59 protein-coding genes and 1 pseudogene (2 of these 60 cut by a window edge) are annotated in these 56,017 nt (G+C 73.3%); 29 read left to right on the forward strand and 31 right to left on the reverse strand.

The window, feature by feature from the left end; all coding sequences use genetic code 11:
• Positions 1-348, forward strand: partial view of a heme o synthase gene (locus tag ACFQ46_RS01365; protein WP_380256436.1) — the 3' end only. 672 nt of this gene lie to the left of the window's left edge; the window shows 348 of its 1,020 coding nt (coding positions 673-1,020); its start codon lies beyond the left edge, outside the window; its stop codon occupies positions 346-348.
• Positions 349-517: 169 nt separating this feature from the next.
• Here ACFQ46_RS01365 and ACFQ46_RS01370 read toward each other — a convergent pair whose 3' ends face one another.
• Both ACFQ46_RS01370 and ACFQ46_RS01375 read right to left on the reverse strand, forming a co-directional pair.
• A complete protein-coding gene (locus tag ACFQ46_RS01370) occupies positions 518-1,282 on the reverse strand; it encodes an ABC transporter permease (RefSeq protein ID WP_380256438.1) in 765 nt (254 codons plus the stop codon).
• Positions 1,279-2,241, reverse strand: coding sequence for an ABC transporter ATP-binding protein (locus ACFQ46_RS01375; RefSeq protein WP_380256440.1), 963 nt, complete (start codon positions 2,239-2,241; stop codon positions 1,279-1,281). Before ACFQ46_RS01375 ends, ACFQ46_RS01370 begins: the two co-directional genes overlap by 4 nt.
• A 159-nt stretch (positions 2,242-2,400) precedes the next feature.
• On the opposite strand from ACFQ46_RS01375, the gene ACFQ46_RS01380 reads away from it, so the two are divergent.
• Genes ACFQ46_RS01380 through ACFQ46_RS01400 form a run of 5 tightly spaced genes read left to right on the forward strand, consistent with a single transcriptional unit; the run spans position 2,401 to position 6,887 of the window.
• Positions 2,401-3,093, forward strand: a complete 693-nt coding sequence (locus ACFQ46_RS01380; protein ID WP_380256442.1) for a helix-turn-helix transcriptional regulator — start codon at positions 2,401-2,403, stop codon at positions 3,091-3,093.
• A gap of 53 nt (positions 3,094-3,146) precedes the next feature.
• Complete coding sequence (gene sufB / locus ACFQ46_RS01385) at positions 3,147-4,526, forward strand: Fe-S cluster assembly protein SufB (protein ID WP_380256786.1); 1,380 nt, start codon at positions 3,147-3,149, stop codon at positions 4,524-4,526.
• Positions 4,526-5,746: a Fe-S cluster assembly protein SufD gene (gene sufD, locus ACFQ46_RS01390; RefSeq protein ID WP_380256444.1), complete on the forward strand. Its 1,221-nt coding sequence runs from the start codon at positions 4,526-4,528 to the stop codon at positions 5,744-5,746. Before sufB ends, sufD begins: the two co-directional genes overlap by 1 nt.
• Entirely contained in the window at positions 5,747-6,505 is a 759-nt protein-coding gene (gene sufC, locus ACFQ46_RS01395) for a Fe-S cluster assembly ATPase SufC (protein ID WP_380256446.1), read from the forward strand. It begins immediately after the preceding gene.
• A 10-nt stretch (positions 6,506-6,515) separates the two neighbouring features.
• The gene (locus ACFQ46_RS01400) at positions 6,516-6,887 is read left to right on the forward strand and encodes a metal-sulfur cluster assembly factor (RefSeq protein ID WP_380256448.1); all 372 of its coding nucleotides are present in this window, start codon (positions 6,516-6,518) and stop codon (positions 6,885-6,887) included.
• Between the two features lie 69 nt (positions 6,888-6,956).
• Here the strand turns inward: ACFQ46_RS01400 and ACFQ46_RS01405 are convergent, their stop codons facing one another.
• The 4 genes from ACFQ46_RS01405 to ACFQ46_RS01420 form a co-directional block, all read right to left on the reverse strand.
• Positions 6,957-8,540: a methyl-accepting chemotaxis protein gene (locus ACFQ46_RS01405; RefSeq protein ID WP_380256450.1), complete on the reverse strand. Its 1,584-nt coding sequence runs from the start codon at positions 8,538-8,540 to the stop codon at positions 6,957-6,959.
• A 139-nt stretch (positions 8,541-8,679) separates the two neighbouring features.
• A complete protein-coding gene (locus ACFQ46_RS01410; RefSeq protein WP_380256452.1) occupies positions 8,680-9,324 on the reverse strand; it encodes a CbiQ family ECF transporter T component in 645 nt (214 codons plus the stop codon).
• A complete protein-coding gene (locus ACFQ46_RS01415) occupies positions 9,321-10,013 on the reverse strand; it encodes an energy-coupling factor ABC transporter ATP-binding protein (RefSeq protein WP_380256454.1) in 693 nt (230 codons plus the stop codon). The genes ACFQ46_RS01410 and ACFQ46_RS01415 overlap by 4 nt, the downstream gene beginning before the upstream one ends.
• 13 nt (positions 10,014-10,026) lie before the next feature.
• Entirely contained in the window at positions 10,027-10,638 is a 612-nt protein-coding gene (locus ACFQ46_RS01420; protein WP_380256456.1) for a biotin transporter BioY, read from the reverse strand.
• 90 nt (positions 10,639-10,728) lie between these two features.
• Between ACFQ46_RS01420 and ACFQ46_RS01425 the strand changes: the two genes are divergently transcribed.
• Together ACFQ46_RS01425 and ACFQ46_RS01430 are read left to right on the forward strand one after the other, a co-directional pair.
• Positions 10,729-12,327, forward strand: a complete 1,599-nt coding sequence (locus ACFQ46_RS01425) for an ABC-F family ATP-binding cassette domain-containing protein (protein ID WP_328296008.1) — start codon at positions 10,729-10,731, stop codon at positions 12,325-12,327.
• A 476-nt stretch (positions 12,328-12,803) separates the two neighbouring features.
• On the forward strand, positions 12,804-13,022 hold the full coding sequence (locus ACFQ46_RS01430; RefSeq protein WP_380256458.1) for a helix-turn-helix domain-containing protein: 219 nt from the start codon (positions 12,804-12,806) through the stop codon (positions 13,020-13,022).
• A gap of 30 nt (positions 13,023-13,052) precedes the next feature.
• Here the strand turns inward: ACFQ46_RS01430 and ACFQ46_RS01435 are convergent, their stop codons facing one another.
• The 4 genes from ACFQ46_RS01435 to ACFQ46_RS01450 all read right to left on the reverse strand — a co-directional run bounded on the left by ACFQ46_RS01435 (position 13,053) and on the right by ACFQ46_RS01450 (position 15,494).
• A complete protein-coding gene (locus ACFQ46_RS01435; RefSeq protein WP_380256460.1) occupies positions 13,053-13,805 on the reverse strand; it encodes an SDR family oxidoreductase in 753 nt (250 codons plus the stop codon).
• A gap of 99 nt (positions 13,806-13,904) precedes the next feature.
• Positions 13,905-14,813 (reverse strand): SURF1 family protein, encoded by a 909-nt coding sequence (locus ACFQ46_RS01440; protein WP_380256462.1) that lies wholly within the window; start codon positions 14,811-14,813, stop codon positions 13,905-13,907.
• Positions 14,810-15,022 carry a hypothetical protein gene (locus ACFQ46_RS01445; protein ID WP_380256464.1) on the reverse strand — a complete coding sequence of 71 codons (213 nt, stop codon included), beginning with the start codon at positions 15,020-15,022 and terminating at the stop codon, positions 14,810-14,812. The genes ACFQ46_RS01440 and ACFQ46_RS01445 overlap by 4 nt, the downstream gene beginning before the upstream one ends.
• Positions 15,023-15,152: 130 nt before the next feature.
• On the reverse strand, positions 15,153-15,494 hold the full coding sequence (locus ACFQ46_RS01450) for a DUF3099 domain-containing protein (RefSeq protein ID WP_380256466.1): 342 nt from the start codon (positions 15,492-15,494) through the stop codon (positions 15,153-15,155).
• A gap of 72 nt (positions 15,495-15,566) precedes the next feature.
• Between ACFQ46_RS01450 and ACFQ46_RS01455 the strand changes: the two genes are divergently transcribed.
• A complete protein-coding gene (locus ACFQ46_RS01455; protein ID WP_380256467.1) occupies positions 15,567-16,298 on the forward strand; it encodes an SDR family oxidoreductase in 732 nt (243 codons plus the stop codon).
• Between the two features lie 101 nt (positions 16,299-16,399).
• On the opposite strand, the gene serB is transcribed toward ACFQ46_RS01455, so the two are convergent.
• The 3 genes from serB to glgC are packed head-to-tail and all read right to left on the reverse strand — an operon-like array spanning position 16,400 to position 19,773.
• Positions 16,400-17,650 carry a phosphoserine phosphatase SerB gene (serB, locus tag ACFQ46_RS01460; RefSeq protein WP_380256469.1) on the reverse strand — a complete coding sequence of 417 codons (1,251 nt, stop codon included), beginning with the start codon at positions 17,648-17,650 and terminating at the stop codon, positions 16,400-16,402.
• Positions 17,651-17,686: 36 nt separating this feature from the next.
• Positions 17,687-18,490, reverse strand: a complete 804-nt coding sequence (locus ACFQ46_RS01465; RefSeq protein ID WP_380256471.1) for an LLM class F420-dependent oxidoreductase — start codon at positions 18,488-18,490, stop codon at positions 17,687-17,689.
• 44 nt (positions 18,491-18,534) lie between these two features.
• Positions 18,535-19,773 carry a glucose-1-phosphate adenylyltransferase gene (gene glgC / locus ACFQ46_RS01470; protein WP_380256473.1) on the reverse strand — a complete coding sequence of 413 codons (1,239 nt, stop codon included), beginning with the start codon at positions 19,771-19,773 and terminating at the stop codon, positions 18,535-18,537.
• A gap of 59 nt (positions 19,774-19,832) precedes the next feature.
• Here glgC and glgA point away from each other — a divergent pair, with 59 nt between their 5' ends.
• Positions 19,833-21,023: a glycogen synthase gene (gene glgA / locus ACFQ46_RS01475; RefSeq protein WP_380256475.1), complete on the forward strand. Its 1,191-nt coding sequence runs from the start codon at positions 19,833-19,835 to the stop codon at positions 21,021-21,023.
• A 19-nt stretch (positions 21,024-21,042) separates the two neighbouring features.
• On the opposite strand, the gene ACFQ46_RS01480 is transcribed toward glgA, so the two are convergent.
• From ACFQ46_RS01480 to ACFQ46_RS01490, 3 genes and pseudogenes are all read right to left on the reverse strand, one after another.
• The gene (locus tag ACFQ46_RS01480) at positions 21,043-21,981 is read right to left on the reverse strand and encodes a phosphotransferase enzyme family protein (RefSeq protein ID WP_380256477.1); all 939 of its coding nucleotides are present in this window, start codon (positions 21,979-21,981) and stop codon (positions 21,043-21,045) included.
• A 158-nt stretch (positions 21,982-22,139) separates the two neighbouring features.
• Positions 22,140-23,125: pseudogene (locus ACFQ46_RS01485) on the reverse strand (epimerase).
• Complete coding sequence (locus ACFQ46_RS01490) at positions 23,122-24,117, reverse strand: BadF/BadG/BcrA/BcrD ATPase family protein (protein ID WP_380256479.1); 996 nt, start codon at positions 24,115-24,117, stop codon at positions 23,122-23,124. The pseudogene ACFQ46_RS01485 and the gene ACFQ46_RS01490 overlap by 4 nt, the downstream one beginning before the upstream one ends.
• Before the next feature lie 155 nt (positions 24,118-24,272).
• On the opposite strand from ACFQ46_RS01490, the gene ACFQ46_RS01495 reads away from it, so the two are divergent.
• Positions 24,273-25,352, forward strand: coding sequence for a type III polyketide synthase (locus tag ACFQ46_RS01495; protein ID WP_380256481.1), 1,080 nt, complete (start codon positions 24,273-24,275; stop codon positions 25,350-25,352).
• Entirely contained in the window at positions 25,349-25,909 is a 561-nt protein-coding gene (locus ACFQ46_RS01500) for an isoprenylcysteine carboxyl methyltransferase family protein (RefSeq protein ID WP_380156503.1), read from the forward strand. Before ACFQ46_RS01495 ends, ACFQ46_RS01500 begins: the two co-directional genes overlap by 4 nt.
• Here the strand turns inward: ACFQ46_RS01500 and ACFQ46_RS01505 are convergent.
• The gene (locus tag ACFQ46_RS01505; protein ID WP_380256483.1) at positions 25,800-27,110 is read right to left on the reverse strand and encodes an MFS transporter; all 1,311 of its coding nucleotides are present in this window, start codon (positions 27,108-27,110) and stop codon (positions 25,800-25,802) included. The two genes, ACFQ46_RS01500 and ACFQ46_RS01505, sit on opposite strands and share 110 nt — an antisense overlap.
• A 98-nt stretch (positions 27,111-27,208) precedes the next feature.
• Positions 27,209-28,039 carry a hypothetical protein gene (locus ACFQ46_RS01510; protein WP_328296027.1) on the reverse strand — a complete coding sequence of 277 codons (831 nt, stop codon included), beginning with the start codon at positions 28,037-28,039 and terminating at the stop codon, positions 27,209-27,211.
• A gap of 58 nt (positions 28,040-28,097) precedes the next feature.
• On the opposite strand from ACFQ46_RS01510, the gene ACFQ46_RS01515 reads away from it, so the two are divergent.
• Positions 28,098-28,904 carry an ABC transporter ATP-binding protein gene (locus ACFQ46_RS01515; protein ID WP_380256485.1) on the forward strand — a complete coding sequence of 269 codons (807 nt, stop codon included), beginning with the start codon at positions 28,098-28,100 and terminating at the stop codon, positions 28,902-28,904.
• Positions 28,905-28,914: 10 nt separating this feature from the next.
• Here the strand turns inward: ACFQ46_RS01515 and ACFQ46_RS01520 are convergent, their stop codons facing one another.
• Complete coding sequence (locus ACFQ46_RS01520; protein WP_380256487.1) at positions 28,915-29,586, reverse strand: pyridoxal 5'-phosphate synthase; 672 nt, start codon at positions 29,584-29,586, stop codon at positions 28,915-28,917.
• 34 nt (positions 29,587-29,620) lie between these two features.
• Positions 29,621-30,415 carry a phosphotransferase gene (locus ACFQ46_RS01525; protein ID WP_380256489.1) on the reverse strand — a complete coding sequence of 265 codons (795 nt, stop codon included), beginning with the start codon at positions 30,413-30,415 and terminating at the stop codon, positions 29,621-29,623.
• A gap of 83 nt (positions 30,416-30,498) precedes the next feature.
• Between ACFQ46_RS01525 and ACFQ46_RS01530 the strand changes: the two genes are divergently transcribed.
• Positions 30,499-31,005, forward strand: coding sequence for a sigma-70 family RNA polymerase sigma factor (locus tag ACFQ46_RS01530; RefSeq protein ID WP_328296031.1), 507 nt, complete (start codon positions 30,499-30,501; stop codon positions 31,003-31,005).
• Positions 31,005-31,751 (forward strand): zf-HC2 domain-containing protein, encoded by a 747-nt coding sequence (locus tag ACFQ46_RS01535; protein ID WP_380256491.1) that lies wholly within the window; start codon positions 31,005-31,007, stop codon positions 31,749-31,751. The genes ACFQ46_RS01530 and ACFQ46_RS01535 overlap by 1 nt, the downstream gene beginning before the upstream one ends.
• Here ACFQ46_RS01535 and ACFQ46_RS01540 read toward each other — a convergent pair.
• Positions 31,738-32,859, reverse strand: coding sequence for a lytic murein transglycosylase (locus ACFQ46_RS01540; protein ID WP_380256493.1), 1,122 nt, complete (start codon positions 32,857-32,859; stop codon positions 31,738-31,740). The genes ACFQ46_RS01535 and ACFQ46_RS01540 overlap by 14 nt on opposite strands.
• A gap of 241 nt (positions 32,860-33,100) precedes the next feature.
• On the opposite strand from ACFQ46_RS01540, the gene ACFQ46_RS01545 reads away from it, so the two are divergent.
• Together ACFQ46_RS01545 and ACFQ46_RS01550 are read left to right on the forward strand one after the other, a co-directional pair.
• The gene (locus ACFQ46_RS01545) at positions 33,101-34,210 is read left to right on the forward strand and encodes an EAL domain-containing protein (protein ID WP_380256495.1); all 1,110 of its coding nucleotides are present in this window, start codon (positions 33,101-33,103) and stop codon (positions 34,208-34,210) included.
• Positions 34,207-34,380, forward strand: coding sequence for a DUF1059 domain-containing protein (locus ACFQ46_RS01550; RefSeq protein WP_380256497.1), 174 nt, complete (start codon positions 34,207-34,209; stop codon positions 34,378-34,380). Before ACFQ46_RS01545 ends, ACFQ46_RS01550 begins: the two co-directional genes overlap by 4 nt.
• A gap of 24 nt (positions 34,381-34,404) precedes the next feature.
• On the opposite strand, the gene ACFQ46_RS01555 is transcribed toward ACFQ46_RS01550, so the two are convergent.
• Positions 34,405-34,872 carry a PPOX class F420-dependent oxidoreductase gene (locus ACFQ46_RS01555; protein WP_380256499.1) on the reverse strand — a complete coding sequence of 156 codons (468 nt, stop codon included), beginning with the start codon at positions 34,870-34,872 and terminating at the stop codon, positions 34,405-34,407.
• Positions 34,873-35,004: 132 nt separating this feature from the next.
• On the opposite strand from ACFQ46_RS01555, the gene ACFQ46_RS01560 reads away from it, so the two are divergent.
• Entirely contained in the window at positions 35,005-36,324 is a 1,320-nt protein-coding gene (locus ACFQ46_RS01560; RefSeq protein ID WP_380256788.1) for an amino acid permease, read from the forward strand.
• A 438-nt stretch (positions 36,325-36,762) separates the two neighbouring features.
• Here ACFQ46_RS01560 and ACFQ46_RS01565 read toward each other — a convergent pair whose 3' ends face one another.
• Both ACFQ46_RS01565 and ACFQ46_RS01570 read right to left on the reverse strand, forming a co-directional pair.
• Entirely contained in the window at positions 36,763-37,221 is a 459-nt protein-coding gene (locus tag ACFQ46_RS01565; protein WP_380256501.1) for a MarR family winged helix-turn-helix transcriptional regulator, read from the reverse strand.
• Positions 37,222-37,248: 27 nt separating this feature from the next.
• A complete protein-coding gene (locus ACFQ46_RS01570; RefSeq protein WP_380256503.1) occupies positions 37,249-38,652 on the reverse strand; it encodes a hypothetical protein in 1,404 nt (467 codons plus the stop codon).
• A gap of 115 nt (positions 38,653-38,767) precedes the next feature.
• On the opposite strand from ACFQ46_RS01570, the gene ACFQ46_RS01575 reads away from it, so the two are divergent.
• Positions 38,768-39,184, forward strand: a complete 417-nt coding sequence (locus tag ACFQ46_RS01575) for a VOC family protein (protein ID WP_380256505.1) — start codon at positions 38,768-38,770, stop codon at positions 39,182-39,184.
• Positions 39,185-39,239: 55 nt separating this feature from the next.
• Positions 39,240-39,917, forward strand: coding sequence for a response regulator transcription factor (locus ACFQ46_RS01580; protein WP_380256507.1), 678 nt, complete (start codon positions 39,240-39,242; stop codon positions 39,915-39,917).
• On the opposite strand, the gene ACFQ46_RS01585 is transcribed toward ACFQ46_RS01580, so the two are convergent.
• Positions 39,890-41,296: an ATP-binding protein gene (locus ACFQ46_RS01585; protein ID WP_380256509.1), complete on the reverse strand. Its 1,407-nt coding sequence runs from the start codon at positions 41,294-41,296 to the stop codon at positions 39,890-39,892. The genes ACFQ46_RS01580 and ACFQ46_RS01585 overlap by 28 nt on opposite strands.
• A 45-nt stretch (positions 41,297-41,341) precedes the next feature.
• Between ACFQ46_RS01585 and ACFQ46_RS01590 the strand changes: the two genes are divergently transcribed.
• Together ACFQ46_RS01590 and ACFQ46_RS01595 are read left to right on the forward strand one after the other, a co-directional pair.
• A complete protein-coding gene (locus ACFQ46_RS01590; protein ID WP_380256511.1) occupies positions 41,342-42,478 on the forward strand; it encodes an AAA family ATPase in 1,137 nt (378 codons plus the stop codon).
• Positions 42,479-42,481: 3 nt separating this feature from the next.
• Positions 42,482-44,659, forward strand: coding sequence for a VWA-like domain-containing protein (locus ACFQ46_RS01595; protein ID WP_380256513.1), 2,178 nt, complete (start codon positions 42,482-42,484; stop codon positions 44,657-44,659).
• Between the two features lie 90 nt (positions 44,660-44,749).
• Here the strand turns inward: ACFQ46_RS01595 and ACFQ46_RS01600 are convergent, their stop codons facing one another.
• Positions 44,750-45,616 carry an enoyl-CoA hydratase/isomerase family protein gene (locus tag ACFQ46_RS01600; protein ID WP_380256515.1) on the reverse strand — a complete coding sequence of 289 codons (867 nt, stop codon included), beginning with the start codon at positions 45,614-45,616 and terminating at the stop codon, positions 44,750-44,752.
• Positions 45,617-45,758: 142 nt separating this feature from the next.
• Between ACFQ46_RS01600 and ACFQ46_RS01605 the strand changes: the two genes are divergently transcribed.
• On the forward strand, positions 45,759-46,376 hold the full coding sequence (locus ACFQ46_RS01605; protein ID WP_380256517.1) for a TetR family transcriptional regulator: 618 nt from the start codon (positions 45,759-45,761) through the stop codon (positions 46,374-46,376).
• A gap of 158 nt (positions 46,377-46,534) precedes the next feature.
• Here ACFQ46_RS01605 and ACFQ46_RS01610 read toward each other — a convergent pair whose 3' ends face one another.
• Positions 46,535-47,161: a hypothetical protein gene (locus tag ACFQ46_RS01610; protein ID WP_380256519.1), complete on the reverse strand. Its 627-nt coding sequence runs from the start codon at positions 47,159-47,161 to the stop codon at positions 46,535-46,537.
• 52 nt (positions 47,162-47,213) lie between these two features.
• Between ACFQ46_RS01610 and ACFQ46_RS01615 the strand changes: the two genes are divergently transcribed.
• From ACFQ46_RS01615 to ACFQ46_RS01630, 4 genes are all read left to right on the forward strand, one after another.
• Positions 47,214-47,771, forward strand: a complete 558-nt coding sequence (locus tag ACFQ46_RS01615) for a hypothetical protein (protein WP_380256521.1) — start codon at positions 47,214-47,216, stop codon at positions 47,769-47,771.
• Positions 47,772-47,793: 22 nt separating this feature from the next.
• On the forward strand, positions 47,794-49,107 hold the full coding sequence (locus ACFQ46_RS01620; protein WP_380256523.1) for a hypothetical protein: 1,314 nt from the start codon (positions 47,794-47,796) through the stop codon (positions 49,105-49,107).
• 74 nt (positions 49,108-49,181) lie between these two features.
• Positions 49,182-51,065: an ABC transporter ATP-binding protein gene (locus ACFQ46_RS01625; protein WP_380256525.1), complete on the forward strand. Its 1,884-nt coding sequence runs from the start codon at positions 49,182-49,184 to the stop codon at positions 51,063-51,065.
• Between the two features lie 65 nt (positions 51,066-51,130).
• Positions 51,131-51,919 carry a DUF4190 domain-containing protein gene (locus ACFQ46_RS01630; RefSeq protein ID WP_380256527.1) on the forward strand — a complete coding sequence of 263 codons (789 nt, stop codon included), beginning with the start codon at positions 51,131-51,133 and terminating at the stop codon, positions 51,917-51,919.
• Here the strand turns inward: ACFQ46_RS01630 and ACFQ46_RS01635 are convergent.
• From ACFQ46_RS01635 to ACFQ46_RS01650, 4 genes are all read right to left on the reverse strand, one after another.
• Entirely contained in the window at positions 51,885-52,328 is a 444-nt protein-coding gene (locus ACFQ46_RS01635) for a MarR family winged helix-turn-helix transcriptional regulator (RefSeq protein WP_380256529.1), read from the reverse strand. The genes ACFQ46_RS01630 and ACFQ46_RS01635 overlap by 35 nt on opposite strands.
• Positions 52,312-53,415 carry an LLM class flavin-dependent oxidoreductase gene (locus ACFQ46_RS01640; protein WP_380256790.1) on the reverse strand — a complete coding sequence of 368 codons (1,104 nt, stop codon included), beginning with the start codon at positions 53,413-53,415 and terminating at the stop codon, positions 52,312-52,314. Before ACFQ46_RS01640 ends, ACFQ46_RS01635 begins: the two co-directional genes overlap by 17 nt.
• Positions 53,416-53,491: 76 nt before the next feature.
• The gene (locus tag ACFQ46_RS01645; protein ID WP_380256531.1) at positions 53,492-54,958 is read right to left on the reverse strand and encodes an amino acid permease; all 1,467 of its coding nucleotides are present in this window, start codon (positions 54,956-54,958) and stop codon (positions 53,492-53,494) included.
• A 20-nt stretch (positions 54,959-54,978) separates the two neighbouring features.
• On the reverse strand, positions 54,979-55,200 hold the full coding sequence (locus ACFQ46_RS01650; protein WP_328296056.1) for a DUF5703 family protein: 222 nt from the start codon (positions 55,198-55,200) through the stop codon (positions 54,979-54,981).
• Positions 55,201-55,272: 72 nt separating this feature from the next.
• On the opposite strand from ACFQ46_RS01650, the gene ACFQ46_RS01655 reads away from it, so the two are divergent.
• Both ACFQ46_RS01655 and ACFQ46_RS01660 read left to right on the forward strand, forming a co-directional pair.
• Entirely contained in the window at positions 55,273-55,584 is a 312-nt protein-coding gene (locus ACFQ46_RS01655) for a primosomal protein (RefSeq protein WP_380256533.1), read from the forward strand.
• Positions 55,585-55,714: 130 nt separating this feature from the next.
• Positions 55,715-56,017: the start of an undecaprenyl-diphosphate phosphatase gene (locus ACFQ46_RS01660; RefSeq protein WP_380256792.1), read on the forward strand. Its footprint extends 540 nt past the window's final position; 303 of the gene's 843 nt are visible here — the first part of the coding sequence; the start codon lies at positions 55,715-55,717; its stop codon lies off the right edge, out of view.

A 56,017-nucleotide genomic window follows, 5' to 3' on the forward strand; every position in this document is an offset into this window, starting at 1 on the left:
CCGATGCTCCCCGTCGTCGCGAAACCCACGACGGTCTCGCGCCAGATCGTGCTCTACACGATCGCGATGGTGCTCTGCTCGTTGCTGCTGGTGCCGCTCGGGAACGCCGGTGTCGTCTACGGGGTGGCCGCGCTCGTGCTGGGCGTCGGGTTCCTCGTGCAGACGATCGGGTTGCACCGCAGGGCGACCCGCTTCGAGCGGGAGACCGGGGGGCGTGACGCCGGAACCCTGGAGCAGCTGAAGCAGATCTCCCCGATGGGGGTCTTCCACGGTTCGATCACCTACCTGACGCTGCTGTCGACCGCCGTCGCGGTCGACCCGTTCGTGAGCGTCGGCTGGCCGTTCTGACCGTCTGACGAACGAACGACGAGAGCCGCCGTGGACGAGGTGTCCACGGCGGCTCTTCCCGTTCCCGCGCCGTGGCTGCGGTGGGTCGGGCGGTGGGACCGTTGCCTCCCCGAGGACGCCTGGTGACGTCGGGGAGGCAACGATCCCACCGGGCGGGCGGGGACCCGTGTCACTCCCAGCGGAACCAGCGCGCGCAGGCCAGGCCCGCGACGAGGCCCCACGCGGCGAGGACGAGCAGCGGGACGACGGCGACCGTGCCGGTGGCGAGAGCCTGCCGGACGGCGGTCCCCAGGGCCCCCGAGGGCAGTACCCCGGCGAACGCGCCGAGCGGGGACGGCAGCACCAGTCCGCCCCCCGCGAGCAGCAGCACCCAGACGAAGTTGGCGACGGCGAGGGTGCCTTCGGCGCGGACCGTCCCGGCCAGCAGCAGGCCCAGCGACGTGAACGCCGCGACGCCGAGCAGCGCGGCCGGGACGGCCGCGGCCAGGGCGGCGGCGTCGGGGGACCAGCCGAGGAACAGCGCGATGACGCCGAGCACGACGACCTGGACCACCACGACGGCCAGCACCGAGAGGACCTTCCCCACGAGCAGGCCCGAGCGCGCCAGCGGACTGGCCGCCAGCAGGCGAAGCACGCCGTTGCGCCGGTCGAACCCCGTCCCGATGGCCTGTCCGGTGAAGGCGGTGGAGACCACCGCGAGGGCCACGACACCGCCCAGGGCCAGCGCCGGGCGGTCGCCGGAACCGAGGTCGAGGGAGGTGACGCGGGTGACCCCGACGAGCACCAGGGCGGGGAGGAGGAGGGTCAGCAGCAGCTGCTCGCCGTTGCGCAACGAGACCTTGGTCTCGAACGCGGCCTGGCGCAGCACCCGGCGGGCCAGCGGCGCCGCGGTCCCGGCGGGCGTGAAGTCGAGGGTCGTTCCACCGGACGTCATCGCAGGGTCCTCCCGGTCAGGTCGAGGAAGACGTCCTCGAGCGTCCGGCGCACCGGTCCAACCCCCTCGGCGAGGACGTCGTGGGTGGCGCACCAGTTGGTCACGGTCGCCACGACCCGCGGGTCGACGTCGATGCCGCTGACCAGGTACCGGCCGGTGTCGACCTCGGAGACGTCCGCGCCGACCGGCAGCGCGCGGGCCAGGGACCCGGTGGGCAGCCCCGGCCGCGACCGGAAGGCCAGCGAGGCGGGACCGCGGGTGAGCTCGTCGGGGGAGCCGGTGGCGACGGCCCGGCCGTGGTCGACCACGACGACGGAGTCGGCGAGGCGTTCGGCCTCCTCCATGAGGTGGGTGGTGAGCACGACCGCCACCCCCGCGGCCCGCACCTCGCGCACGACGTCCCAGACGGCGAGCCGCGCCTGCGGGTCGAGGCCGGCGCTGGGCTCGTCGAGGAAGACCAGTTCGGGCCGGCCCACGAGCGCGCAGGCCGTCGCGAGCCGCTGGCGCTGCCCGCCGGAGAGCCGGCGCACCCGGGTCCTCGCGAAGGAGGTGAGCCCGAGCCGTTCGGCGAGGGCGTCGACGTCGAGGGGGTCGGTGTGCAGCCCGGCGAGGTGGCGCAGCGCCTCCAGGGCACCGACGCCGCTGGGCAACCCGCCGTCCTGCAGCATCACCCCGACCCGCGGCCGCAGGGTGGCCGCGTCCGCGACCGGGTCCAGTCCGAGGACGCGGACGGTGCCGGAGTCGGCGCGCTGGAGCCCCTCGCAGATGCCGACCGTCGTCGTCTTGCCCGCCCCGTTCGGGCCGAGCAGGGCCGTCACGCGACCGCGTTCGGCGCGGAAGGACAGGCCGTCGAGCACGGCGGGGCCGCCGGGGTAGGTCTTGCGCAGGTCGCTCACCTCGACGGCCGCGTCCTTGCGGAAGTCGCCCAGGGTCAGGGGTGAGGGGGAGCCGATCGCCACGAGGGTTGAGTCTACGAGCCCGGGTAGTAGCCGCCCGACCACGTGGGCCAGGTCACCCGGTGGGGTGGTTGGGCGAGCGGCAGCCAATTAGGTAACATGGGTGTTGTGCAAATGGTGAGGCCGACCTTAGTTGGTGAGGACGCACGGACCCGTACCCGGGTGCGGGCGACCGTCGCCGAGTTCGGTCCCGTCACCGCCGCCCGCATCGCCGAACTGCTGGGCCTCACGGTCGCCGCCGTCCGGCGCCACCTCGACCCGATGGTGGCCGAAGGGGTGCTTGAGACCCGGGAACCGCGTGCGGACGCCCGCCGCGGCCGGGGCCGGCCCGCCAAGGACTACGTGGTCGGCTCGGCCGGGCACGACGCCCTGCCGGCCGGCTACGACGACCTCGCGCTCTCGGCCCTGGCCTACCTCGCCGAGGTCCAGGGGCCGCAGGCCGTCGAGGACTTCGCGAACCGGCGCTTCGCCGCGCTGGAGCACTCCCTCGCCGGCCTGGAGGGGACGGTGCCCGAACGGGTGCAGGCCCTCGTCGAGGCGCTGGCCGCCCAGGGCTACTCGGCCAGTTCGCGCCCGGCGGCACGGGGAACAGCGGCCGAGGGGCTCCAGTTGTGCCAGGGGCACTGCCCGGTGCAACGGGTGGCCGAGTCCTTCCCGCAGCTGTGCGAGGCCGAGCGGCGCACGTTCGAGCGGATCCTCGGCACCCGTGTCCAGCGGTTGGCCACGCTCGCGCACGGCGACCACGTCTGCACCTCGTTCGTACCGCTCGAGGCGCTGACCCAGAACCAGCACGACCCGCAAGACGACACCGTGGCCACCGCCACGGGGGACCAGACGGAAGGACGACGCTCGTGACCGACACCGTGTCCGACACCCAGACCACCGCGGGCCCGCCCGAACTCGAGGGCATGGGCAAGTACGCCTACGGCTGGGCGGACTCCGACGTCGCCGGCTCGACCGCCCGCCGCGGGCTCTCCGAGGACGTCGTGCGCAACATCTCCTCGCTTAAGAACGAGCCCGAGTGGATGCTCGCCCTGCGCCTCAAGGCCCTGCGCCTCTTCGGCCGCAAGCCGATGCCGAACTGGGGTTCCGACCTCAGCGGCATCGACTTCGACAACATCAAGTACTTCGTCCGCTCGACGGAGAAGCAGGCCACCAGCTGGGACGAGCTCCCCGAGGACATCAAGGCGACCTACGACCGCCTGGGCATCCCCGAGGCCGAGAAGCAGCGCCTCATCGCCGGCGTCGCCGCGCAGTACGAGTCCGAGGTCGTCTACCACCAGATCCGCGAGGACCTGGAGGAGAAGGGTGTCATCTTCGTCGACACCGACACGGGCCTGCGCGAGCACGAGGAACTCTTCCGCGAGTACTTCGGCACCGTCATCCCGGTGGGCGACAACAAGTTCGCGTCGCTGAACACCGCGGTGTGGTCCGGCGGCTCGTTCATCTACGTGCCCAAGGGCGTCCACGTCGACATCCCGCTGCAGGCCTACTTCCGGATCAACACCGAGAACATGGGTCAGTTCGAGCGCACGCTGATCATCGCCGACGAGGACTCCTACGTGCACTACGTGGAGGGCTGCACGGCGCCGATCTACCAGAGCGACTCGCTGCACTCCGCGGTCGTCGAGATCATCGTGAAGAAGAACGCCCGCGTGCGGTACACGACGATCCAGAACTGGTCGAACAACGTCTACAACCTGGTCACCAAGCGCGCCACGGCCGCCGAGGGCGCGACCATGGAGTGGGTCGACGGGAACATCGGGTCCAAGGTCACGATGAAGTACCCCGCGATCTACCTCATGGGCGAGCACGCCAAGGGCGAGACGCTGTCCATCGCCATGGCCGGTGAGGGTCAGCACCAGGACGCCGGCGCCAAGATGGTCCACGCGGCTCCCTACACCGCGAGCTCGATCATCTCGAAGTCGATCGCCCGCGGCGGTGGCCGCACGTCCTACCGAGGGCTCATCCAGGTCCTCGAGGGCGCGCACCACTCGGCCTCCACGGTGCGCTGCGACGCGCTGCTGGTCGACACCATCTCCCGCTCGGACACCTACCCCTACAACGACATCCGCGAGGACGACGTCGTCATGGGTCACGAGGCCACGGTCTCCAAGGTCTCCGACGAACAGCTCTTCTACCTCATGAGCCGCGGCATGGCCGAGGACGAGGCCATGGCGATGATCGTGCGCGGGTTCATCGAACCCGTCGCGCGGGAACTGCCCATGGAGTACGCGCTGGAACTCAACCGCCTCATCGAACTGCAGATGGAAGGGGCCGTCGGCTGATGACCCTGCTCAACGAAGCCCTCGACGAGAGTCGCGCCGCTCAGAAGGGCGACACCACCGGGGCCCACAGCCACGGTGGCGGGACCGTCCCCGAGGCGTCCCGCGCCGAGCGCAGGACCTCCTTCGACGTGGCCGACTTCGTCGTGCCCACGGGTCGCGAGGAGGAGTGGAAGTTCTCGCCGCTGCGCGAGTTCGGCCCGCTCTTCGAGGCCGCGGACGCGGTCGCCGGGAACGCCGCGAGCGTCGAGGTCTCCGGCCCCGCCGTCGTCGAGCACCGCACCGGGACCCTCGCCGAGGTCGGCGCGGGGTCGGCGTTCGTGCCCGGTGACCGCGCCGCGGCCGCCGGCTGGAGCTCCACCGAGGTCGCGCACCTGGTGAAGGTGCCGGCCGAGGCCGAACTCGACGAACCCGTCCTCGTCACCATCCGCGGGGAGGCCGGCCGCACCACCGCCGGTCACGTCGTGGTCGAGACGGGGCACCACGCCAAGGCGCTCGTCGTGCTCTCGCACCTGGGCGGAGGCGCGCACCGCGGCAACGTCGAGGTCCGCGCGGGCGACGCCTCCGAGGTCACGGTCGTGTCGTTGCAGGAGTGGGACGCCGACGCGGTCCACATCGGCCAGCACGACGTGCGGGCCGGTCGCGACGCCCGCGTCCGCCACATCAGCGTCTCGCTGGGCGGCAAGGCCGTCCGGATCTCGGTGAACCTCAGCTACGCGGCCCCCGGCGGCGACGCCACCGCGCTCGGCGTCTACTTCGCCGGAGCCGGTCAGCACACCGAGCACCGCCAGTTCGTCGACCACGAGGCCGTCAACTGCAAGAGCTACGTCGAGTACAAGGGCGCGCTGCAGGGCCAGGGCGCGCACGCCGTCTGGATCGGTGACGTCCTCATCCGCGCCGCGGCCGAGGGCACCGAGACCTACGAGCTGAACCGCAACCTCGTCCTGACCGAGGGCGCGCGCGCCGACTCCGTGCCGAACCTCGAGATCGAGACCGGGCAGATCGTCGGCGCCGGCCACGCGTCCGCGACGGGTCGCTTCGACGACGAGCAGCTGTTCTACCTGCAGTCGCGCGGCATCACCGAGGACGAGGCCCGTCGACTGGTGGTCCGCGGTTTCTTCGCGAGCATCGTCGACAAGATCGGGATCCCGGACGTCTCGTCGCGTCTCATGACCACCATCGAACGCCAGCTCGCCGAGCGAGAAACCGTTGAGGAGAACTGAATGTCCACCCTGGAGATCCGCGACCTGCACGTGACGGTCGACGAAGCCGACGGCTCCGTGAAGGAGATCCTGCGCGGGGTCGACCTCACCATCAACTCCGGTGAGGTTCACGCCGTGATGGGGCCCAACGGTTCCGGCAAGTCGACGCTGGCCTACTCGATCGCGGGCCACCCCAAGTACACCGTCACCGGCGGCAGCGTCACGCTCGACGGCGAGGACGTCCTCGCGATGACCGTCGACGAGCGCGCCCGCGCCGGGATGTTCCTCGCGATGCAGTACCCCGTCGAGGTCCCCGGGGTCACCGTGTCGAACTTCCTGCGGACCGCGAAGACCGCGATCGACGGTGAGGCGCCCAAGCTGCGCACGTGGGTCAAGGACGTCAAGCAGGCGATGGACGACCTGAAGATGGACCCCACCTTCGCCGAGCGCAACGTCAACGAGCACTTCTCCGGCGGCGAGAAGAAGCGCCACGAGATCCTCCAGATGGAGCTGCTCAAGCCGAAGATCGCAATCCTCGACGAGACCGACTCCGGCCTCGACGTCGACGCGCTGAAGATCGTCTCCGAGGGCGTGAACCGCTCGCTCTCGACCGTGAACCCGGGCGTCCTGCTCATCACGCACTACACGCGGATCCTGCGCTACATCAAGCCGCAGTTCGTGCACGTGTTCGTCAACGGCCGGGTGGCCGAACAGGGCGGTCCGGAACTGGCCGACGCCCTCGAGGAATCCGGTTACGACCGCTTCCTCACCCACGCCTGAGGAGGCCCTGGTGAGCGAGACAGAAACTCCGGCCACGCCGGCGACGACCACCACGTCGGCCAGCGGGCCGACGCCGGCGGCCATCGCCGACATCGAGGAAGCCCTCAAGGACGTCATGGACCCCGAACTGGGGATCAATGTCGTCGACCTGGGCCTCATCTACGGGCTGACGGTCTCCGACGACAACGTCGCGACCATCGACATGACGTTGACCAGCGCGGCCTGCCCGCTGACCGACGTCATCGAGGACCAGACGCAGCAGGCCCTCGTCGACGTGGTGGCCGACCACCGCATCAACTGGGTGTGGATGCCGCCGTGGGGTCCCGAGAAGATCACCGACGACGGCAAGGACCAGTTGCGGGCGCTCGGCTTCAACGTCTGAGCCGACCCCTCCACGCAGAAGGCCCCCGGACCACAGGTCCGGGGGCCTTCTGCGTGAGCTGGGCGGGCGTCAGAACCGGAAGGTCGAGACGAGGCTCTGCAGGTCGCTCGCGACCCGGGAGACGTCCTGGCTGGTCGTCGCCGTGTGCCCGGCGGAGTTGGCGGACTCCACGGCGCCCTGGGCGATCCCGGACATGGTGGCGGAGATCTCGCCGGCGCCGGCGGAGACCTCGGTGACGTTGCGGACCATCTCCGACGTCGTGGCGGACTGCTCCTCGACGGCTGCCGCGATGGTCGACTGCAGCGCGTCGATGCGGGCGATGACCTCGGAGATCTCCGCGATCGCGGCCCCGGCGGCGGTCGCGTCGGCCTGCGTCGAACCGACCTTGGCGACGATCTCCTCGGTCGCCCGGGCCGTCTGCTGCGCGAGTTCCTTGACCTCCTCGGCGACCACGGCGAACCCCTTGCCCATCTCCCCGGCGCGGGCCGCCTCGATGGTGGCGTTCAGGGCCAACAGGTTCGTCTGCCCGGCGATGGAGGTGATGAGCTTGACGACCTCGCCGATCTCGCGGCTGGAGACCGCGAGACGGGTGAGGGTCTCGTCCGCGGCCTGGGCGGCGACGACGGCGGTGCCGGCGACCTGGCTGGCGTCGGCGGTGGAGGCGGAGATCTCGCGGATCGCGGCCGTCATCTCCTCGCCGGCGGCGGCGACGGTCCCGATGTTCGCGGAGATCTGCTCGGTGGCCGCGGAGACGACCTGGCTCTGGTGCGAGCTCTCCTCGGCGCCGGCGGACATCTGGGTGGCGACGGTGGTGAGCTCCTCGGCGGAGGCGGCCAACGTGGAGGAGTTCGCGACGATCTGGGCCATGACCGAGCCGAGACGCTCGGTGGAGGCGTCGAGGGCCTGAGCCATGACGCCGATCTCGTCCTTGCTGGTGAGGCCGACGCGCTCGTCGAGGTGCCCCTCGGCGAGGCCCCGCACGACCGCGACGACCCGGTGCAGGGGACGGGCGATGCTGCGGGCGATCACGGTGGCCATGACCAGCGAGGCCACGGCGGCGACGGCGATGGTCGCGACCATCAGGACGGCGGCACGGGCGTAGGCCGCGGCCCCCGCTTCCCGGGAGGCCTTCGCCGCGGCGAGCTCGCGGTCGTCCATCTCCCGCAGCTGCTGCTCCAGGGAGGCCTCCAGGGGCTTCACCGTCGCGTCGAACCGACCGCTGAAGGCGCTGGAGTCGAACGACTGGGCGATCTCCTCCAGACCCTTGCGCGCCGTGAGGTACTGGGCGAGGGCCGTCTCGAAGGCGTCGAGCTGCGCCGGGGTCTGCACCGGGTCGGTGGCCAGGTAGGCCTTCCAGTCGGCGTCCAGGGCGGCGTCGGCGGCTCGCAGGTCGCCGGCCGCCGCCGTGGTGTGCGTGTCGTCGGAGGCGATGACGAGGTCGTCGAGGCTCTTCAGGCTCTGCACGAAGTCGGTCTGGACCTGCTGCAGGGTGCTGACCGAGACCACGCTGTTGGAGTACATGTCCTCGAGCCGGTGCTGGGCCGAGCGCAGGCCGAGGAACCCGACGGCCCCGACGGTGACGATCAGGACCACCACGACGGAGAAGCCGGCGAACAGCTTCGAGGCGACCCTCAGGTCCCGCAGACGCGACATGCCACAACTCTCCGCTCATGGGTCCCGCCGGAGGAGTCCGCAGGCTCTCCACCACCTGTCGGCAGTCGTCACCCTCGGTCCTGAGCCCCACAACACCGTGATCACCCGGTCGGCCCAACGGTGACCGGCCCTCGTGGGGTCAGTCGAGCCCCCGGGCGGCCAGCGCCTCACCCAACGCCTCGGCGTGCGCGACCGTGCGGACCAGCGTCGGCACGAGCAGCGCCCGCGGGTCGCCACCGAGTCCGCGGGCGGCCGCGGCCTCGCGCGACTCCGCGAGCAGGCGACCGACGACGGGGATGCTGGTGATCGTCAGGGTCAGCCCGAGCGCCAGCCGGTCGGGGTCCACCCCGAGGCGGCGCAGCGGCGTGGCGGCCCGCACGACGGTGTCCAGCACCGCCGGGACGGGCGTCGTGGCGGTCACGACCGTCGCCGCCCACAGGCACGCGAGCAGACCGGCGACGGTGGCGACCGCGCGCAGCGGCCCTGCGCTCCACAGCTGCACCAGCGCCAGCGCGAGGAGCAGCACCCACACCCGGCGCACCTGCACGAGCAGCAGCCGCACCCGCAGCCCGCCACCGCGGGCGAGGACGACGACCAGCACACCGAGACCGACCGGGACCGCGGCGGCGACCACGTCCGGGACCACCAGCCGCACCACCCCGACCACCGTGCCCAGGACGAGCAGGGCGGCCAGCTTGACCCCCGGAGCGGTCCGGTGCAGCCAGGAGTCACCCGGTTCCACCACCCCCAGCAGCGGCGGCACCCCGAGCAGGCCGCGCCTCACCCGGCGGCCCGGCGGTAGGCGGCGACGACCTCGGCGGGACCCCCGTCGCCCCGCACCCGGCCGTCCTCGATCCACAGCACCCGGTCGGCGCGTCCGGCGAGGTCCAGGTCGTGGGTGGCGACGACGACCTGGGCGACGGGGGCCGGCGGGTTCCGCAGGACGTCGCCGACCCGGCGGGCGGTGCGCAGGTCCAGCAGGGTCGTCGGCTCGTCGCAGAGCAGCACCCGCGGACCGGTCGCCAGCACGGAGGTCAGCGCCAGCAGCTGTCGCTGCCCGCTGGAGGCCTCCCGCACCGACCGGTCGGCCAGGGCGCCCAGCCCCGCGGCGGCCAGCAGCTCCCGGGCCCGGGCGTCGTGGTGACGGCGGGGGACCTCCGTGCGGCGCAACGACAGGGCCACGTCCTCCACCGCCGTCGGCATGACGAGCTGCGCGTCGGGGTCGGTGAAGACGAAACCGACCCGCCGCCGCAACGCCTTCAGCTCGCGTTCGGGGTCGAGCCCGTCGACGGTGATCCGACCGGCGTTCGCCAGGACGAGACCGTCCAGCAGCCGCAGCAGCGTGGACTTCCCGGAACCGTTGGGCCCGATCAGCGCCGTCATCGGGCTGCTCGCCGGGTCGATCTCGAGATCGAGGTGGTGCAGCACGGTCCGTTCACCGGCCTCCACACGCACCCCCGCCAGGCGGATCACGGGACGTGCGACCTCAGCGGGCGCTCAGGCGGGGGAAGGCGCGGTGCACCGGGGCCGCGACGAGCACCGCGAGGACGACCTTGACGAGGTCGGCGGGCACGTAGCCGAGGCAGAGCGCAGCGGCCTTCCCCCAGGTCAGGCCGCCGCCCCAGGCCATCCCGGGGATGCCGAAGGCGTAGACGACGAGCAGCCCGCCCACCACCGTCCCGGCGACCAGCCCGAGGACGGTGCGCCCGCGACGCACCCCCGCGCGGGTGATCAGCCCGGTGACGAAGGCGGCGAAGGGGTAGGAGAGCAGGAACCCGGCGCTCGCCCCCGCGAACACGCCGAGCCCGGCGCCCCCGTTGGCGAAGACCGGGACACCGGCCGCCCCGACCACGAGGTACAGCGCCGCGGCCGCCGCCCCGCGCCACGGGCCGAGCAGCGCACCGCAGAGCATGATCCCCAACGTCTGCAGCGTGATCGGGATGGCCAGCAGCCCGATCGGGATGCCCGGGGTGAGGGCCAGCGCGCACACCAGGGCGGCGAAGACGGCGACGAGGGCCAGGTCCCGGGAGGGTTCGACGGGACGGCGCAGACCGGCGTCGGGGGCGGTCGCCGGGCGCCGGCGGGTGGGCGAGGTCACGGGCCGAAACCTAGCGGACGGTGCACCGGTACCGAGGGCCGTAGAATCGTCGTCGACCCCCGTCGTTCGAAACCCTTGAGAGCTGCCCTCGTGATCGTCGCGTCCGACATCGAACTGCGTGCAGGGGCCCGTCTCCTCATGGAGGGCGTGAACTTCCGTGTCGCCGCCGGCGACCGCATCGGACTGGTGGGCCGCAACGGCGCCGGGAAGACGACCCTGACCAAGGTCCTCGCCGGGGAGGGGCAGCCCGCCTCGGGCACCGTGACCCGCTCCGGGGAGATCGGGTACCTGCCCCAGGACCCGCGCGCCGGCGATCCCGAGATGCTGGCCCGCGACCGCATCCTGGCCGCCCGCGGCCTCGACGACGTCATCGCCAAGCTGCGCAAGGCCGAGGTCGACATGGCCAGCGAGGACGACAAGGTCCGCGACAAGGCCATGGACCGCTACACCAAGCTTGACGCCCGCTTCGTGGCCCTCGGCGGCTACACCGCCGAGAGCGAGGCCGCCCGGATCTGCGCGAACCTCAACCTGCCCGAGCGCATCCTCGAGCAGCAGCTGAAGACGCTCTCCGGGGGTCAGCGCCGCCGCGTCGAGCTCGCGCGCATCCTGTTCTCCGCCAGCGAGACGCTGCTGCTGGACGAACCGACCAACCACCTCGACGCCGACTCCATCGCCTGGCTGCGCGACCACCTCAAGAACTACGCCGGTGGGCTCATCGTCATCAGCCACGACGTCGAACTGCTCGAGGTCGTCGTCAACCGGGTGTTCCACCTCGACGCCAACCGCGCCACCATCGACCTCTACAACGTCGGCTGGAAGAACTACCTCAAGCAGCGCGAGACCGACGAGAAGCGCCGCATCCGCGAACGCGCCAACGCCGAGAAGAAGGCCGGGACGCTGCTGCTGCAGGCCGCCAAGATGGGGGCCAAGGCGACCAAGGCCGTGGCGGCGCAGAACATGGCCAAGCGCGCCGAGCGGCTGCTGGGCAGCCTCGAGGAGGTCCGCGTCCAGGACAAGGTCGCCAAGCTGCGCTTCCCCAAGCCCGCCCCCTGCGGCAAGACCCCGCTGATGGCGGAAGGGCTGTCGAAGTCCTACGGCTCGCTGGAGATCTTCATGGGCGTCGACCTGGCCATCGACCGCGGCTCGCGCGTCGTCATCCTGGGGCTCAACGGCGCCGGGAAGACGACGCTGCTGCGGATGCTCGGCGGGGTCGAGCAGCCCGACACCGGCGAGATCATCGGCGGCCACGGCGTCAAGATCGGGTACTACGCCCAGGAGCACGAGACGCTCGACGTCAACCGCTCCGTGCTGGAGAACATGCGCTCCGCCTCCCCGGACCTCGACGACACCCGGGTCCGCACCGTCCTCGGCTCCTTCCTCTTCTCCGGCGACGACGTCGACAAGCCGGCGGGCGTGCTCTCCGGCGGGGAGAAGACCCGCCTGGCCCTGGCCACCCTCGTCGTCTCCAGTGCCAACGTGCTGCTGCTGGACGAACCGACGAACAACCTCGACCCCGCCTCGCGCGCCGAGATCCTCGACGCGCTCAAGCACTACGAGGGTGCTGTCGTGCTCGTCACCCACGACGAGGGCGCCGTCGAGGCGCTCGGCCCCGAGCGGGTGGTGCTGCTGCCCGACGGGGTGGAGGACCTGTGGAACGCGGGCTACCAGGAGCTCGTCTCGCTGGCCTGAGTCCTGGGGCCCTCAGCTGGGCCCTCAGCCCCGACCGCAGTCGCGGAGGACCGTGGCGAGGGTCTGCTGCGCCGTGCACGCCGCGTCGGGGGTGCGCTCGTCGACGCCCGTGAGCGGGTCCCGGTCCGGCCGCCAGGAACGCATCTCGGCCTCCCGGACCCGTGCGCCACGTCACCCTTCGTCACGTGCCGGCGCAGCGTCTCCTCGAAGGCGACCTCGTCGCGGTAGCAGCGACTCGTCCCGGCGTGCTCGGCGACCAGGTCGCGGGTTCCCGAGGTTCCGCACCTCCCCGTCCGCGTCACCACGCCGGTCCGACGGGTCGACCTTCCCACGATGAAACGTTTGTGCAGGTCGGAGCAGGGGTCCGAAGATCACGGAAGGAGCAGTGATCTCCCCGTTCGAGTGGCCGGAACCGCCGGTGGTGGTGACCATGGAGGGGGTCCTGGGGTCTGCGACGACGTTGAGGAGAGGTCGGGATGACCGAAACGATCAAGCGGGGAACCCGGTTGAGCGGTTCCGAACGGGAGCAGCTCGCCGGCGAGCTGTCGAAGGGTTACGCCGAGGGGAAGAGCATCCGCGCACTCGCCGAGGAGACAGGTCGTTCCTACGGTTTCGTGCACCGGTTGCTCAGCGAGAACGAGGTGACCCTGCGCAGTCGTGGCGGGGCCACACGCGGCAAGACCCGGCAGGGCTGAGAGGCCACTGCCGAGCGGGGGGCCGGCCGTTCACAGCGAGCGGTCGGTTCCCCCGTCCACGGTGAGCGACGCCCCCGTGATGTAGGACGCCGCGGGGGAGAGCAGGAACACCGCGGCGCGCGCGAACTCGTCGGGGAGTCCGGCCCGACGCAGCGGGATGTCCTCCAGCACGTCGGGGGCCAGTTCGGTGGAGTCCTCGAACTCCAGCGGAGAGCTGGCGTCGACGTGCCCGGCGAGCAGGTTGTTGATCCGCACCCCCCGCGGGCCGAGTTCGTCGGCCAGGGCCTTGGCGGCCATCGCCAGGCCCGGACGCAGCCCGTTCGCCACGCCGGCGTCCATGACGGGCGTGCGGACGGTGCTGGAGAGCAGCAGCACCATCGAGGCGCCTTCCCCGGTCGCGGCCTTGCCGACCGAGCGGGCCAGGCGCAGCGGGCCGAGCAGGCTCGACTCGAACGCCTCGCGCCACGCCCCGTCGGAGGCCTCCAGGACGGTGGAGGTGGGCGGAGCCCCGCAGGAGATGACCGCGCCGTCCAGGCGCCCGAACCGGGCGTGGGCCGCGGCGACGAGACGGGTCTCGGTGCCGGGGTCGGAGATGTCGCCCGGGACGGGCAGCAGACGGGACGGATCGCCGATGCTGGGCATCACCGTGCGCAGCTCGTCCTCGTCTCCCGCGTGCAGCACGAGGAGTGCACCTTCGTCGGCGAGCACCCTGGCGCAGGAGAGCCCGAGCCCGGTGGACGCACCGGAGACGATGTACACGCGGTCACTCAGGCCCAGGTCCATGGGTCCATTGTTGCGCAGAGTGGCCGTTGGTACACACAGCATGATCGTTTGCCCCCGAACGGGCGAACCTCGGTGGGGTCCGCCGACACCCGGGATCTTCTAGAACCGCTGGTCAGCGGCGTCCAGCTCGGCATCCTCGGCCTGCTCGTCCACCCCGGACCGCACCGCGCGTCGGGCGCCCCGGCGTGGCGCGGGAGCCGCCTCGACCGCCTCGACGGTCTTCTCGACCCGCTCACCCTCCGTGGTCTCCATGCTCGCCTCGGTGTCGCCGGTCTCGCCGGCCCGCAGGTCCAGCTCCCGCCGGCCTGCGACGACCCAGACGACCAGCGCCGTCAGGGCGAACCCGAACCACTGCACCGTGTAGGCCAGGTGCGGCCCCTCGTCGACGTCGGGACGCAGCGCCGGAGCGGGGGCGGTGGCCGCGGACGGGTCCTCGGAGGCGAGCACGGCGTACCCGTCGAGCAGTCTCAGCCCCGGCACGGCCGCCGCGACCTGCGCACGTCCGATGGAGCCGACCTGGCCGGCCGGGACGGTCCCGCGCTTGGCCTCCTCCCACTGGCGCAGGCGCGCCACGACGGTGACCTCGCCCTGCGCCGGGGCGGGCAGCGTGTCCGGACGGTCGGTGTCGTCGCCGGCCGCCAGCCAGCCGCGGTCCACGACCAGGGCGGTGCCGTCGCCGAGCACCAGCGGCACGAGCACCTCGTAGCCGGCCGTGTCGTCGCGCGGCCGGTTGCGCACCAGCAGGGTGTCGGCCACGTCGTAGGTGCCGGTGACCCGCACCGGCGTCCACACGTCGGCCCGGGCCAGCTCGGAGCCGACGGGCAGCACCCGGGTGACGTCGACGGGTCGCGCGTCGTAGTTCTGGACCAGGGGCGCGTTCGCGGCCAGACGCTCCTCACGGCGGTGCCACTGCCAGCGACCCAGGAGGAGGCAGACGAACGCGATCAGGACGGCGACCGCCAGTCCACGCAGCCACCGTGGTTCACGCAGCAGTCGCAGAACGCTCACGCCCGCAACTGTGCCACTTCGAGAACCTCGCGCAGGAAGCCCCTCGCCCCGAGGAACTCCGACAGGTGGTCGCGGTGCTCGGCACAGGCCAGCCACGTCTTGCGGCGTTCCGGGGTGTGCAGGCTCGGGTTGTTCCACCGCAGACCGAAGTCGGCGTGGTGGGTGCACCCCCGAGCGCTGCAGACGGGGTCCGACGGCGGCTCGTGCATCGAGACCACGGTCGGAGGGGAGTAGCGCGGCGAGGCATCGCCATGAGTCGTACCGGGCTGTGCACCAGGTTCCACGTCAGCAGTCTCGCACCGAGCGACGTCCCGTCCAACCCTGCGTGAACGTCGGACGTCAGCGGACGTCGTCCCGGGGGGAGCGCACGGACGTGATCGTGGCCTCGATCGCCGGGAGCTGCTCCGGGGGCCGCGGGGCCGGCGCGGTGATGTCGAAGGAGTCCGGGGCGGGCCCACGGGACTCCCGGCCGGCGTTCGCGAGCACCACGGCGATGTAGGGCAGCACGAGCGCGCCACCGACGAAGGCCCAGCGGATGGGGTGGTCGATGAACGCGAAGCACAGGAAGCAGAGCGTGCGGATGATCATCGAGATGACGTACTTGCGGTACCGCACCCCCATGTCGTCGGTCTGGGACGTCGGGGCGGCGGTGATCTGGTAGCTCGGTTCCTGCTCCTGCACACGTTCACGCTATGCCTGCCCGACGACCCCCACCCGCCCAGTTCACAGCCGGATGCGTTATTTTCGCCCATCGTGTCGCAGCTCACTGCCCCCACCGGCGAACGAACTCCCCGCAGCGTCCTCGTGACCGGCGGGAACCGTGGCATCGGCCTCGCCGTCGCCCAGGCCTTCGCGGCCGCCGGGGACCAGGTGGCGATCACGTACCGCTCCGGGGAGCCGCCCGCAGGGTTGTTCGGGGTCCGCGCCGACGTGACCGATCCCGCCTCCCTCGACGCGGCCTTCGCCGCCGTGGAGGCCGAGCAGGGCGCCGTCGAGGTCCTCGTGGCCAACGCCGGCACCACCCGCGACCAGCTCCTGATGCGCATGAGCGACGAGGAGTTCGACTCCGTCCTCGACGCCAACCTCGCCGGGGCCTGGCGGGTGGCGCGCCGTGCGGTGCGTGGGATGGTGCGGGCCAAGAAGGGACGCCTCATCTTCATGTCCAGCGTCGTGGGCCTCTACGGCTCCCCGGGCCAGACCAACTACGCGGCGTCCAAGTCCGGCCTGATCGGCCTGGCCCGCTCCATCGCCCGCGAGCTGGGCAGCCGCGGCATCACGGCCAACGTCATCGCGCCCGGGTTCATCGACACCGACATGACCCGTGCCCTGCCCGAGGCGACCGCCACCCAGTACAAGGGCAGCATCCCCGCCGGCCGCTTCGGCGACGTCGCCGAGATAGCGCAGGCCGCGCTGTTCCTCGCCGACGCCGGCTACGTCAACGGGGCCGTGCTGCCCGTCGACGGCGGCCTCGGGATGGGGCACTGAGGTGGCGGACCCGAAACCCTCCGGGGGCCGGCGCCTGGCCCTCTACGGCGTCGTGATGATCGTGGTCATCCTCGGGCTGGCCGGGCTCTCCACCTGGGCGCTCAACCGCGGCTGAGCGCCGCGTCCCCGGAACCGCTCCGTCCGGCCTGGTCGAGCAGGTCGGCCTCCTCGACGTCGTCGCGGGTGATGCCCAGCAGCGGCAGGACGGCGTCGAGGTAGGGGACGTTGAGGGCCGCGTCGGCCTGCTCACGCACGACGGGTTTGGCGTTGAAGGCGATCCCCAGCCCGGCTGCGGCGAGCATGTCGAGGTCGTTCGCGCCGTCGCCGACGGCGACGGTGCGGTGCAGCGGGAGTCCCTCCGCGGCCGCGAAGTCGCGCAGGGCCACGGCCTTCGCCGCGCGGTCGACGACGGGTCCCGTGACCCGCCCGGTGAGCGTGCCGTGCACCACCTGCAACCGGTTCGCCCGCACGTGCGCGATCCCGAGTTCCGCGGCGAGGGGGCCGACGACCTCCAGGAACCCCCCCGACACCAGGGCCAGGGTGAAACCCAACCGGTGCAGCGTCCGGCAGAGGGTCCGCGCCCCCGGGGTGAGGACGACGGCCGCACGGACGGCGTCGATGACCGAGACGTCGAGACCCTCGAGACAGGCCACGCGTTCGCGCAACGAGGCGGCGAAGTCGATCTCCCCGCGCATGGCGCGTTCGGTGACGGCCGCCACCTCGGCCTCGCGCCCGGCGTGCGCGGCCAGGAGTTCGATGACCTCCTGCTGGATGAGGGTCGAGTCGACGTCCATGACGACGAGGCGTCGACCCATCCGGGCCAGACCGGCGGGGGAGACGGCCGCGTCGAGGCCGTGCCGGCCGGCCTCCACGGAGAGCGTGCGGCGCAGGGCGAGGAGTTCCTCGGGGCCGCCGTGGGTGGAGACGTCGAGTTCGACGCTGGTCACCGGGTGGACCGACATCCGCCGGATCCGGTCGACGTTGGCCCCGGCCTCGGCCAGCACCGTGGTGATGCGCGCGATCGCGGCAGGCACCAACGGCGCTCCCAGCAGCGTCACGTGCAACCGTCGCGGCCGGGCCGTGACGAGCACCTCTTCCGGTGCGGCGCAGGTCACCTCGAGCCCCTGCAGGCCGGCGACGGTTCCGGGGGAGACGGCGAAGGCCACCGCCCCGGGAACCGGGTCGGTGACCAGCGCCGACAACGTCAGGATCCCGCCGACGACGACCTGCTCCACGTCCAGCACGTGGGCCGCCGTCCCGGCGAGGGCGGCGAACAACGCCGACGTCACCCCGGGCCGGTCGGGTCCGGTGACGGTCACCAGCACCGTGGTCGGGGAGACGTTGTCAGGCACGCCCGGAACCCTACCGGGCGTGCCCTGCGGTGACGGTCAGGCGTTCTTGCTGTCGCGCCAGGCGATGAGGTCGGCGAGGAAACCCATGTCGTAGTCGGGTCCACCGGTCCCGAAGGTGAACAGCCGGCCGCCGGCGGCGTGCAGCGCCTCCGCCGCCTCGACCCCGTCCTTGGGCTCGACCCCGACGGAGCGCTCGATCTCGAGGGGGTCCCGGCCGATCTCGGCGCAGCGTTCGTCGAGGATCCCGCTCTTGCGGGTGAACGTCTCGACGTCGCCGAAGGAGTGCCAGATGTCGGCGTGCTTCGCGACGATGCGCAGCGTCTTCTGCTCCCCGCCGCCGCCGATGAGGACGGGAACCTTGCGGGTGGGCGCCGGGTTCAGCTTCGCCAGCCGGCTCTCGATGCGGGGCATGTCATCACGGAGCTTGTTCAGCCGTCCGCCGGCGGTGCCGAACTCGTAGCCGTACTCGTCGTAGTCCTTCTCGAACCACCCGGACCCGATGCCCAGGATCAGGCGGCCCGATCCCGTGTCGTGGGCGGAGACGTGATCGACGGTGCGGGCCATGTCGGCGAGCAGTTCGGGGTTGCGGTAGGAGTTGCAGGACACCAGCGCACCGATCTCGATGCGCGACGTCGCCTCCGCCCACGCGGCCAGCATCGTCCAGGCCTCGAAGTGCAGGCCCTCGGGCTCGCCGTAGAGCGGGTAGAAGTGGTCCCAGTTGAAGGCGATGTCGGCGCCCATCTCCTCCGCCCGCGCCGCGGCGGCGCGGATCGCGGGGTACTGCGCGTGCTGGGGCTGGATCTGGATGCCGATGCGCACCGGGCGCGGATCTGCGGTCATGTCTCGACCCTAGATCCCGCCCGGCGCTGCCACCAGGTCCGGGATCAGCTCGGGATCGTCTGGCCCTTGCCGACGACCGTGATGCCCGAGTCGGTCACGTGGAAACCCCGGGCCCGGTCCTCGTCGGGATCGACGCCGATCCGCGCGTCCTCGGGGATCGTGACGAACTTGTCGACGATGGCCCGCTGCACGACGGCGTGACGCCCGACCTGGACCCCGTCCATCAGGACGGACTCGCTGACGTGGGCCCAGGAGTCGAGGCGCACGTTGGGCGAGACCACCGACTTCTCCACCAGCGCACCGGAGACGACGGTGCCCTGGGAGATGATGGAGTTCACCGCGTGGCCGTAGGTGCCCTGCCAGCCGTGCACGAACTTCGCCGGCGGGTAGTAGTCCTGCGCGGTGATGATGGGCCACTCGTAGTTGTAGAGGTTGAACACCGGCAGCACCGAGATGAGGTCCATCTGGGCCTCGAAGTAGGAGTCGAGCGTCCCCACGTCGCGCCAGTACGCGCGGTCGCGGTCGGTGGCCCCGGGGACCTCGTTGTCCTTGAAGTCGTAGACCGAGGCCTGCCCGCGCGAGACGAAGTCGGGGACGATGTCGCCGCCCATGTCGTGCTTGGAGCCCTCGTCCTCGGAGTCGCGGGTCACCGCGTCCACGAGCGCGTCGGCCGTGAAGACGTAGTTGCCCATCGAGGCCAGGACCTCGTGCGGGGAGTCCTCCAGACCCTGCGGGTCCTTCGGCTTCTCCAGGAACTCGGCGATCTTGTTCGAACCCGGTTCGGTCTGGATGACCCCGAACTGGTCGGCGAGGGAGATGGGCTGGCGGATGGCCGCCACGGTGCACGGCGAGCCGGAGGCGATGTGGGCCTCCACCATCTGGGAGAAGTCCATCCGGTAGACGTGGTCGGCACCGACCACGACGACGATGTCGGGACGCTCGTCGGAGATGAGGTTCATGGACTGGTAGATGGCGTCCGCCGACCCCAGGTACCACCGCTTGCCGACCCGCTGCTGCGCGGGCACGGAGGCGATGTAGGACCCGAAGAGGTTCGACATCCGCCACGACTGGGAGATGTGCCGGTCCAGGGAGTGGGACTTGTACTGCGTCAGGACGACGATCTTGCGGTACCCGGCGTTCACCAGGTTGGAGAGGGCGAAGTCGATGAGCCGGTACGTCCCCCCGAACGGGACGGCGGGTTTGGCCCGGTCGGCGGTGAGCGGCATGAGCCGCTTCCCCTCCCCGCCGGCGAGGACGATCGCGAGGACGTTCGGTGTGGCCACGAGGGGCACGATAGGCCCCGCTACGGTGGCGTGCCCACCATGTACGGGAAGGAAGTTCGATGCGTGTCGACCTGCTGACGAAGGAGTACCCGCCGGAGATCTACGGCGGAGCGGGAGTTCACGTCGAGGAACTGGTGAAAGCACTGCGTTCCGTGCCCGACGGACCCGAGGTCGCCGTCCGCTGCTTCGGCGCGCCCCGCACCGAGCCCGGCGCGACCGCCTACCCCGAACCGGCGACGCTGGAGGGGGCCAACGCGGCCCTGCGGACCCTCGGCGTCGACCTCGCGATGGCCCAGGACGTCGCCGGCGCCGACGTCGTGCACTCCCACACCTGGTACGCCAACATGGCCGGCCACCTGGCCTCCCTGCTGCACGGCGTCCCGCACGTCGTCTCCGCCCACAGCCTGGAACCGCTGCGGCCGTGGAAGGCCGAGCAGCTGGGCGGCGGCTACCGCGTGTCCAGCTGGGCCGAGAAGACCGCCTTCGAGGCCGCCGCGGCCGTCATCGCCGTCAGCGCCGGCATGCGCGCCGACATCCTGCGCAGCTACCCGGCCCTGGACCCCGCCCGCGTCCACGTCGTCCACAACGGCATCGACGCCTCCGAGTGGGTCCCCGTCGAGGGCCGTGACCTGGTGCGGGCCAACGGGGTCGATCCCGACCGCCCCAGCGTGGTCTTCGTCGGGCGCATCACCCGTCAGAAGGGGCTGCCGCACCTGCTGCGGGCCTGCGCCCAGCTCCCGCCGGAGGTGCAGCTCGTCCTGTGCGCCGGGGCTCCCGACACCCCCGAGATCGCCGCCGAGGTGGCCGGGCTCGTCGCCGAACTGCAGAAGACCCGCGAGGGCGTCGTCTGGCTCGACCGCCACCTGAGCCGTCCCGAACTCCTCGAGCACCTCTCGCAGGCGACGGTGTTCGTCTGCCCCTCCGTCTACGAGCCCCTGGGCATCGTCAACCTCGAGGCGATGGCCTGCGGCGCAGCCGTCGTCGGCACCGCCACCGGCGGCATCCCCGAGGTCGTCGAGGACGGCGTGACCGGCTGGCTGGTCCCCATCGAGCAGGTCACCGACGGCACCGGCGCCCCCGTCGACCCCGAGAAGTTCGTCGCCGACCTCGCCGCGACCCTCACCGACGCCGTCTCCGACCCCGAGCGGGCCCGTACCCGCGGTGCCGCCGGCCGGGCCCGCGCGGTCGAGCACTTCTCCTGGGACGCCATCGCGGCCCGGACCCTGGAGGTCTACCGCTCGGTCCGCTGAGCCGCCCCGGTGCGCGGCGTCACAGGCCGAGGGCCCACCCCGCCGCGTCACCGGGACCGCGGACCGCCATCACCCCCTGCCACAGCACGAGGACCTCCAGCCAGCGCGCTTCCTCGGGGCTCAGGGGCCGGACCGCTTCGTAGCCCGCGCGCAAGGCCGTCCGCACCGGCGGCGACGTGGGACCCCAGTCGGTGAACCGGGTGGCCAGGTAGACGCTGGCTTTGGCGAGGTCGCCCACCCGGTGGTCCACCCGCACCTCGTCGAAGTCGAGCACGCCGACGACCTCGGAGTCCCGGGTGAGCAGGTTCGCGGCCCGGAAGTCGTCGTGCACGTACTGCGGTCGCTCGCTCAGCGGGGGAGCCGTGGCGAGGAGGGTGGCCAGGCGCGTCGAGGCCGCCGGGACGAAGCCCGGGTCCGCGGAGCGCAGCCAGGCCTCGACGCGCTCGTGCAGCGGGGTCGCGGCGCCGTCGGTGGGCGGCGGGAAGGCGGCGTGCACCCTGGCCAGCCACGACCCGGCGGAGCGGACCGCGGCGAGGTCGTCCACGTCCAGCCAGTCGCCGGTGAGCTCGGGGAGGACGGCGACCGAGAGCTCGCCCAGCGGGCCCGGCAGCACCACCCGGTCGTCCCCGTCGCGGGTCGCGAGCGGCGCCGCGACCGGGATCCCCTGGCGGGCGAGGTCGCGCAGCAGCCGGGTGGAGGTGTCCAACCGCGCGAAGCGTCCGGTGTCGCAGGACCACTTCACGACCAGGTCACCCCGGTCGGAGGTGGCCCAGGCGATGACGTTCCGGTCGCTGATCACCAACCGCGGGCACGCGTGGACGGTGGTGCCCCAGGTCCCCGCGAGGGCGGCGCTCAGCCAGTCCGCCGCCGCGTCGACGCCGTCGAACCCGAAGCGTTCGTGCAGCGCGGGTCCCGGATCGCACGGCTCCCACAGCATGGACAACCCCGTCGGCAGCACGACCCGGACCGTAGTGCGTCCCCAGTCGCCGGCCGCGGTGCCACGCACGAGGCATGACCGGCACCGGTCGGGAGTCGCGCATCGCGCTGGTGCCGGACCGCGACGTCAGCCTCGTCCTCCGACGGGTGGGGTGACCCGCGAACTCCTGCGGGCGGTGCTCAACCGCTGCGTGCCGAGGTCCTGAGTTCCCGGGCGCGGGACGCGAGGTCCGCCGCCGCGGGTCGCCACCGCGGGTGGGTGAAGGTGAAACCCGCGTCCAGCAACCGGCCCGGGACCACCCGCCGGCTCTTCAGCAGCAGTTCCGCGTCGGTGCCGAGCACGAACGCGCCGAGCCGGGCCATCGACGCGGTGGCCGGGACCGCGACGCGGGAACCCCACGCCGCGCGCAGGTCCCGCATCAGCTCCCGCTGCGGCACGGGCTGCGGGGCGCAGAGGTTCACCGGCCCGTCGAGGTCGTCGCGCGCGAGCAGGAACTCCACGGCCCGCACCACGTCGTCGCCGTGGATCCACGAGACGTACTGGTGACCACCGGCGACGCCCCGCCCACCCCGAGGCGGGCCATCCCCGAGAGGTAGTCGAAGACCCCGCCGCGGTCGGGGGTCATGACCATCGCGGCCCGCAACGCGACCTGGCGGGTGCGCGGGGTGGGGGAGTCGGCCTGGGCCTGTTCCCAGCGGCGGGCGATGTGCACGCTGTACTCCCAGTAGAGCGGGACGTCGGGTTCCTCACCACCGATGATCCCGTTCGCCTCGTCGTGCGCGAGGTCGTCGGGCCGGGACCGCGCGTCGGCGTAGATGGTGGCCGTGCTCATCTGCAACCAGACCCGCGGGGGTTCCCGGGTTCCCGCGATCGCCGCACCGACGACCCGGGTCGAGTCCATCCGGGAGTTCATCATCTCGCGCAGGTTCGCGTCGGTGTAGCGGCAGCTGACGGTGCGCCCCGCGAGGTTCACGACGGCGTCGGCCCCCTCGAACTCACGCGACCAGGGGCCGAGGGTCCGTCCGTCCCAGAGCACGTGCCGCACCCCGGGTTCCAGGACCTCCGGGCGTCGGCTGAGCACCACCACCTCGGCATCGCGGGCGAGCAACGCGCGGCGCAGCAGCGCGCCGACCTGGCCGGTGCCGCCCGGGAGAACGATCTTCACCCCGACGAACCTAGCCGCCGCACCACCTCGGGGCCGAGCGGGGCGCCGAGGCGCCGCAGGGCCAGGAACCCGGCGCCGCCCAAGGGGTCCAGCGCGGGTGGCGCCAGGTGCACGGGGGTGGCGCCGGGGACGTCGAGCGCGGCGTCGAGACGCGTCGAGAACGCGGGGTCGAGAGCGAGGGAGCCGGCGAGGCTCACCGGGACGGGGGTGTCGCGCAGGAGGGGCGCGAGCAGGAGCACACCGTCGGCGGTGACGTCGGCCAGCCTCCGCAGGGCGCGATCCGCCAGGGGTGACGTGTCGGCGAGTTTGGTGACAACGGGGGCGAAGCTCCCGAACGCGCGTTTGACGTCGTTGTGGGCGACGTCGTCCTGCTGCCGGAGCGCCAGGCGCAGGGCGTCGACGTCCGCGGCGCCCCAGTGCTCCAGGACCCGCGCGACGAGTTCTCCGTCCGCCGGTTCCGCCCTCCCGGCGAGGACCTGGTGCACGACGTCGAAGGCGACGTGGCGGGCGGCACCGGCGTAGTGCTGGAACTGCCCGCTCTCGACCTCGACGCCGTTCTCGTCGATCGCCAGGACCATCGAACCGGTACCGGCGACCACGACGATCCCGGCCTGGTCGAGCAACGCCCCGCGGTGCGCCACGACGGCGTCGTTGACGAACGTCCGGGGGCAGTCGAGGAGGTCCAGCGGGTAGAACGACGCGGCCCACGCCCCGTCGCGACCGACCCCCTGGTTGGACCCGGGCCGGCCGATCCCCGCCACCCCGGCGGTGAGCCCCCGCGCCGCGGCCGGATCGAGTCCCCCCGACGTCAGCGCGGCGGAGACCGCATCGGTGAGGTTCCGGGCCGCGTCGTCGTCGTGGTGCGCCGCACCCGCCGCGCCGGTGGCGGAGGACAGCAGCGTTCCGTCGAGGGCGTAGCAGCCGACCCGGGTCGCGGTTCCCCCGGCGTCGACGGCCACGACGAACGGCGGGGTGGAGGACGGCGTCGTCACGATCGGGAACCCTAGCGAGCCGGGTCAGGAGGACGGGTCCTCGGACGAGGTCGAGCGGAGTCCGGCCACGACGTCGTCCACCCCCGCGACGACGTCCCGGCCACCGCCGGACCCTCGGTCCTGCGCCCGGGCGGTGCGGGTGCGAGCATCGCCGCGTGACGTCACGCCTCCGGAACCCCTCCCGCGTGCTGGCCACCGAGCCGGTCCTGCCGGCCCACCGCCACACCCAGGCCGAGATCACCGACACCCTGGCCCCGCTGCTGTCCCGCCCCGGCCGGCACCGGGAACTGATGCGGCGCCTGCACGGCGCCGCGGGCGTCGACTTCCGGCACCTGGCGCTGCCGCTGTCGGACTACCCCGAGCTGGTCACCCGGCCCGACGCCTTCGACGCCACCAACGCCGCCTTCGCCCAGATCGCCCTCGACCTCGCCGAACGCGCCGTCAAGGGAGCCCTCGCCGCCGCGGGCCTGCAGCCGGAGGACGTCGACGTCCTGCTCTTCACCACCGTCACCGGCGTCGCCGCGCCCTCCGTCGACGCCCTGCTCGTCGAGCGCGTCGGCCTGCGCCCCGACGTCGTGCGCTGGCCCGGGTTCGGGCTCGGCTGCGCCGGGGGAGCGGCCGGGCTGGCCCGCCTCGACGACCACCTGGCCGGCCACCCCGACGCCGTCGGCCTGCTCGTCAGCGTCGAACTGTGCTCCCTCACCCTGCAGCCGGACGACCCCTCCACGGCGAACCTCGTCGCCAGCGGGTTGTTCGGCGACGGAGCCACCGCCGTCGTCCTCGCCGGTGCCGAGCGCGCGGGGGGACGTCCCGGCTGGGACGTGCTGGAGCACACCTCCCGGTTGCTGCCGGGCAGCGCCGACGCCCTCGGCTGGCAGATCGGCTCGAAGGGGTTCCGGATCGTCCTCTCCGCCGGGCTCCCGCAGGTCCTGCGCGCCCACGTCGGCGACGACGTCCGCGCCTTCCTCCACCCCCACGGCGGGGTCGCCGGCGTCGACGAGTGGGTGGTGCACCCCGGTGGGCCGAAGGTCCTCGACGCCGTCGTGGCGGCCCTGGACCTGCCGCCCGACGCCCTCGACGCGAGCCGGGCGGCGTTGCGCGCCAGCGGGAACCTCTCCAGCTCCGCGGTGCTGCACGTCCTCGCCGACACCGAGCGCACCCCCGGGCGACGGGCCCTCGTCCTGGGCGTCGGACCCGGCGTCAGCACCGAGACCCTGCTGCTGGAGGCCCGGTGAGCACCTGGCTCTTCGCCGCCCTCGTCCTGGCGACGGGGTTCGAGCGCATCGCGGAACTCGTCGTGTCCACCCGCCACGCCCGGTGGTCCTTCGCGCGGGGCGGCGTGGAGTCCGGTCGCGGCCACTTCCCGCCCATGGTGGTCCTGCACACCGGGCTGCTGCTGGCCTGCCTGGTCGAGGTCCTCGCCGCCGACCGGCCCTTCGTCCCCGCCCTCGGCTGGCCGATGCTCGTCCTCGTCCTGGCCGCGCAGGGCCTGCGCTGGTGGTGCATCACGGCGCTGGGGCCGCAGTGGAACACCCGGGTCATCGTCGTCCCCGGTCTCACCCTGGTCGCCCGGGGTCCCTACCGGTGGCTGCGCCACCCCAACTACGTCGTCGTCGTGCTGGAGGGGTTCGCTCTGCCGCTGGTGCACACGGCGTGGGTCACGGCGCTCGCCTTCACCGTCCTCAACGCGGTGCTGCTGCTGGGGTTCCGGCTGCCGGCCGAGAACCGCGCGCTCGCGGCCCTGTCACGGCCGTCGACGCCACCGCAGCGATCAGGCACAGCGCCCCGCTGACCAGGAACGCGCCGCGGTAGTCGCCGGTCTCGTCGCGCACCACACCCGCGACGAACGCCATGACCGCCGCGCCGAGCTGGTGGGAGGCGAAGACCCAGCCGAAGACGACCGGACCTGCGTCGCCGAAGTGCTTGCGCGCCAACGCGATCGTCGGCGGCACGGTGGCGATCCAGTCCAGCCCGTAGAACACCACGAACACCCACGTCGCCGGTTGCACCCCCGGGGAGAGCACGCTCGGCAGCAGCAGCAGCGACACCCCGCGCAGCGCGTAGTAGGCCAGCAGCAGGAACCGGGGGTCGACCCGGTCGGTCAGCCAGCCCGACGCGATCGTCCCCGCCACGTCGAAGAGCCCGACGAGGGCCAGCAGCGACGCGGCCGTCGTCGCCGGCATCCCGTGGTCGTGGGCGGCGGAGACGAAGTGCGTCCCGATGAGTCCGTTCGTCGACGCGCCGCAGATCGCGAAACCCAGCGCGAGGAACCAGAACGCCCGGGAACGCACCGCGACCCGCAGCGCGCCCAGCGCTCCCAACGCCCGCGCCGGGACGTCGACCGCGCTCGTCCCGCCGTAGGGCAGGACGCCCCGGTCGGCGGGGTGCTCGTGCAGGCGCAGCACCACCAGCGGGACCACGACCAGCGCGACCGCCGCGATGACCAGGCACGGGGTGCGCCAGCCGTGGGCCTGCGCCAGGCGCGCCACCAGCGGCAGGAACACCAGCTGACCCGCCGAGGCCGCCGCGGCGAGCAGGCCCGTCACCAGGCCCCGGCGCAGCACGAACCAGCGCCCCACGACCGTCGCCGCCAACGACATCGCCATCGCCCCCGTGCCGAGACCGACGAGGACACCCCACGTCGCCACCAGCTGCCAGCGGGCCTCGACGAAGGCCGACCCCGCCGACCCGGCCGCGACCAGCAGCAACGCGACCGCGACGACGCGCTGCACCCCGAAGCGCTGCATCAGCGCCGCCGCGAACGGGGCGATGAGGCCGTAGAGGACGAGGTTCACGCTGACCGCGGCCGAGATCGACGCCGTCGACCAGCCGAACTCCGCGGAGATCGGGTCGATGAGGGTCGCCGGGACGGAACGGAAGGCGCCGGCGGCCAGCAGCGTCGCGAAGGTGACGGCCGCGACGGTCCACGCCGGGTGGACGCGGCGTCTCGAGGACGCGGGGGAGGACGCGGAGGAGGTGGTGCGGGTGCTCACGGCGCCATCGTGGCGCACCCCGCGACCCGCCGGGAGCGCTCCGAGGGGACACCCACCGTCGAGATCCGGCCAGCCCGGGCTACGTAGGTCAGGGCCGGTCAGGGACGGGCGGGCTCCGTGTGGGCGTTCACGGCCGCGACCAGGGCGCGGCGGGCGACCCCGGCGACCTCGCGCAGCGCCTGCGCCCGTGACGTCGCCTCCAGGCTGGTGATGGCGGCCCCGTCGTCCTCGGTGGCCAGGTCGACGATCGCGAGGACCCGCGCGGCGGTCTGCAGGACCCGCATCGCCCTCGGGGAGGTGTCGGCGGGGACGGCGTCGCGGGCCAGGCCCCCGTCGCGCACCGCGGCGATCCGGTCCGCGGCGTCCTCGCGCCAGCGCGCCACGTCCAGGGTCGCCAGCGCCTGGGTCGCGGTGGCGAGCGCGACCCGCAGTTCGCGCTCGGACTCCGCGACGCTGGAACTCTCCGGCGCCCGGCGCGGTGCGGCGCCGAGCACGGTCCAGGTGACCAGGGCCCCCGGCTCCCAGACCGACCCGAACTCCGTGACCTCCGGGACCAGGGCCCAGCGCGTGTCGTGCCCGCCGAGCTCGGCGACGACGCACTCGCCGACCTCGAGGGCGGTGACGTTCACGGCGGCCGGTCCGGGCAGTCCGCGGGGGTCCCCGGGCACGGGCAGCGCCAGCAGCAACCGGCCCCCGCCCGGTGCGGCGTGGGCGCACTCGGCCAGCGCCGCCAGCAGGGTCGTCACGTCGTCGGGGGTCCCGCCCGCGCCGGGCAGCCCGGGCAGGGTGGGCGCGGACTCCGCGAAGGAGACCGTGTGGGGTTCGTCGTCGCGCACGACCGCGGCGACCGCGGACTCCAGCGAGGCGTTCGCGCTCAGCACACCCGTTCCCCAGGCGGCCAACCGCGCGGAGCGGGGCAGGTCCAGCACGCCGGAAGCCTACGACCCGCGCGGGCCCGCTCCCACCTGGGTCGTTAGGGTCGCCCGCATGACCAGCGACCCCAGCCGAGTCCCAGCGTCGGTGCTGGACCTGTCCGCGGTGACCGTCCGGCGCGGGACCAGCGTCCTGCTGGACGCCGTCGACCTCGCCGTGGAGGAGGGCGAACGCTGGGTCGTCCTGGGCCCCAACGGCGCGGGGAAGTCGACCCTGCTCTCCATCGCCGCCGGGCGGTTGTTCCCCACCTCGGGGACCGTCGGCATCCTCGGTGAGACCCTCGGCCGCGTCGACGTCTTCGAGCTGCGCCCGCGCATCGGCCTGGCCAGCACCGCGCTCGGCAACTCCGTCCCCGGCCAGGAACGCGTCCGCGACGTCGTCGTCACCGCCGCCTACGGCGTCACCGGCCGCTGGCGCGAGGAGTACGACCCCGACGACGAGGCCCGCGCGCAGGAACTGCTCGCCCTGCTCGGCGTCGCCCACCTCGCCGACCGCGCCTTCGCCACCCTCAGCGACGGTGAACGCAAGCGCACCCAGATCGCCCGGGCCCTCATGACCGACCCCGAGCTGCTGCTGCTCGACGAACCGGCCGGCGGGCTCGACCTCGGCGGCCGGGAGGACCTGCTGCGCCGCCTCACCGCCCTCGCCGGCGACCCCGCGGCCCCCACGACCGTGCTGGTCACCCACCACGTCGAGGAGATCCCCGTCGGGACCACCCACGCGCTGCTGCTGCGCGAGGGGGCCCGGGTCGCGGGCGGTCCCGTCGAGGACGTCCTCACCTCCGCGACGCTGTCGCAGACCTTCGGGCTCGCCCTCGACGTCGAGCACCGCGACGGCAGGTTCTCCGCCCGGGCGCTCTAGCTCCGCCCGCTCAGGGGCGCAGGAGTTCCGTGGCGTAGCCGGACTCGTCGCGGGAGTAGCGCAGACGGACGTGGTGACCGTCGCGGGCGGCCTGGAAGAACTCCATCCGACCCGCGTCGACCCCCCACAACCGCCACGTGGGTGCCGCGGCCGGTCCGGCGCCCTCGAGCTCCAGCAGCTCCGTCGGGTCACCCAGGGCGTTGGAGAGCCACTCCTCGTCGTGCAGCGGCCCGCTCTGGCGGTCCACCAGCAGCTCGGCGCGTTCGTGGGCGCTGAGCCGCTCGAACGCCGCCGCCGTGCGCGCCTCCCCGGCGGGGCGGACCGTGCCGCGCACCCGCACCTGACGACCCTGCAGCGGCCAGTGGAAGACCAGCGCCGCCACCGGGACCCGGCCCAGCTGCTTGCCCTTGGGGCTCGACTCGCTCGCCGCGACCCAGAACGCCGCGTCGTCGACGTCCTCCAGGACGGTGACCCGCGCGTCGGGACGGCCCGCCGCGTCGACCGTCGCCAGCGTCATCACGTGCGGCGCGGGCGCACCGCGGTCCACCGCCTCGCGCAGCCACCGCACGAACAGCTCGACGGGATCCGCCGGGGCGGTGTCGGGGTCGAAGAGGGGTCCCTGCGGTTCCGGCCAGGCCAACCCGGCCAGGAAGTGTCGAAGGTCCGCGCCACCCGAGCTCACCCCGCGACGGTACCCGCGCCCACGCCGTGCCCCGTCACGGACCCACGTCCCACAACGCCCGGTAGTAGTCGCTGCGGACCGGGTCCGAGTCCACCCCGTAGGCCGCCAGGAACGTCGCGTCCCACCCCGGCCCGTAGTTCCAGCCCAGGCTCATCGTCGCCACCGCCAGGTCCGCCCACCGGTCCGCCACCCCCAGCCCACCCAGGTCCACGTGCGCCACCGCCTCCCCGGAGCCCTCGGCCAGCAACGTGTTCGGCGCGCACGCGTCGCCGTGGCAGACCACGAGGCGGTCCACCGGCGGCGGCTGCGGCAACCCGCTGACGTCCCCCACGGCGCGCGCCAGCCGGTGGGGGACACCCCAGTCGAAGGGGCACCGCGCCACCGGCAGGGTCTCGTGGAGTCGACGCAGACCCCGCCCCAGCGAGACCACCGCCACCTCCGGGCGCGCCCGCCAGTCCGGGTCGACCGCCGTGCGCCCCGGCAACCCCCGCGTCACCAGCCACTCCCCGTCCGCGCAGGAGCCGTGCTCCAGCACCTCCGGCACCGCCAGCCACCGGATCGCCCACCGCGCCCGCTCCGCCTCCGCCGCCAGGTGCCCGCCCATCCGCGCGGGTGCCCACTTGCAGAACACCGCCGACCCCTGCAGCGGGAAGGTGATGCCGCCCGCCGCGTTCACCCACACCGCCGGCAGTTCCCGCGCCCCCGCCGGCGCCCCCCAGCGGCCCACCACCTCCCGCAACGGCTCCGGCACCGGAACCGGCCCGACCGGCACCTGGACCCCGCGCCACGACTCCCCGGACGATTCCCCAGACGGTTCTCGCTCACCCACACGCCCACCCTAGGAACCCCGTCGAACCGTTTCCGGTGCTGTCTCGTGGTGTCCTCGGAGAGAGCACGAGGAGGAGAACAGCGATGACCGATGCCGACGAGGAGCTCGTGCGGGCCCTGCACGACGAGCACGCCGGCGCCCTGTGGGGCTACGTCGTCTCCCTCACCGGCGACCGCGTCAGCGCCCACGACGTCGTCCAGGAGACCCTCCTGCGCGCCTGGCGGCACCCCGAGTCCCTCGACCCCGAACGCGGCTCCACCCGCGCCTGGCTCTTCACCGTCGCCCGCCGCCTCGTCATCGACGACTGGCGCTCGGCCCGCAACCGCCGCGAGAGCGTCCACGCCGAGGTCCCCGACCGCGTCGTCGTCGACGAGTCCGAGCAGGTCCTCCAGCAGTGGGTCGTCGCCCAGGCCCTCACCCGTCTCTCCGCCGAGCACCGCGCCGTCCTGCGCGAGTGCTACTTCCAGGGCCGCTCCGTCGCCGAGGCCTCCCGCGCCCTCGGCATCCCCGAGGGAACTGTGAAGTCCCGCACCCACTACGCCCTGATGAACCTCAGACTGGCCCTGCAGGAGATGGGGGTGAGCCGCTGATGACCGGCCACCCCGCGCACGACGACGACTTCACCACCACCGCGGGTCCCTACGTCCTCGGCGCCCTCTCCCCGGGCGAGCGCGCCGGGTTCGAGACCCACCTGCGCACCTGCCCCGACTGCCGGCGCGCCGTCGAGGAACTCGCCGGACTCCCCGGGCTGCTCTCCCGCACCCCCCGCGAGGTCGTCGACGCCCTCGGCGAGGACGACCCCGTCGCCGTCCTGCGCGAGCGCGGCCACGGCGAGGAAGCCGTCCCCGACACCGTCCTGCCCGCGCTGCTGCGCGCCGTGCGCCGGCACCGCACCACCCGCCGGGCGGCGCTCGCGGGCGGACTCGCCGCGGCCGCGGCCCTCGTCTCCGCGCTCGTCTGGCGCGACGGCGACCAGGCCGGCACGTCCACCCCCGTCGCGGGCGCGGCACCCGGCGCCACCAGCGGCGACGTGCAGCAGATGGACCCGTTGCTGCCCGTGCCGATCACCGCGACCGTCCAGCTCACCGAGGTCGGCTGGGGCACCCAGGTCGACCTGGTGTGCGCCTACGCCCAGGCCGCGGCCGAGGACCCCTTCCCCTACGCGCTGGTCATCGTCGACGCCGCGGGCACCACCCAGCAGGTCGGGACCTGGACCGCCATCCCCGGCCGCGACGCCAGGCTGAGCGGCGCGACGTCGTGGACGCGGTCCCAGATCGCCCGGGTCGAGGTGCAGACCCTGAGCGGGACGGCCGTGCTGCGGCTCACGGAGACGTGAGGGAGGCGCTCCCGGTGAGCTCGTCGGCGACCCGCTGGACCATGGCGACGTACCAGTCGGCGTGGTTGTAGCGGAACAACGCGCCGGCCTCACCGTCGCGTCCCTGCCCACCGCCGTTGGCGCACAGGTACTTCGCGGCGCTGAACACCGCGTCGGCGGGGTCCTGGACGTCGACGGTCCCGTCGTCGTCGCCGTCCACGCCGTAGCTGGCGAAGGTGGCGGGCATGAACTGCATGGGGCCCCGCGCGCCGGCGGAGCTCGGGCCGACGTTCACCCCGTGACCGCTCTCCACCTGACCCACCGCCGCCAGCAGTTCCGGGCGCATCCCCGCGCAGGTCGCCGCCGCGCGGCGGTAGAGGTCGTCGTAGTCGGCCGGGACGGACCGCGCGTGCACCCCCTCGGCCGAGCTGGTGGCGGCGGCGTTCAGCGCCGCCGCGCGGGCCTGGGCGGCGGCCAGTGCGGCGGCCGCGTCCTCGGCGGCCTGCAGGGAGGCGGCCTCCGCGGTGAGGGCCTGCAGCCGTTGCTGCGCGCCGGCCAGGGCGTCGGTCATCGCGCTCACCTGCGCGGCGACGTCGCGCAGTCCGGCGACCGCCGCGACGGCACCCCCGTCGGCCTGCTGGGCGTCCTCGCGGGCGGAGGCGGCCCGTGTCCGCGCCGCCGCGTCGACCGCGTCGTCGACCCGGCGGGCCGCGCTCAGGCCGGCCAGCGCCACCGTCGGGTCCGCCCCGTGGGTGAGCGACGTCAACAGCGCGAGCCCGCGACCGGCCCCGCCCACGACCCCGCCGTCGATGTAGATGGAGCGCACCCGCTGGGCGGTGCGGGTGCGGGCCGTGTCGGCGGCGCGCTCCTCGTGGTCGGCCTGCACCTGCGCCCCGATGCTCGAGCTCACCGCGTTCGCGACGTCGCTCCGCTGCCGCACGAGGGCCTCCTGGGCCGCGGTGACCCGCTCACCAGCCCGCTGGACGGCCTGGGCGGCCGCCGCGGCCTCCTGGCGCGCCTGCGCCGCCGTGCCGGGGTCGGCCAGGGCGGGGGCGGCACCGGCGAGCCCACCGGCGCCGAGGCCGAGGCCGAGGACCAGCACCAGCGCGGGGAGCGATCGACGGTTCACCCGGAGGTGATCGACGGCCCCCGGGTCGTTCTTGAGACACGGACTTCATCAGCGGGGTGTAGTCGAGCGGTTACCGCTATATGCTCCCTCGACGCTGCGACGGATCTGCACCGTTCCCTCACGGACGAGGGTTCGTTCACAGCGTGATGGGGTATCTGCCACCGAGAGTGATGGTTCAGGGGGAGGTGGCGCTGTGGGTGGGGTCACGCACCGCGCGCGGTGGAACCGGAGACTCGACGCCGTGTGCGGGGACCCGAGCCTGTTCCGCCTCGTCCTGCACCCCGTCGTCGACGTCGCCGCGGGCCGCGTCGCCGGCTACGAGGTGCTGAGCCGCTTCCCCTCCACCATCCCCACCGAGGACTGGTTCGTCGCGGCGCGCACCCTCGAGCGCGACGCCGACCTCGACAAGGTCGTGCTGCGTGGCGCGCTGCGCCTGCTGGACCGCCTGCCCCACGGGGCCTTCCTCACCGTCAACGCCAGCCCGACCTCCCTCTCCGACCCCGAGGTGATGTCGATCCTGCGGGCGCAGGACCTCACCGGCGTCGTGCTGGAACTCACCGAGCACGCGGCCTGCGACCCCCGCGACCTCGTCGAGCCGCTCGCGGTGCTGCGGGCCCGGGGGGCCATCGTCGCCCTCGACGACGTCGGGACCGGGCACTCGGGACTGCTGCGGATGGCCGTGGTGCGCCCGGAGATCCTCAAGATCGACCTGCAGCTGGTCCGGGGCCTCGAGGAGGACCTCGTCAAACGGTCGCTGGTGCAGTTCCTCGGCGAGTGCGCCGGACGCCTCGACGCCTGGATCATCGCCGAGGGCGTGGAGACCGTCGCCGAGCTCGACGTGCTGCGGGGGATGGGTGTCCCCCTGGTCCAGGGGTTCCTGCTGGCCCGCCCGGGCGACGACTTCGCCGGTCTGGGGACGGAGGCGCTGCGGATGCTGCACCGCCCCGAACGTCCCGCTCTCGACCCCGTCCGTCGCAGCGGTGACCTCGCTCGGCGCACCAAGACCTCCCGCAGCGTCTCCGCCGCGGTGCGGGTCGCCGTCGAGGACTGCGCCCCCGTCGTCGTCGTCGACGTCGAGGACGTGCCCCGGGTCATCGTCCTGCCCGGTCACCGCCCGGGGGAGCGGCCCCGCGTCGAACCCGTGGACATCCGCCTCGCGCCGGAGACGCCGGTGTCCGAGGCCGCGGGACGGGCCCTGGCCCGGGCCGCCGGCGTCCGCTTCGACCCGCTGGTCTGCACGGACTCCACCGGCCGCTACATCGGGGTCGTGGGCGTCGAGGACGTGGTCCTCGACCTCGCCGCCGACCCGACGGCCGGCTACCGGCGCCAGCCGTGGAGGATGGGTGCGTGAAGGCCTTCCGCTGCGGTGACGTCGTGCCGGGGTGCAACCGCGAGTTCCTCGGGGTCGACCGCGCCGACATCCTGGCCCAGGTCGCCGCCCACGCCCGCGAGGACCACCACGTCGACGTGGACGACGCCCTGGTGCGCGCCGTCGAGGCGAACCTGCACGACGAGGTCTGAGCCCCCGCCGCTCAGCCGCGCCGCTCAGTCGGCCAGGCGCGCCGGGAAACCACCCGTCGCGATCGGGCCCCACCGCCGGATCGTCATCCGCAGCAGCGACTTCCCCTGGTCGCGCATGGCCTGGCGGTACTCCTCCCAGTCGGGGTGCTCGCCGGAGATGCAGCGGAAGTAGTCCACCAGCGGCTCGATCGCGTCCTCACCGTCGAGGACCTCGAACTCGCCGTCCAGCTGGACCCAGGCGTCGCCGAAGTCGTCGGAGAGGACCAGCGCCGAACCTTTCGGGTCGCGGCGGGCGTTGCCGGCCTTCGCGCGGTCGGGGTAGGTGGAGACGACGAGGCGTCCCTGCTCGTCGATCCCCGCGGTCACCGGCGACATCTGCGGTGAACCGTCGGAGCGGGTGGTGGTGAGGACCACGTGGTGGCGGGTGCGGACGAAGTCCAGCAGTTCGGGCAGTTCGACACGACGGGACGTGGCGATGGTTCGCGGACTCATGGGTCGGGACGCTACCGTGAGCCGCCGTTTCGCACAGCCGAGGAGCAGCTCCGCACTCGAGAGGTCGACACCGTGACAACCACGCAGGAACAGCAGGGGCTGGGCACCGGGCTCAAACCCCGCCACATCACGATGATCTCCATCGCCGGAGTCATCGGGGCGGGCCTCTTCGTCGGGTCCAAGTCGGCCATCGCCGAAGCGGGCCCGGGGGTGCTCCTCTCCTACGCCCTCGCCGGGACGCTCGTCGTGCTGGTGATGCGCATGCTCGGGGAGATGGCCACCGCCAACCCCGACACCGGGTCCTTCTCCACCTACGCCGACCGCGCGATGGGACGCTGGGCCGGGTTCAGCGTCGGCTGGCTGTACTGGTGGTTCTGGGTCCTCGTCATCCCCGTCGAGGCGACCGCGGCCGCGAACATCCTCAGCAACTGGATCGGTGCCCCGCAATGGGTCTGGGCGTTGCTGGTGACGCTCGCCCTCACCGCCTCCAACCTGGCCAGCGTCGGCAACTACGGCGAGTTCGAGTTCTGGTTCGCCGGGGTGAAGGTCGTCGCCATCGTCGGGTTCATCGTCGTCGGCCTGCTGGCCATCTTCGGGGTGCTGCCCGGCACCGACGTCAGCGGGACACCCGGGTTCTCCCTCACCGGGGACGCGGGCGGTTTCCTGCCCAAGGGCTTCTCCGCCGTCCTCGCGGGGATGCTGCTGACGATGTTCAGCTTCATGGGCACCGAGATCGTCACCATCGCCGCCGCGGAATCCCCCGACCCGCAGAAGGGGGTCCGTCGTGCGGTGAACTCCGTGATCGGGCGGATCGGACTGTTCTACCTGGGCTCCATCTTCATCGTGGTCGCCCTGGTCCCGTGGAACTCCAGCCAGCTCGAGGAGGGCGGCTCCTTCCAGACCACCCTGGAGACCATCGGCATCCCCGGCGCCGGCGCCATCATGGACGTCGTCATCCTCACCGCCGTCGCCAGCTGCCTCAACTCCGCCCTCTACACCGCCTCCCGGATGGTCTTCTCCCTCTCCCGGCGCGGGGACGCACCCGTGTGGTTGTCGCACGTCTCCCGCCGCGGCGTGCCCTACCCGGCGATCCTCATCTCCACCGTCGTGGGTTTCGTCGCCGTCATCGGCAACTACGTCCTGCCGGACACGATCTTCAACTACCTCCTCGCCACCAGCGGTGCCCTCGCCCTGGTCATCTACGCCTTCATCGCGCTGAGCCAGGTCGTCGTGCGCCGTCGCCTCGACGCCGCGGGGGAGCGCCCCGTGGTGCGGATGTGGCTCTTCCCCTGGCTGACCTACGCCACCATCGCCTTCATCGCCGTCGTGCTGATCCTCATGGTCGTGCTCCCCGGGCAGCGGGTGCAGCTCGGCCTCTCGCTGGTGCTGACCGCGGGGGTCGTCGCCGTCGGGGTGCGCCACCAGCGCAAGGCCGCCCCGGTCCGGGAGTGAACGCGGCGGGCGGGGCAGGTCGAGCGCTGGACACCACCGGCCTCCAGCCGCTCTACCTGCTGCGCCCGCCGGTCCTCGCCCGGCGGGTCCTGGCCGGGGTGGTGGGCGCCCTCACCGGGTCCACGGTCCTCCGCCTGCTCGACCACCCCCGCGACCCCGGGGCCCAGGGGTTCGCGATCGCCCTCCTCGCCGTGGTAGCGGCCGTGCTGGTGCTGCGTAGGCGCTACCCCGCCGCGGTCCTGGTCGCGGCGGACGGTGTCCGCCTGCGCACCGGGTGGCGCTTCGGCCCGCTCGTCCCGTGGTCGCAGGTCGCCGACGTCCGCCCCGCCGGGCGGTGGGACGAGGAACCCTCGATCCGCCTGCCCCAGGGCGGGCACCTGCGTCGCCGATCGCTCGCGGGGATGCCCGACGAGGACGTGCAGCGCCTCGCCGCGGCCTTCAGGAGCTCCGCTCGGGTTCCTCCAGGGACCGGACCATGCTCCGCAGGGCGCGCGCCGCCGCCGCCTGCTCCTCCCCGGTCATCCCACCCAGCATCCTGACCTCCACGGCGCGCACGGCGGCGCTCGCCGTCGCCAACCGCTGCCGTCCCAGGGGGGTGAGTCGCGTGGGGAGGGCCTTGCCGACCGGGGCCTGCGTCGCCCGGCTCACCGAGCCGTCGCGTTCCAGCGCGTGGAGCAGGACGTTCATCGACTGCCGGGTCACGAACGTGCCGCGGGCGAGGTCGGAGTTGGACAGGTCGGGGCGCTGGGCCAGCAGTTCCAGGCAGGAGTAGTGCGTCACCGTCATGCCGAGCGGTCGCAGCACCGCCTCCAGAGCCGCGCGCAGGGCGTTGGCGGCCTCCTTCAGCAGGTAGCCCAGGGACGTGTCCAGGTCGATGCCGGCGTCACCCTCATCCATGTCAGCATCCTGACACGTGAGGTGCGGTCAGGCCCGGGCCGGGGTGAAGAGCACGAACGCCTGCTCAGGGTGGTCGGGGAACGGCGGGAGCTGACCCGTCCGGGTCGCCTCAAGGTCGACCCCGCCGGCGAGGAACACGCTCTCCCCGGTCCACACCGCGGTGGCACCACCCCGACGCTGCCACGGACCGTCGGGCACCGTGCGCCAGGTGCCCGCCGCCGGGTCGAACGCCGCGCCCAACGGGCCCGTCGCGGGGTTGCACCGGCCGCCGTAGGCGAACTCCGGGTCGTCGCGACCGTTCCCGTCGATGCACATCCCCGTGTCCCGTCCCCGGCGTGCCCCACCCCACACCAGCAGCTCCGCACCGGTCCAGGCCAGCGCAGGCCCACCCTGGGGTGACCACGTGCAGATCTCGTCCAACGGGCCCGAGGGCGCCGCCGTCCACCGGTCCACGACGGGGTCGTAGGAGCTGACCCCGGCCTCGACGTCGAACGTCAGCAGCCGCTCACCCGTCCACACGGCGCGCACCGCCGGGCCGGCCAGCGGGCCGGGATCCAGCGTCCGCCACACCGAGCGGGCCGGGTCGAAGGCCAACCCCACGACCAGCGCCTCCCCCGTCGAGACGTGGCCCATCACCAGCCACTCCGACCCCGTCCACCAGCTCTCCACCGCCGACCAGGACAGCGGGGCGGCGGGCGGCGTCCAGGGCGGCTCCGGGAGCCGCGTCCAGGAGGAGTCGCCCAGTCCCAGGCTCCACGCCCCCGCCGTCGCCGACCACGCGAACAGCTGACCCGTCGCACCGCCTTCCGCGCCACCGGCCCACACGCTGGCGTCCACCGTCGTCCCCACCGGCCACGGCAGGTCCGGCCGGCGCGTCCACGTCCCCGGACCCGTCGGCGAGGGGGTGAACGACGCGACGTCCAGGAACCCCGCGGGCCGCGCCTCGCACGCCGCCCACGGGTCGAGTCCACCGACCAGGACCGCGCACGACCCCGTCCACCACAGCCGCGCCTGCGCGCGGGCCGCGACCGGCGCCGGCGCCAGCACGTCCCACGAGCCGGCCCCGTCGGCCCCCGGGGTCCAGGCGGCCCCGTCGCCGGTGAGGGCGAGGGCACACCCGTCACGGAACGGCGTGCACCCGCCCCACACCAGGACCTGGCTGCCCGTCCACACCGCCGCCTGCCCGGCGCGCAGGACGGGAACCTGCAGGGGCGCGGCGGGCAACGGCGTCCACCCCCGCACGTCCGGTGCGGGTGGCCCACCACCGGCCCGGGCCGGGACGGCAGGGGAGGCAGGGGAGGCGTCGCCGGCGTCGTCCTCGCGGCAGGCGGTGAGGGACAGCACCGCCGCCACCGCCGCCAGCGGCGCCGCGCGCAGCACCGCCCGCCGTCCCGGGTACGGCCCGGGCGGGACCCCTCCGCCGCGGCTCACCCGACCAGACTGCCCCACCCGCGCCGGATCCGTCCTGCGCGCGCACCCACCGATGAGTTCCACCACCCCACCCGGTCATCACGACACCACCCGCACCAGCGACTGGAGACCCGCCATGACCACCCCCGCGCCCCCCGGCCGCACCTTCTTCGTCACCCTGCCCGTTGCCGACGTGGCCCGCAGCCAAGACTTCTTCTCCCGACTGGGCTTCACGTTCGACCCCGACTTCGCCGACGGGCACGGCGCCTGCCTGCTCGTCGGCGACCACGCCCGCGTCATGCTCGCCGACCGCGCCCGGTTCGCGGAGCTCTCCAAGCTCCCCCCGGGCGACCCCACCACCCACGCCCTGGCGCTGTACTGCTTCACCGTCGCCACCCGGGAGGACGTCGACACCGTCGCCGACGCCGCCCTCGCCGCCGGCGGCGTCGAGGCCGACGGGCTCGAGGACTTCGGCTTCATGCTCACCCGCAGCTTCTTCGACCTCGACGGCCACGGCTGGCAGGTGATGTGGACGAACCCTGCGGCCGGGTGAGCCGCCGACGTCGTGAGGTCTGAACGTCGAGGCTCACCGCGGCTACCCTGCAGACGTGCGGGTGCTCCTGGTCGAGGACGAGACCCTCCTCGCCGACACCGTCCGGCGCGGCCTCAGCGTCGAGGGCATCACCGTCGACGTCGCCCACGACGGCACCACCGGCTACCACCGCGCCACCACCGCCGGCTACGACGTCCTCGTCCTCGACCTCATGCTCCCCGGCCGCAACGGCTACGAGATCTGCCGCGACCTGCGCACCGCCGGCGTCTGGACCCCCGTCCTGATCCTCACCGCCAAGGACGGCGAGTACGACCAGGTCGACGCCTTCGACCTCGGCGCCGACGACTACCTCACCAAACCCTTCTCCTTCCCCGTCCTGCTCGCCCACCTGCGCGCCCTGCACCGCCGCGGCGCCCCCGAACGCCCCGCCGTCCTCACCGCCGGCGACCTCTCCCTCGACCCCGCCACCCGCCGCGTCGTCCGCGGCGCGACCCCCCTCACCCTCACCCCCCGCGAGTTCGCCCTCCTGGAGTTCCTGCTCCGCCACCGCGACCAGGTCGTGGCCAAACCCGACATCCTCCGCGCCGTCTGGGACCCCGACGTCACCACCGACCCCAACGTCGTCGAGGTCTACGTCCGCTACCTGCGCCTCAAGATCGACCTCCCCTTCCAGCGCCACGCCCTGCAGACCGTCCGCGGCGCCGGCTACCGCCTCGCCGCCGACGGCGGCTGAGGACCACCCGCGGGCAGGCGCACCTCCACCACGCACCCCCCACCCCGGCGCTCGCGGACGCTCACGCAACCGCCGTGCGCGGCGGCGGTCTCCGCGACGATCGCCAGGCCCAGTCCCGTTCCGCCCGAACCTCGTCCGCGGCTCCCGTCGAGGCGCACGAACCGTTCGAAGACGCGGGCACGGTCCCCCTCGGGGATGCCGGGCCCGTCGTCGCCCACCCGCAGGACGGCGACGTCGCCCTCCTGCGCCACCTCCAGCTCCACGCGGGAGGTGGCGTGGCGCACGGCGTTGTCGGTGAGGTTGCGCAGGGCGCGGGCCAGCGCGAGCGGATCGCCGAGGACGCGCACGGGCACGATCACGGCCTGCACCGTGCGGCCGCTGACGCTGCGCAGGCGGGTCGTCTCGACCTCGACCACCTCGTCGAGGTCGACCTCCTGCGGGACGAGCAGGAGGCGGCCCTCGTCGGCGCGGGCCAGGGCGAGGAGGTCGGCGACCAGCGTCTCCAGCCGTCCGCTCTCCGAGGCCACCAGGGTTGTGAACTCCGCCAGGCTGCCCCCGGACCCCGCCCACACCTCCGCGGCGGCGCGCAGGGTGGCGACGGGGCTGCGCAGTTCGTGGCTGGCGTCGGCGACGAAGCGCCGCTGGCCGGCCTGGGCCGCCTCCAGCCGGGCCAGCATCTCGTTCATCGTCACCGCGAGCCGGCTCACCTCGTCCTCGCCCGCGGGGACCGGGACCCGCCCGTCGAGGCCCCGGGCGCTGATGCCCTCGACCCTGGCCCGGATCGCCTCCACCGGACGCAGCGAACGGCCCACGAAGGTCCAGGTCGCGACGCCGATCGCGCACAGCAGCAGCGGGGACCCGACGCCCAGCAGGACCCCCGCCCACCGCAGCACCCGGTCGGCGTCGGCGGTCGACTCGGCGACCACGACGTGGAAGTCCCGGTCCTCCACGTCCGCGCCGAGCACGGTCACGACCCAGCGGTGGTCCTCGCCCAGGGCGGGGAGGCGCACGACCTCGTGCTCGACGCGTGCCGAGGCCGGGCGCAACGCCGTCAGCGCGGGCAGGCCCGCGAGACGGGCGCTGCGGGCCACGACGTCGCCGTCGGCGTCGAGGACCTGGATGTGCGAGCCGCGGTCGGCCTGCGCGCCGACGGCGGTGTCCAGCGTCTGTCGTGCGGTGGCGTCCGATCCGCTCAGCGCGGCCGTCGTGACCGAGAGCCGCACCAGCCGCGCCTGGACGGAGCCGGTCTCCTGCTCGCCGGAGTACAGCGTCGAGCGCAGCAGCACCAGACCCGTCACGGCCCCGGCGAGCACGAGGACCGCGAGCAGCGCCGTCGCCGCCACCGTCGAGCGGACGCGGACCCCTGCGCTTCGCCACACCCGACCAGTCTCACCCGCCGTGCGGGGGCCCCGGACAATGGCGGCATGAGCCAGCGCCACACCGACACCTGCAACGCCCTTGGTGTTGCCCTGCTCGCCGACGTGCCCGTCATCCTGTGGGGCCCTCCCGGTCAGGGGAAGTCCTCGGTGATCCAGGAGCTGGCGAGCGGGATGGGCGCCCACCTGGAGACCGTCATCGCCTCCATCCGCGAACCCAGCGACTTCGCGGGTCTGCCCGTCGTCGACCCCGCCACCCGCACGGCCTCCCTCGCGGCGCCGTCGTGGGCGGTGCGCCTGCGCGACGCCGTGCTCGAGGAGGGCCGCACCGGGATCCAGTTCTACGACGAGGTCTCCACCGCCCCGCCCGCCACCCAGGCGGCGCTGCTGCGCCCGATCCTCGAGGGCGTCGTGGGGGACCTGCGCCTGCCCGACGGGGTCCGCACGATCGCCGCGGCGAACCCGCCGGACGTCGCCGCCGACGGCTGGGACCTCGCCCCGCCCGTCGCGAACCGGTTCGTGCACCTCACGTGGGAACTCGACGCCGACACCGTCCGCGAGGGGTTCACCACGGGCTGGCCGAGCGTCGCCGTGCCGGTTCTCGAGGAGGCCGCGGTGGAGGCCCTGCTCGCGCAGACCCTCGCCGTTGTCGGGGTGTTCCTGGGGTCGAAACCGGAACTGGTCACCCAGATGCCCCGCACCTCCGAGGAGGCCGGCCGCGCCTTCCCGACGCCGCGGTCGTGGGAGATGGCGGCCCGGTTGCACGCCTACGCCACCGCGGCGGGGATGAACAGCACCGTGGTGACGATGCTGATGGCCGGGACCGTGGGCATCACCGCCGGCGGGATGTTCCTGAACTACCTGCGTGAACTCGACCTGCCTGATCCCGAGACCCTGCTCGCCGACCCCGACGTCTACGTCGTGGACCGCCGCCGCACCGACCAGACCTACGCGGTCGCGGCGTCGGTGTGGTCGGCGACGGCCGCGCGCAACACCGCGCAACGCTGGGTCAACTGCGGGGTCGTCCTGGCGGTGATCGCCGAGAGCGGCAGCGCCGACATCGCCTTCTCCTACGGCCGGGCCTGGGCCGCGGCCCGCCCCGCCGGTGCGCTGCCCACCGCACGGATCGTCAAGGGTCTGGCGCCCATCCTGACCGAGTTGAACCTGCTCACCACGAAGGGCTGAGCCGTGGAGGAGACCCTGCTGCGCCAGGCGAACCTGCGCCTGGCCGCCGGCCGCGCCAAGGCCACCGACCTCATGCCCTACCTGGCCGACGCCCTCTACGCGGTGAAGGCGATCCCCAGCGGGGACCTCCCGACGCTGGCCATCGACGGTCGCTGGCGCATGTACTACAACCCCGAGTTCGTCCTCACCACCTCCGTCGAGGAGGTCGCCGGCGCGTGGCTGCACGAGATCGGCCACCCCCTGCGCGAGCACGGTGAACGCTTCGCCGCCCTGCGCGAACCTCCCGAGCGGGTGCCGCTGTGGAACCGGGCCGCCGACACCGCCATCAACGCCGACCTGCGCCTCGCGGGGGTCCGGCTGCCCGCCGTGAAGGCCTGGTACCCCGAACGCGTCCCCGGAGCGCGGGAGGGCATGACCGCGGAGGAGGTGTACCGGCTGCTGCTGGCCGGACCGCTCGGCCGCCGCCTCGCGCAGCGTGACCCGGCCCTCGTCCTGCTGCCGGACACGCTGCGGGAGGACGAGATCCCCGCGACGCTCCTGTGCCTGACCCGCGACCCGGTGCTGGCGGGGTCCAGCACGGTCGAGGTGCTGGGCGCCGACGGTGAACCCGTCGTCGGCGCGGCCGGACGGTTCGAGGTGCGCGACCCGCGGGGTGGGACCCTCGTCCTGAACCCGCCGCTGCCGGCGGGCCGCTACGAGGTCGTGCTCACCCACGGGACCGAGCAGAGCTCGGCCCACCTGACGATCACCGCACCCAGCCTCACCTTCCGCCCCGACCACCTCACCCGCGCTCGGGAACCCGCGGAGAAGATCGTCGTGGTGGGGGAGGACACCCACTTCGGGCCGTCCTCGCGGGTCCACGTCCTGCACCCCGACGGCCGCGCCCTGGACGTCGTCTCGGCTCTCACCCCGATCAGCGCGACCCGTCTGACCTTCGAGCTGGGGCCCCTCCCCGACGGCGCCTACCGGATCCGGGTGCGCAGCGGCGACGAGGTCGTCCAGGCCGTCCTCCCGATCGGCCTGCCCCACCTCGACCTGCAACCGTCGAACCTCCCGAGCGGGTTCGTCGTTCCCGTCGAACTCTCCGGGCAGGTCGACGACCTCACCCTCGACGACACCACGGCGCTCGCCGTCCTCGACGACCTGGGGATCGAGGTCGACGGCGCCGCGGGGCCCCCGCGGTTGCGGGGCGGTTCCCTCGTGGACGTCTCGATCGAACGCCCGCTGGACGACGGGACCTACGTGGTGGTCCTCACCACCGGCGAGGCCCGGGCGTCGGCGCCGTTGACGGTGGGTGGGGAGAGTTCCCCGGACGGCGAGGGTTCCTCGGACTCCGAGGACGAACCCGAGCAGGAGCAGAACTCCGAGGACGGTCCCGAGGCCGGTTCCGGTGCGGGAGCCGGTCAGGAGGAGACGACCGACGACTGCGGATCGGGGGCCGGTGGGACCCGGCGACCCTGGGAACAGGACGAGACCGGCACGGACGAGGACGGTCGCGACGACGGCAGCGTCGACGCCGGACGGGGCGAACTCATCCGCCAGCAGACCGCCCGCAACGTCCTCGAGCACGCCCGCAGCCGGGGTTCCGTCCCCGCCGGGTGGGAACGCTGGGCCACCCTCGTCCTCGAACCCCGGGTCGACTGGCGCAAGGAGATGAACAGCGTCACCCGCCGGGTCAGCGCCAACGTCGCCGGGATGCGCGACTACACCTACGCCCGACCCTCCCGCCGCGCCGCCTCGGTACCCCACGTCGTGCTGCCCTCGATGCGCCAGCCCCGCCCCCCGCGCGTCGCCGAGGTCGTCGACACCTCCGGCTCCATCAGCGACGAGATGCTCTCCCGCGTCCACGCCGAGACCGAAGCCATCGTCAAACGCTCCCGCGGCGAGGGGGTCACCGTCATCGCCTGCGACGCAGCCGCTTCCCGCCCACGCACCGTCCGGGCGATGAGCGACGTCACCATGGTCGGCGGCGGTGGCACCGACATGCGCGTCGGTCTGCAGGTCGCCGCGCAGGCCCGTCCCCGCTTCGACCTCGTCATCACCATGACCGACGGCGACACCCCCTGGCCGGAAGCCCCACCGGCCGAGAACCCCGACGCCCGCTACGTCGCGCTGCTGCTCGACGGGGACCGCACGACCGTCCCGACCTGGATGCACAAGATCGTCGTCGAGGACGACTGATCGAGCGAGGTCGCCTGCGCGGGGTCGACCCGTGCTCGCCCTCCGCCGATCCCGTACCGACCCCGTACCGATCAGGGTGCGGATCGCGGGTCAGAGCCGGCGGATGAGGGCCTCGAGGTCGATCTCGCCGTCGCGGGTCTGCATGCCCGCCTCGAGCAGCTCGCGGGCCCGTTCGGCGGCGGCGGGGGTGAAGAGGGGGCCGAGGAGGGCGTTCTCGGTGGCCAGGCCCTGGCGGGTGACGGGGCTGGGAGCGGCGCTCACGGCCTGCTTGACGGCAGCGACGATCTGCGGCTCGAGCGCGCCGATGCGGCGGGCGAGGGCGTCGACGAACGCGTCGATCTGATCGGCGGGCAGGGCCCGGTTGACCAGGCCGTAGCGTTCGGCGAGTTCGGCGTCGACGAGCTCGGCACCCAGGAGGATCTCCAGGGCCCGGGCGCGTCCGACCAGGGAGGTCAGGTACTGGGTCCCGCCGCCGCCGGCCATGATGCCCATGAGGACCTCGGGCTGGGCCTGACCGGCGGTGCCGACGGCGGCGAAGCGCATGTCCAGGGCCATCAGGAACTCGTTGCCGCCACCGCGGGCCAGCCCGGTCAGCTTGCCGATGGTGACCTGGGGCAGGGCGCGGACCTCTTCGTGCACGACCTGCATGAGGTTGAGGTCGGTCGGGAAGTCGGCGTCGGGGTTGGCGGCCACGGTGGCCGCCCCCGCGGCGGCGAGGGTGTCGGGTTCGGTGATGAAGCGGGTGTCGCCGTGGGCGATGAACAGGTCGGGGTCGGCGCTGTCGAAGACGACGACCCGCACGTCGGGGTCGTGGCGGACCTGGGCCACGAAGCGGCGCAGGGAGGGCAGCAGGGTGGCGTCGAGGAGGTTCAGCGGGGGGTTGTCGATGGTGACGGTGGCCACGCCGCCGGCGACGGCGACGTGCAGGGCGGGCAGGTCGTAGGACGTGGGGGACACGTGGGTCTTCTTCCTCGAGGTCGGTGACGTTCCCGGAGCCGGGGAGCAGATGAGTCTGCGTTCCCCGTCTGGAACTGAGTGTCAGGTTACGAAGTGAGTTCCAGATGTGCAAGTGAGTACGTCCTTCTCGTAGGCTGGGCGGGTGAGTGGACTGAGCACGCGTGCCATCAGCCGTGCCGCGGTGCGCCAGGAGCTGGCCGCCGTCGCGCTGCCCCGCTTCGTCGACGTCGGCTTCGACGCGGTGACCTTCGACGACCTGGCCGGCGCGGCCGGGGTCTCGCGCAGCACCTTCCTGCGCTACTTCGCCAGCAAGGAAGACGTCGTCCTGCACGTCTTCGACCCGCTCGGGGAGCAGATGACCGCCGCCCTCGCCGCCCGGCCACAGGCGGAGGAGGACTGGACGGTGCTGCGGCGCGCCGTCGACCCGGCGGTGCAGCTGATCGCCGCTGACCCGGAGGCGGGTCTGACGCTGCTGCGCCTGGTGTGGTCCACCCCGGCGTTGTGGGCCGGACTGCACGAGAAGCACGGCAGCTGGCGTCCACCCCTGGTGGACCTGCTGGTGCAGCGCTCGACGGCGTCAGCGGCGCAGGCCCCGGCACTGCTCGCGGTGCGCACCCGGGTCATGGCCGCCCTGGGCTGCCTCATGGTGGCCTTCGACGCGTGGATCGAGAGCGGCGGGACGCAGCCGCTGGACGCACTCACCGACGGCGCCTTCGCCGCCCTCGCCCCGAGCGGGGGAGAGTCGCCGCGGTCCCGGTGAGGTCCCCTGGCCGGCGTCCTGCTCCAGGCGCAGCGCGGGGAGACCGGCCCGGCGGTCGCCTCAGCTCGTAGGTGTCCCCGCCCTGGAGTCGGTGGTGGTGGCGATGACGACGGCGATGCAGGAGAAGGCGCTCCGACGCGCCCACCCCTGCGGCCACGTCACCGCGAGGCCGACCCCGAGAACGCCACCATCGTCCGCACGACCTCCCACCCGTCCTCGCGCCCCGCCAGCGCCAGCGCCTCCTCCGCCCCGAACCCCGCCTCCTGCACCGCGACCATCCACTCCTCGCTCCACCCGTCCCGCAGACCCACCACCAGCACCCCGACGTCGCCCACCGCCAACGCCAGCTCCACGCTCATCTCCCGCACCGTCCCCGTCACCACCTCCGGCGACACCCCCGGGTGCTGCGCCCGCAACCACGCCCGCACCGCCACCGAACGGTGGCGACGCACCCACGACCGCAACCACATCTCCGTCACGAACGCGTCGTCGTCCCCGAACTCCTCCGCCGACATCGCCGCCACCCCCGACAACGCCCGCAACCGCCCGTAGTCCGGCAACGACCCCACGTCCACCTCCGGCGCCACCCGACGCGAGGGGACACGACGCCCCACCTGACGACGCGGAGGACCCACCACCCCCGCCACCTCCGCGGCAGGACGCACCGGCGGGCGCACCGCCCACACCAGCACCGTCAACAACGCCGCCGGCGTCGGCCGCGGCCACGCCAGCTCGTCCCAGTGCGCAGGCAACGGCTCCGCACGACCCCCAGGCAACGACTCCACGCCGAGCACCCTGACAGCCACCCCCGACACAGCCCCGACATACCCTCGGGACGTGCCCGCCCGCAGGCGTCACCGCCGCCCCCGACCCGGGCCACCCCCACCACGGTTCGTCCTCGACGCCACCGACCTCCTCGCCCCACCCCCCGGCCGCCCCGACCCCAACTGGGGCCTGCCCCGCGTCCTGTGGAGCGGCAAGGACCAACCCCCCTTCGACTGGCCCGCGGCGCTCGCCGACCTGCACCGCCACCTCCTGCTGCCCGACCTCGCCCGCGAGACCGGCCACCACGTCGAGGTCACCGCCCTCGGCACCCGCGTCGTCGCCACCCACCTCGACGGTCGGCCCCTCCAGCGCGGCGAACCCACCAGCGTCCTGCGCGCCCACCACGTCCTCGCCGGCCACCGCCGCACCCTCGAGCCCGCCCACGTCCTCGCCTACGCCCGCCTGCACGCCGACCTCGCCCCCCACCTGCCGGGGATGGACCTCACCCTCGTCCTCGCCGCCGCCCACGCCGGCCTCAGTGCCGCCGAGATCGTCCAGGCCCACCGCGACGGGACCCTGACCCTCGAGAAGGTCGAACTCCTCGCCGCGCTCCTCCCCGGCTGGGCGTGACCCAGCGACTACCGTGCCGCGCGTGCCACCCCGCCTCGTCGTCCCCACCGAGGACCTCTTCGCCTGGACGCTGACCGGGCGGGACGCACTCCTCACCCACCCCGACGACGACCCACGCACGGCCGTCTCCCCCGAGCGCTACGCCCTCCACCACCTCCTGGCCCGGGGCCGTCACGTCATGGCCTTCGGCCCCACCGTCGTCGCCGACCTCCTCGGCGTCCTGCCCGCCGACCTGCCCGCCGACCTCCCCGCCGACCCTGAGGACCACCCCGACCTGCACCGCCACGTCGAGGAGCGCTGGGAGGCCACCACGGAGCACCGGGCCTCCCTGGCCCCGAGAGCCGTCCCGGACGACGAGTGCGACCGGCGCGCCGTGCACACCGTCCTCGACGTCGTCCCCGTCCCCGTGCTGGCGCACCTGCTGCGCTGGGCGGGCGAGGACTGGCCGGCCCGCCGCACCGGCTGGCCCACCCACCTCAGCTGGCCGGGCGGGGACACCCGCGGCCGCTTCGCGGACCGTCCCCACCTCCTCCGCGTCCTCACCCCCACCACGAGCCTCAGCCCGGCCCAGCGCACGAACGTCCACGCCTGCCAGGACGCGGGGCTGGAGGTCGTCCTGCTCCGGGTGAACTCCTTCGGCGACCTGCCCGACCCCGGCCCCGAGGCGCTCGGACTGCAGACCACCCCGCCGCAGGGGTGCGCGGCGTGCCGGCCCGCCCTCGACGTCGAGCCCCCGCACGACCTGCTGCCGGGCGAGTGGCCGCTGCCCCGCTTCCTCGGTCCCGGGGTCCCCGAGCAACGTCACGACCACCACCTGCGGGCCCACCTCGCGCGCACCCGCCCGGTCCACACCGTCAGCGCGGAGGTCGCCGCCCTCCCGTTCGACGTCCTCACCGCGGAGGCGCTGACCCTGCTCGTGCACCCGGGCGCCTGGCGCAGCTCCCGCGACAACGGCCGCCGTCACCTCGCCCCCGCGCAGCGACGCCACCGCGACCTCGTGGGCGACCCGCACCTCGCCCACGAGGCGCAGCACCGGGCCGACGCCTTCCGCGACGCCCTCACCAGCCGGGGGGACGGCGGGAGCCTGCGCGAGGCCGCCGTGGCGGCCGGCTGGTTCCTCGCCCTGCAGGGTTTCGACGTCCTCGCCGTCCGGGACGCCGCCCGCGAGGTCGAGCGCGTCCTGCGCGACGACGCGGCCGGGCCCACCACCTCGGCGCTGCGGTCGCTGCGGTTGCTGTCCCTCGGGTTCACCGGTGCGGAACTGCTCGAGATGCACGCCACGGGGAACTACCCCGACGAGGTCACCCTGGACTTCCTCGGCGTGCTCCGCGGCTGACGTCGCAGTCGATTCCCCGGTCGTCGCCGGGACCGGGTGGAGCTGCAGCGCGCTGCACCCCCTAGCGTCGAGCCATGAGCATGGAGAACGTCGCCAGGACCTCGATGTGGCGGGCGATGGCCGCTCCCGACCAGAAGCCCTTCCGCCCCGGCACCGTCCGTCGCGTCCTCGCGATGGCCCGCGAACGTTCCCGCCGCCTCACCCTCTTCGTCAGCGGCAGCGTCGTGCTGGCCGTGCTCGCCGTCGCCACCCCCGTCCTCGCGGGCCGGGCCATCGACGCCGTGGGGGCCGGCGACCGGGGTCGGGTCGTCACCATCGCGCTCCTCATCGCCGCGGTGGCCCTGGCCGAGTCCGGCCTCGGCCTGGTCGTGCGCTGGCTCTCCTCCACCCTGGGCGAGGACCTGATCCTCGACCTGCGCACCCGCGTCTACGACCACGTCCAGCGGATGCCCGTCGCGTTCTTCACCCGCACCCACACCGGTGCCCTGGTCAGCCGCCTCAACAACGACGTCCTCGGTGCGCAACGCGCGTTCAGCGACACCCTCTCCGGCATCGTCAGCAACGTCGTGGCCGTCGTCCTCACCGCCGTCGTCATGATCGGCATCTCCTGGCAGATCACGCTGATCGCCCTGGTCCTGCTGCCGATCTTCGTCCTCCCCGCCCGGCGGATGGGCCGTCACCTCGCCCAGCTCTCCCGGGAGGCCGCCGTCCTCAACGCGGCCATGATCAACCAGACCACCGAACGCTTCTCCGCCCCCGGGGCGACCCTCGTCAAGCTCTTCGGCCGACCCGACGAGGAGTCCCGCTCCTTCGCCGGCGCGGCCCGTTCCGTGCGCGACATCGGGGTCAAGAGCTCCATCCGCCAGGCCGTCTTCGTCACCGCCCTCACCACCGTCTCCGCGCTGGCGCTCGCGGTCGTCTACGGGGTCGGCGGGCTCGCGGCGATCGCGGGCACCCTCAACGCCGGCAACATCGTCGCGCTGGCCCTGCTGCTGACCCGGCTCTACGCGCCGCTGACGGCGCTGGCCAGCGCACGGATCGACGTCATGAGCGCGCTGGTCAGCTTCGACCGGGTCTTCGAGGTCCTCGACCTCGTGCCCCTGGTGCAGGAGAAGCCGACGGCGACCACGGTGCCCGCCGGTCCGGCGGGGGTGGAGTTCGAGAACGTCCGCTTCGCCTACCCCGCCGCCTCGGAGGTGTCGCTGGCGTCGCTGGAGGAGGTCGCGACCCTCGACACCCGGGGCGGGGTGGAGGTCATCCACGACGTGTCGTTCCGGGTCGAGCCGGGTCAGGTCGTGGCCATCGTGGGGTCCTCCGGCGCGGGCAAGTCGACGCTGGCCCAGCTCCTCGCGCGCCTCTACGACGTCGACCACGGCACCGTGCGGGTGGGGGGTCGCGACGTCCGCGACCTGACGTTCGCCTCGGTGCGCGAGACCGTGGGGGTCGTGACCCAGGACGGGCACCTGTTCCACGAGTCGCTGCGCTCGAACCTGCGCCTCGCCGCTCCGGGGGCGAGCGATCAGGAGTTGTTCGAGGCGCTGGGCCGGGCCCGGCTGGGGGAGCTGGTGGCCGCGCTCCCGGACGGTCTGGACACGGTCGTGGGGGAGCGGGGGTACCGCTTCTCCGGTGGGGAGCGGCAACGGCTCACGATCGCGCGGTTGCTGCTGGCCCAGCCCCGGGTCGTGGTGCTCGACGAGGCCACGGCGTCGTTGGACACCACCTCCGAGGTCGCCGTCCAGGCCGCGTTGGACGAGGCGCTGGAGGGTCGGACGGCGATCGTCATCGCCCACCGGCTCTCCACCGTGCGCAACGCCGACCTGATCCTCGTGCTCGAGGCCGGTCGGGTCGTGGAGCGGGGAACCCACCACGAACTGCTGGCGCGCGGGGGTCGCTACGCCGAGCTGCACCGCCACAGCTCCTTCGCCCCGGCGCCGCCGCAGGGGGGTCCCGTCGACTGATCCGACCGGGCGAGACGGACGCACGCCCGGCCACCGGGCGAGGTCCGTGGTGCTCCACTGGAGGGATGTCCTCGCCGTACCCCGCGCCCCCGCCGTACCTCCAGCCGCCCCCGCAGCAGCAGCCGTCGCCCGCCCTGGCGGTCGTGTCCCTGGTCGCGGGGATCCTCTCGGCGGTGCTGGCGCCGGTGATCGGCCTGCTCGCGCTCGGGCTGGGCGTGGCGGGGATCGTCACGGGCGCGATCGCGCTGACGAAGCGCACACCGGGGCGTGGCCTGGCGATCGCGGGCCTCGTCACCGGCGGGGTGGGGGCCCTGGTCGGCGTCGTCGTGACGGTCGTGCTGTTCGTGGTCTACGGCTCGTTCCTGCTGCTGGGGATCAGCGGTGCCCTCGACCAGGAGTGGGCGGAGGGGGAGTACGACTCCGCGCCGCAGCCCTACGGCGACTCCACCGGGGCGTCGGTGGGGGAGTTCGGCTACGGGGAGTCCGCGGCCCTCGACCAGTACGTCGTCAGCGTGGACTCCGTCCACACCGAGGGCGACGTCCTCTACGCCGACCTCAGCGCGCAGTACACGGGGAGCGACACCGGCAACGCCTACGACGACCTGTACGGCTACCTCGACTCCGCCGACGGCGAGGAGTTCTCGGCGACGGACTGCGGGGAGGCCGTGAGCCCCGACGCCTACGACCTCCCGGACCTCTCACCGGGCCAGACGGTGACGTTCCAGGTGTGCTTCGCGGGCGTCGAGGACCCGGCCGGGGCCGCGGTCGAGGTCGTCGACGGCGAGGGGCTGGGCTCCTACGGCAGCTGGAGCGACGCGCTCACGCCGGGAGGACCTTCGCACACAGGCGTGTGAGTTCCGCGAGTTCGTCGCGGTCGAGGACGGACAGCTCCCGGGCGATGCTCGCCGCGTGCCGTCCGCCCACCTCGCGCCGCAGCGCGGCGCCGTCAGCGGTGAGCGCGACGACGACGCCGCGCCCGTCGGCGGGGTCGGCCTCGCGGGTCAGCAACCCCTGCCGGGCGAGGCGGTCCACCAGTCGGCTCAGGGAGGGTTGCGGGAGGTAGACGTCCGCGCTGAGCTCGCCGAGGCGGCACCGTCCCTGCGGGGAGCGGGAGAGCGTGTAGAGCACGTCGTACTCGCGCACGCTCAGCCCGCCCCACACGTCCTGCTCGGCGAACCGGCGCAGCAACGTCGACTGGACCCGGAACAACGCCTCCCAGGCCTCGACGGCCGCACCGGTCCGGCCCTCAGACGACGGCGGCACCGGCGGCCTTCGCGTCGCGCGCCGCGACCCGCGCGGCGTGCGAAGGCGGGTCGCTGGGGACACCGGCGGGGCGCCGCGCCTCGAACTCCTCGCGCAGCACGGGGACGACGTGCTCCCCGAGCAGGTCGAGCTGCTCGAGCACCGTCTTCAGCGGCAGCCCCGCGTGGTCCATGAGGAACATCTGGCGCTGGTAGTCGCCGAAGAACTCCTGGAAGGTCAGCGTCTTCTCGATCACCTGCTGGGGGGAGCCGACGGTCAGCGGGGTCTGCGCGCTGAACTCCTCCAGCGAGGGCCCGTGCCCGTAGACGGGGGCGTTGTCGAAGTAGGGGCGGAACTCGCGCACCGCGTCCTGGGAGTTCTCGGCCATGAAGACCTGGCCGCCGAGGCCGACGATCGCCTGCTCGGGGGTGCCGTGGCCGTAGTGGGCGTAGCGCTCCCGGTAGAGGTCGATGAGGCGGATGTAGTGCTCCTTGGGCCAGAAGATGTTGTTGGCGAAGTACCCGTCGCCGAAGTAGGCGGCGATCTCGGCGATCTGCGGGGTCCGGATCGATCCGTGCCACACGAAGGGCGCCACGCCGTCCAGGGGACGGGGGGTGGAGGTGAAGCCCTGCAGCGGGGTGCGGAACTCCCCCTCCCAGTCGACGACGTCCTCGTCCCACAGCCGGCGCAGCAGCTGGTAGTTCTCCACCGTGAGCTCGACGCCGCGGCGGGGGTCCTGACCGAACCAGGGGTAGAGGCGCCCGTCGTTGCCCCGGCCCAGGACGAGGTCGACGCGGCCGTCGCTGAGGTGCTGCAGCATCGCGTAGTCCTCGGCCATGCGCACCGGGTCGTTGGTGGTGATGTGCGCGATGGACGTCGAGACGGTCAGGCGGGTGGTGCGGGCGGCGATCCACCCCAGCAGGGTGGTCATGGCGGACGGCACGAACGGGGGGTTGTGGTGCTCGCCGACGGCGAAGACGTCCAGGCCCACCTGCTCGGCGTGCTCGGCCATGGTCACCAGCGCCTTGATGCGCTCGTGCTCGGTCGGCTCGCGACCGGTGGTGGGGTCGGGGGTGATGTCGCCGACGCTGAAGATCCCGAACTGCATGACCCGCTCCTCCTGGAAGTCCATGCGTTTGCATGTACTTCGTTGAAGCGTACAGCACTACGGGTTGTTCCCGGCGTCAGGCCCGGGCGAGCCGGGAGTGCCGGTAGCCGTAGGCGGCGTAGACGCCGAGCCCCAGCGCCATCCAGATCCCCAGCCGGACCCAGCTGATCCCCGGCAGGAAGCCCATCAGCACCACCGCGGCCACCGCCGAGACCACCGGCAGGACGGGCACCCCCGGCATCCGGAACGCGCGCGGCAGGTCCGGGCGGGTGCGGCGCAGCACGATCACCCCGATCGAGACGAGCACGAAGGCGAACAACGTGCCGATGTTCACCATCTCGGCCAGGTCGGAGATGGGTGTCAGCGCCGCGACGACCGCGACGACGACACCGGTGACGACGGTGATGCGCACCGGGACGCCCCGGCGCTCGGACACCGTCGAGAACCACGCCGGGATGAGCCGGTCGCGCGCCATCGCGAAGAGCACCCGGTTCTGCCCCAGCATGAGGATCATCATGACCGTCAGCAGCCCCGCGACCGTGCCGACGCTGATGAGCGTCGCGACGAGGTCGGCCCCGACGTCGCGGAAGGCGTTCGCCAACGGCGCCTCCACGCTGATCCGGTCGTAGCGGACCATCCCCGTGATCACCAGCGACACCAGCACGTAGAGCACGGTGCAGATCGCCAGCGACCCGAAGATGCCCCGGGGGACGTCGCGCTGGGGGTTCTTCGTCTCCTCCGCGGCGGTCGCGACGATGTCGAACCCGATGAAGGCGAAGAAGACCAGGGCCGACGCGGTGAACACCCCGCCGATCCCGAACGTGCCCAGAGGCACCCCCAGGTCCGCCCAGAGCGAGGGGGCCACCGGCGCGGCCGAGGCGCCCGCGGACCCCGTCGGCGGCACGAACGGCGACCAGTTCGAGGTCTTCACGAAGAACAACCCGGCCACGATCACCACCGCGACGACGGCGAGCTTCACGCACACGACGACGGCGTTGAAGCGGGCCGACGTCTTCGAGCCCACGCAGAGCACCGCCGTCAGCGCCAGGACCACGGCGGCCGCGATGAGGTTCGGCTGCGTCGGGCCGGGGGAGTCGGAGTACAACCACCCCGGCACCTCCAGGCCGAGGGTCTGGTCCAGGAGGTCGGCGGCGTAGCCGGACCAGCCCACGGCGACGGTCGCCGCGCCGAGCGCCAGCTCGAGCACGAGGTCCCAGCCGATGATCCACGCCACCACCTCACCGAGGCTGGCGTAGGAGAACGTGTACGCCGACCCCGCCACCGGGACGGTCGAGGCGAACTCCGCGTAGCACAGCGCCGCGAGCGCGCAGACGATGCCGGAGACCACGAAGGACAGCGACACCGCTGGCCCGGCGCGGGTCCCGGCCGCCTCCCCGGTCAGCACGAAGATGCCCGTCCCGATGATGACCCCGACCCCGAAGACCGTCAGGTCCCAGGCCCCCAGCGTCTTCTTCAGCCGCTGGCCCGGTTCGTCCGTGCTCGCGATCGCGTCCTCGACGCTCTTCGTCCGGAAGATTCCCACGGCGTCGCAGCGTAGGACGCTCAGGCCGTCCTGGCGACGCGGATGATCTTGCGACGCAGCCAGACCTTGCGGCTGCCGCCCATGTAGAGGCGCACCCGGGCCAGCTCCCAGTGCCCGTACTCGGCGTGCTCGGTGAGCAGCCGCCGCGCGTCGGAACGGGTGGTCTCGCGGGACAGGGTGAGGACGCGGTACTCGTACTGCTCCGCCGCGGAGGTGCCGGAACGCCCGGTGTGATCAGACATCCCCACCATGATGCACCCGACGCGGTGCACCCGACGCGCTACCCGGGGGTGGATCTCCGATACGGTCGCTGCATGACGGACGACCCGCGCGCGGCCCTCGCACGACTCGTGGCCACGCTCGAGGACCACCTCGCAGCCTCGGCCAACCGACGCGGGGAGACCGACCCTGCCGTCGCCGACGCCTACCAACGGGTCGCCGACGCCTTCGAGGCCTACGAGGAGGCGCTCTACGACGCCTACGACGAGGTCACCCCGTTCGTCCTCTACGACGACGTCGAGGACGACCGCGAAGACGACGACGAGGACGACGAGGACGACGACCCCGAGGACGACGAGTCCGACTCCGACGACGAGGACTCCGAGGACCCCCCCACCCCCTTGTGAGGGTTCGGTGCCCTGCGCGTGAGCGCGCAGGAGAGCGAGGCGGGGGAGCCGCTAGCGTTCCCGTCGTGCTCACCGCCGTCCCGCCCACCGCCCCCACCCACCGACCGGGCGGGGGTGCCCGCGCGTGAGCATGGGCATCGTCGAGGGCGCCTTCCTCGGTCTCGTGCAAGGACTCACCGAGTTCCTGCCCATCTCCTCCAGCGCCCACCTCGCCATCGTCGGGACCCTCATCGGGGCCGACGACCCCGGCGCGGCGTTCACCGCCATCTGCCAGCTCGGCACCGAGGCCGCGGTCATCGGCTACTTCCGCAAGGACATCGCCCGGATCATCAGCCGCTGGGTGCAGTCCCTGCTCGGCCGCGTCCCGCGCACCGACCCCGACGCCCGGATGGGCTGGCTGGTCATCCTCGGCACCCTCCCCATCGGGGTGCTC

This window comes from Kineococcus sp. GCM10028916, assembly GCF_042674865.1.
GTDB lineage: Bacteria > Actinomycetota > Actinomycetes > Actinomycetales > Kineococcaceae > Kineococcus.

Coding starts and splice junctions, on each gene's coding strand:
- ACFQ46_RS01370 (WP_380256438.1), bottom strand. CDS start 1,282: ATGACGTCCGGTGGAACGACCCTCGACTTCACGCCCGCCGGGACCGCG.
- sufB (WP_380256786.1), top strand. CDS start 3,147: ATGGGCAAGTACGCCTACGGCTGGGCGGACTCCGACGTCGCCGGCTCG.
- sufD (WP_380256444.1), top strand. CDS start 4,526: ATGACCCTGCTCAACGAAGCCCTCGACGAGAGTCGCGCCGCTCAGAAG.
- sufC (WP_380256446.1), top strand. CDS start 5,747: ATGTCCACCCTGGAGATCCGCGACCTGCACGTGACGGTCGACGAAGCC.
- ACFQ46_RS01405 (WP_380256450.1), bottom strand. CDS start 8,540: ATGTCGCGTCTGCGGGACCTGAGGGTCGCCTCGAAGCTGTTCGCCGGC.
- ACFQ46_RS01430 (WP_380256458.1), top strand. CDS start 12,804: ATGACCGAAACGATCAAGCGGGGAACCCGGTTGAGCGGTTCCGAACGG.
- ACFQ46_RS01435 (WP_380256460.1), bottom strand. CDS start 13,805: ATGGACCTGGGCCTGAGTGACCGCGTGTACATCGTCTCCGGTGCGTCC.
- ACFQ46_RS01445 (WP_380256464.1), bottom strand. CDS start 15,022: ATGCACGAGCCGCCGTCGGACCCCGTCTGCAGCGCTCGGGGGTGCACC.
- ACFQ46_RS01465 (WP_380256471.1), bottom strand. CDS start 18,490: ATGACCGCAGATCCGCGCCCGGTGCGCATCGGCATCCAGATCCAGCCC.
- glgA (WP_380256475.1), top strand. CDS start 19,833: ATGCGTGTCGACCTGCTGACGAAGGAGTACCCGCCGGAGATCTACGGC.
- ACFQ46_RS01515 (WP_380256485.1), top strand. CDS start 28,098: ATGACCAGCGACCCCAGCCGAGTCCCAGCGTCGGTGCTGGACCTGTCC.
- ACFQ46_RS01530 (WP_328296031.1), top strand. CDS start 30,499: ATGACCGATGCCGACGAGGAGCTCGTGCGGGCCCTGCACGACGAGCAC.
- ACFQ46_RS01535 (WP_380256491.1), top strand. CDS start 31,005: ATGACCGGCCACCCCGCGCACGACGACGACTTCACCACCACCGCGGGT.
- ACFQ46_RS01555 (WP_380256499.1), bottom strand. CDS start 34,872: ATGAGTCCGCGAACCATCGCCACGTCCCGTCGTGTCGAACTGCCCGAA.
- ACFQ46_RS01560 (WP_380256788.1), top strand. CDS start 35,005: ATGATCTCCATCGCCGGAGTCATCGGGGCGGGCCTCTTCGTCGGGTCC.
- ACFQ46_RS01565 (WP_380256501.1), bottom strand. CDS start 37,221: ATGGATGAGGGTGACGCCGGCATCGACCTGGACACGTCCCTGGGCTAC.
- ACFQ46_RS01575 (WP_380256505.1), top strand. CDS start 38,768: ATGACCACCCCCGCGCCCCCCGGCCGCACCTTCTTCGTCACCCTGCCC.
- ACFQ46_RS01590 (WP_380256511.1), top strand. CDS start 41,342: ATGAGCCAGCGCCACACCGACACCTGCAACGCCCTTGGTGTTGCCCTG.
- ACFQ46_RS01625 (WP_380256525.1), top strand. CDS start 49,182: ATGAGCATGGAGAACGTCGCCAGGACCTCGATGTGGCGGGCGATGGCC.
- ACFQ46_RS01630 (WP_380256527.1), top strand. CDS start 51,131: ATGTCCTCGCCGTACCCCGCGCCCCCGCCGTACCTCCAGCCGCCCCCG.
- ACFQ46_RS01640 (WP_380256790.1), bottom strand. CDS start 53,415: ATGCAGTTCGGGATCTTCAGCGTCGGCGACATCACCCCCGACCCCACC.
- ACFQ46_RS01650 (WP_328296056.1), bottom strand. CDS start 55,200: ATGTCTGATCACACCGGGCGTTCCGGCACCTCCGCGGCGGAGCAGTAC.
- ACFQ46_RS01655 (WP_380256533.1), top strand. CDS start 55,273: ATGACGGACGACCCGCGCGCGGCCCTCGCACGACTCGTGGCCACGCTC.